This window comes from Streptomyces sp. NPDC026394 (genome assembly GCF_055567735.1).
The window spans coordinates 115,343-173,013 of record NZ_JBVHPX010000016.1 but is presented as its reverse complement, the minus strand read 5'-3'; the positions used below and the strand labels follow the sequence as shown (position 1 = coordinate 173,013).

The 57,671-nt window shown below is 72.8% G+C and carries 30 protein-coding genes (1 of these 30 cut by a window edge); 12 read left to right on the top strand and 18 right to left on the bottom strand.

The genetic code is table 11. The features are described from left to right. The 3 genes in view from ACZ4QV_RS30310 to ACZ4QV_RS30300 are tightly spaced (at most 52 nt apart) and all read right to left on the bottom strand, a layout consistent with a single transcriptional unit that may run on beyond the window. On the bottom strand, positions 1-3,134 hold the 5' portion of the coding sequence (locus tag ACZ4QV_RS30310; RefSeq protein WP_467763665.1) for a type I polyketide synthase. It extends 1,756 nt beyond the left edge of the window; 3,134 of the gene's 4,890 nt are visible here — the first part of the coding sequence; it begins with the start codon at positions 3,132-3,134; the stop codon falls past the left edge of the window. A 52-nt stretch (positions 3,135-3,186) separates the two neighbouring features. Then, complete coding sequence (locus tag ACZ4QV_RS30305) at positions 3,187-13,164, bottom strand: type I polyketide synthase (RefSeq protein WP_467763664.1); 9,978 nt, start codon at positions 13,162-13,164, stop codon at positions 3,187-3,189. Positions 13,165-13,195: 31 nt separating this feature from the next. Next, entirely contained in the window at positions 13,196-26,596 is a 13,401-nt protein-coding gene (locus tag ACZ4QV_RS30300) for an SDR family NAD(P)-dependent oxidoreductase (RefSeq protein ID WP_467763663.1), read from the bottom strand. A gap of 182 nt (positions 26,597-26,778) precedes the next feature. On the opposite strand from ACZ4QV_RS30300, the gene ACZ4QV_RS30295 reads away from it, so the two are divergent. Next, the gene (locus ACZ4QV_RS30295; protein WP_361592380.1) at positions 26,779-27,840 is read left to right on the top strand and encodes a phosphotransferase enzyme family protein; all 1,062 of its coding nucleotides are present in this window, start codon (positions 26,779-26,781) and stop codon (positions 27,838-27,840) included. A 128-nt stretch (positions 27,841-27,968) separates the two neighbouring features. Here the strand turns inward: ACZ4QV_RS30295 and ACZ4QV_RS30290 are convergent, their stop codons facing one another. The 4 genes from ACZ4QV_RS30290 to ACZ4QV_RS30275 form a co-directional block, all read right to left on the bottom strand. Beyond that, positions 27,969-28,631, bottom strand: coding sequence for an NAD(P)H-binding protein (locus ACZ4QV_RS30290; RefSeq protein WP_361160293.1), 663 nt, complete (start codon positions 28,629-28,631; stop codon positions 27,969-27,971). A 2-nt stretch (positions 28,632-28,633) separates the two neighbouring features. Next, entirely contained in the window at positions 28,634-29,911 is a 1,278-nt protein-coding gene (locus ACZ4QV_RS30285) for an MFS transporter (protein WP_361639441.1), read from the bottom strand. Positions 29,912-30,006: 95 nt separating this feature from the next. Then, positions 30,007-30,783 carry a thioesterase II family protein gene (locus ACZ4QV_RS30280; protein ID WP_361639439.1) on the bottom strand — a complete coding sequence of 259 codons (777 nt, stop codon included), beginning with the start codon at positions 30,781-30,783 and terminating at the stop codon, positions 30,007-30,009. Between the two features lie 31 nt (positions 30,784-30,814). Then, positions 30,815-33,610, bottom strand: coding sequence for a helix-turn-helix transcriptional regulator (locus ACZ4QV_RS30275; protein WP_361639437.1), 2,796 nt, complete (start codon positions 33,608-33,610; stop codon positions 30,815-30,817). Positions 33,611-34,656: 1,046 nt separating this feature from the next. On the opposite strand from ACZ4QV_RS30275, the gene ACZ4QV_RS30270 reads away from it, so the two are divergent. Further along, entirely contained in the window at positions 34,657-35,160 is a 504-nt protein-coding gene (locus ACZ4QV_RS30270; RefSeq protein WP_467763662.1) for an amidase family protein, read from the top strand. A 59-nt stretch (positions 35,161-35,219) separates the two neighbouring features. Here ACZ4QV_RS30270 and ACZ4QV_RS30265 read toward each other — a convergent pair whose 3' ends face one another. The 6 genes from ACZ4QV_RS30265 to ACZ4QV_RS30240 form a co-directional block, all read right to left on the bottom strand. Further along, positions 35,220-36,305: an FAD-dependent oxidoreductase gene (locus ACZ4QV_RS30265; RefSeq protein ID WP_361618438.1), complete on the bottom strand. Its 1,086-nt coding sequence runs from the start codon at positions 36,303-36,305 to the stop codon at positions 35,220-35,222. Positions 36,306-36,388: 83 nt separating this feature from the next. After that, positions 36,389-36,829, bottom strand: a complete 441-nt coding sequence (locus ACZ4QV_RS30260) for a MarR family winged helix-turn-helix transcriptional regulator (protein WP_361160308.1) — start codon at positions 36,827-36,829, stop codon at positions 36,389-36,391. Between the two features lie 181 nt (positions 36,830-37,010). Beyond that, a complete protein-coding gene (locus ACZ4QV_RS30255; protein ID WP_467763672.1) occupies positions 37,011-37,346 on the bottom strand; it encodes a VOC family protein in 336 nt (111 codons plus the stop codon). Positions 37,347-37,581: 235 nt separating this feature from the next. Continuing rightward, positions 37,582-38,358: an SDR family NAD(P)-dependent oxidoreductase gene (locus ACZ4QV_RS30250; protein ID WP_361592373.1), complete on the bottom strand. Its 777-nt coding sequence runs from the start codon at positions 38,356-38,358 to the stop codon at positions 37,582-37,584. 149 nt (positions 38,359-38,507) lie between these two features. Beyond that, positions 38,508-39,266, bottom strand: a complete 759-nt coding sequence (locus tag ACZ4QV_RS30245) for an SDR family NAD(P)-dependent oxidoreductase (RefSeq protein ID WP_361160313.1) — start codon at positions 39,264-39,266, stop codon at positions 38,508-38,510. Positions 39,267-39,380: 114 nt separating this feature from the next. Further along, positions 39,381-39,647, bottom strand: coding sequence for an Atu4866 domain-containing protein (locus ACZ4QV_RS30240; protein ID WP_361160317.1), 267 nt, complete (start codon positions 39,645-39,647; stop codon positions 39,381-39,383). A 139-nt stretch (positions 39,648-39,786) separates the two neighbouring features. Here ACZ4QV_RS30240 and ACZ4QV_RS30235 point away from each other — a divergent pair, with 139 nt between their 5' ends. Next, on the top strand, positions 39,787-40,659 hold the full coding sequence (locus ACZ4QV_RS30235) for a helix-turn-helix transcriptional regulator (RefSeq protein ID WP_361160319.1): 873 nt from the start codon (positions 39,787-39,789) through the stop codon (positions 40,657-40,659). A gap of 1,784 nt (positions 40,660-42,443) precedes the next feature. Here ACZ4QV_RS30235 and ACZ4QV_RS30230 read toward each other — a convergent pair. Further along, positions 42,444-42,962, bottom strand: a complete 519-nt coding sequence (locus ACZ4QV_RS30230; RefSeq protein ID WP_467763661.1) for a phenolic acid decarboxylase — start codon at positions 42,960-42,962, stop codon at positions 42,444-42,446. A 149-nt stretch (positions 42,963-43,111) separates the two neighbouring features. Between ACZ4QV_RS30230 and ACZ4QV_RS30225 the strand changes: the two genes are divergently transcribed. Continuing rightward, the gene (locus ACZ4QV_RS30225) at positions 43,112-43,561 is read left to right on the top strand and encodes a MarR family winged helix-turn-helix transcriptional regulator (RefSeq protein ID WP_361160324.1); all 450 of its coding nucleotides are present in this window, start codon (positions 43,112-43,114) and stop codon (positions 43,559-43,561) included. An 80-nt stretch (positions 43,562-43,641) separates the two neighbouring features. On the opposite strand, the gene ACZ4QV_RS30220 is transcribed toward ACZ4QV_RS30225, so the two are convergent. Further along, the gene (locus tag ACZ4QV_RS30220; protein WP_361639428.1) at positions 43,642-44,193 is read right to left on the bottom strand and encodes an alpha/beta fold hydrolase; all 552 of its coding nucleotides are present in this window, start codon (positions 44,191-44,193) and stop codon (positions 43,642-43,644) included. A 401-nt stretch (positions 44,194-44,594) separates the two neighbouring features. On the opposite strand from ACZ4QV_RS30220, the gene ACZ4QV_RS30215 reads away from it, so the two are divergent. Further along, positions 44,595-45,032: a nuclear transport factor 2 family protein gene (locus tag ACZ4QV_RS30215; RefSeq protein ID WP_361160330.1), complete on the top strand. Its 438-nt coding sequence runs from the start codon at positions 44,595-44,597 to the stop codon at positions 45,030-45,032. Positions 45,033-45,178: 146 nt separating this feature from the next. Here ACZ4QV_RS30215 and ACZ4QV_RS30210 read toward each other — a convergent pair whose 3' ends face one another. After that, the gene (locus tag ACZ4QV_RS30210) at positions 45,179-45,562 is read right to left on the bottom strand and encodes a hypothetical protein (protein ID WP_467763660.1); all 384 of its coding nucleotides are present in this window, start codon (positions 45,560-45,562) and stop codon (positions 45,179-45,181) included. A gap of 366 nt (positions 45,563-45,928) precedes the next feature. On the opposite strand from ACZ4QV_RS30210, the gene ACZ4QV_RS30205 reads away from it, so the two are divergent. The 5 genes from ACZ4QV_RS30205 to glxA all read left to right on the top strand — a co-directional run bounded on the left by ACZ4QV_RS30205 (position 45,929) and on the right by glxA (position 52,465). Next, a complete protein-coding gene (locus ACZ4QV_RS30205; RefSeq protein WP_361639426.1) occupies positions 45,929-46,780 on the top strand; it encodes an MBL fold metallo-hydrolase in 852 nt (283 codons plus the stop codon). Positions 46,781-46,822: 42 nt separating this feature from the next. Then, complete coding sequence (locus ACZ4QV_RS30200; RefSeq protein ID WP_361160339.1) at positions 46,823-47,026, top strand: hypothetical protein; 204 nt, start codon at positions 46,823-46,825, stop codon at positions 47,024-47,026. Between the two features lie 42 nt (positions 47,027-47,068). Then, complete coding sequence (locus ACZ4QV_RS30195; RefSeq protein WP_361618428.1) at positions 47,069-47,671, top strand: CGNR zinc finger domain-containing protein; 603 nt, start codon at positions 47,069-47,071, stop codon at positions 47,669-47,671. Positions 47,672-48,547: 876 nt separating this feature from the next. Beyond that, positions 48,548-50,512, top strand: coding sequence for a glycosyltransferase family 2 protein (locus ACZ4QV_RS30190; protein WP_361639424.1), 1,965 nt, complete (start codon positions 48,548-48,550; stop codon positions 50,510-50,512). A gap of 27 nt (positions 50,513-50,539) precedes the next feature. Further along, positions 50,540-52,465 carry a radical copper oxidase GlxA gene (gene glxA, locus ACZ4QV_RS30185; protein ID WP_467763659.1) on the top strand — a complete coding sequence of 642 codons (1,926 nt, stop codon included), beginning with the start codon at positions 50,540-50,542 and terminating at the stop codon, positions 52,463-52,465. A 12-nt stretch (positions 52,466-52,477) separates the two neighbouring features. On the opposite strand, the gene ACZ4QV_RS30180 is transcribed toward glxA, so the two are convergent. Further along, entirely contained in the window at positions 52,478-53,359 is an 882-nt protein-coding gene (locus ACZ4QV_RS30180) for a glycoside hydrolase family 6 protein (RefSeq protein WP_467763658.1), read from the bottom strand. A gap of 719 nt (positions 53,360-54,078) precedes the next feature. On the opposite strand from ACZ4QV_RS30180, the gene ACZ4QV_RS30175 reads away from it, so the two are divergent. After that, positions 54,079-54,786 carry a GAF and ANTAR domain-containing protein gene (locus ACZ4QV_RS30175; RefSeq protein WP_361591137.1) on the top strand — a complete coding sequence of 236 codons (708 nt, stop codon included), beginning with the start codon at positions 54,079-54,081 and terminating at the stop codon, positions 54,784-54,786. Positions 54,787-55,033: 247 nt separating this feature from the next. Beyond that, complete coding sequence (locus tag ACZ4QV_RS30170) at positions 55,034-55,726, top strand: alpha/beta hydrolase (RefSeq protein ID WP_467763657.1); 693 nt, start codon at positions 55,034-55,036, stop codon at positions 55,724-55,726. On the opposite strand, the gene ACZ4QV_RS30165 is transcribed toward ACZ4QV_RS30170, so the two are convergent. After that, the gene (locus tag ACZ4QV_RS30165) at positions 55,659-57,014 is read right to left on the bottom strand and encodes a hypothetical protein (RefSeq protein WP_467763656.1); all 1,356 of its coding nucleotides are present in this window, start codon (positions 57,012-57,014) and stop codon (positions 55,659-55,661) included. The genes ACZ4QV_RS30170 and ACZ4QV_RS30165 overlap by 68 nt on opposite strands. Positions 57,015-57,671: the final 657 nt, after the last annotated feature.

Here is a 57,671-nt window from a genome sequence, read left to right as displayed (position 1 = left end):
CGGGCGAATCCGGCGCGGTCGGTCGCGGCGTCGGCCGGCAGGTGGACGACCTTGGCGCCGAGTCCGGCGAGGACGGGTTCGAGGGCGGTGTCGAGAGCTGTGCCGGTGCCGACCAGCAGCCAGGTGCCGGTGAGCCGTCCGGCCGCGGCCGGTACGGGCCGCCAGGTGACGCCGTACCGCAGGCCGCCCGCGATGGTGTCGGCGGCGCGTTCGCGCCACCGGGTCAGGGCGGGCAGTACGGCGTTCAGACCGGCGTCGTGGGCGACGCCGAGTTCGGCGGCCACAGCGGCGGGGTCGGAGCCGGAGACCAGGTCCCAGAAGCGGGCGTCCTGGGCGGTACCGGTGCGCGGCGCGACGTCCAGCCAGTGCCGTTCCCGCTGGAAGGGGTAGGTGGGCAGGCTCAGGTGGGGTGTACGGCCGGGCAGCAGTGCCGCCCAGTCCACGTCGGCGCCGTGGCAGTGCAGGCGGGCCAGGGCGGTCAGGGCGGTGCGGGTTTCGGGCCGGTCGCGGCGCACGGTGGCCAGGCACAGTGCGTCGCGGCCGTCCAGGCAGTCCGCGGCCATGCCGGTCAGGATGCCGTCGGGGCCCAGTTCGAGGAAGGTGGTCACCCCGTCGTCCTGGAGGGTGCGGATGCCGTCGTGGAAGCGGACGGCCTGGCGTACGTGCTCGACCCAGTAGTGGGGGTCGGCGAGTTCGGCGGCGGTGGCGAGGCGGCCGGTGACGTCGGAGACGAGGGGGATGGCGGGTTCGCCGTAGGTGACCTGGGAGGTGACGGTGAGGAAGTCGTCGAGCATCGCGGCCATGCGCGGGGAGTGGAAGGCGTGGCTGACGTTGAGCCGCTTGGCGGGGCGGCCCTGGCGCCGCCAGCGTTCGGTCAGTTCGGTGACGGTGTCCTCGTCGCCGGAGACGACGACCGAGCGGGGGCCGTTGACGGCGGCGATGCCGACCTGGTCGGCGCGGTCGGCGACCAGCGCGAGGGCTTCGGCCTCGGTGGCCTGGAGGGCGGCCATCGAGCCGCCGGCCGGCAGGGCCTGCATGAGGCGGCCGCGCGCGGCGACCACGGCGCAGGCGTCGGGGAGCGACAGGACGCCGCTGACGTGGGCCGCGGCCAGTTCGCCGATGGAGTGCCCGAACAGCCGGTCGGGCCGCACGCCCCAGGATTCCAGCAGGGCGAAGAGGGCGACCTCGACGGCGAACAGGGCGGGCTGGGCGTATCCGGTGCCGTCCAGCAGCGCGGCCCCGGGTGTGCCGGGCGCCGCGAAGACGACCTCGCGCAGCGGCCGGGGCAGGTGTGGGTCGAGTTCCGCGCACACCGCGTCGAAGGCCGCCGCGAACGCCGGGAAGTCCGCGTACAGCTCGGCGCCCATGCGGGGACGCTGGCTGCCCTGCCCGGAGAAGAGGAAGGCGAGGCGTCCGGGCGCGGTGGCCGTGTCCCGCACCAGGTCGGGGTGTTCCTCGTCGGCGGCCAGGGCGGTCAGGGCCTCGCGCGGCGGGCCGGCGGGCGTGCCGAGGATGACGGCGCGCTGCTCGAAACTGCTGCGGGTGAACGCCAACGCGCGCGCCACGTCGGCTGGTTGGGCGTCCTGGTGGGTGCCGGTCCAGTCGAGGAGGGCACCGGCCCGGTCCCGCAGGGCCGCGGGGGTGCGGGCGGAGACCAGCCAGGGCAGCAGCGGCGGGTCGGTGTGCCCGGCACCGGCGTCCGCCTCGTCGGTTCCGGCACCGGCGGCGGGGGCCTCTTCGACGAGGAGGTGGGCGTTGGTGCCGCTGATGCCGAAGGAGGAGACGCCGGCGCGCCGGGGGTGGCCGTCCGTGGTCCACGGGCGGGCCCGGGTGACGGGGAGGACGGTGCCCGCCGACCAGTCCACCTCGGGGGTGCGGTCGTCGGCGTGCAGGGTGGGCGGCAGGACGCGGTGCTGGAGGGCCTTGACGGCCTTGATGACTCCGGCGACGCCGGCGGCGGCCTGGGTGTGGCCGATGTTGGACTTCACCGAGCCGACCAGCAGCGGGTCGGCCGCGTCGCGTGCCGCCCCGTACACCGCGATCAGCGCGTTGGCCTCGATGGGGTCGCCGAGTCTGGTGCCGGTGCCGTGCGCCTCGACGAGGTCCACCTCGGCCGCGGGGACGCCGGAGGCCGCCAGGGCGTCGCGCAGGACGCGTTCCTGTGCGGGGCCGTTGGGGGCGGTGATGCCGTTGGAGGCGCCGTCGGAGTTGACGGCGGAGCCGCGGATCACGGCGAGGACCGGGTGCCCGTTGCGGCGGGCGTCGCCCAGCCGCTCCAGCAGCAGCATCCCGGCGCCTTCGGCGAGGCCGAAGCCGTCGGCGTCCGCGCCGAACGCCTTGCAGCGGCCGTCGGGGGCCAGGGCGCGCTGGCGGCTGAACTCGGTGAAGCCGCGCGGGGTGGACAGGACGGTGGTGCCGCCGGCGAGGGCCGCCACGCACTCCTGGTTGCGCAGCGACTGCACGGCCAGGTGCAGGGCGACCAGGGAGGACGAGCAGGCGGTGTCGATCGTCTCGGAGGGTCCGCGCAGGCCCAGGGTGTAGGAGATCCGGCCGGAGACGACGGCTCCGGTGGTGCCGGTGACCACGTAGCCCTCGGCGGCCTGGCCCGCCGCCGCCAGTACGTCGGAGTAATCCTGGATGTTGGAGCCGGTGAACACGCCGGTCCGGGTGTCGCGCAGGGTGTGCGGGTCGATGCCCGCGTTCTCCACGGCTTCCCAGGAGGTTTCCAGCAGCAGGCGCTGCTGGGGGTCCATCGCGGCGGCCTCGCGCGGGGAGATGTCGAAGAAGTCGGCGTCGAAGCGGTCGGCGTCGTGCAGGAAGCCGCCGGCCCGGCTGTAGCTGCGTCCGGGGGCCTCGGGGTCGGGGTCGTACATCCCGGCCAGGTCCCAGCCGCGGTTGACGGGCAGGCCGGTGACGGCGTCGCGGCCGTCGAGGACCAGGCCCCACAGGTCCTCGGCGCTGCGCACGCCGCCGGGGTAGCGGCAGCCGATGCCGACGACGGCGATCGGTTCGTGCTGCCGGTCCTCCAGTTCCCTGGCCCGCGCCCGGGCGGCGCGCAGTTCGGCGCTCATCGTGCGCAGGTGCCGGGCGAGGCGTTCCTCGGTGCCGGCCGGGTTCGGCTTGTCGTTGGTCACTGCTGGCTCCACCGGGGTCGGGCCGGGTACGTGGTCGGGGTGCGGCGGGCGCTCATGACTCGCCGAACCGGCTGTCGAGCAGGTCCAGGAGTTCCTCGGTGCTGCCCGCGGTCTCCAGTTCTCCGTAGGCGTCGTCGGCCTCGGTGCCCCGTACGGCGGTGAGGAGCGCGCCGAGGCGGGAGGCCATCCGCAGCCGCGCGGTGTCGTCGGCGGGCAGCGCCTTGATGTCCGTCTCGATCCGGTCGAGGCGGGCGAGGAGGGCGTCGGCCGAGGTGTCGTCCCGGGGGTCGAGTGCGGCGAGCAGGTGGGCGGCGAGCCGCCGCGGGGTGGCGTGGTCGAAGAGCAGCGTCGGCGGCAGGTCGAGTCCGGTGGCACGGTTCAGGCGGTTGCGCAGGTCGACCGAGAGCATGGAGTCGAAGCCCGCGTGGCTGAACTCGGTGTCGGGGGCGAGACCGCCGTCCGTGCCGTGGCCCAGGACCGTGGCACCGGTGGAGCGCACCAGGTCCAGGACGGTGCGCTCGCGGTCGGCGGGGGTCAGCGCGGCCAGGCGGGTGCGCAGCCGCTCCCCCGCGTCGGTGGCGTCGGGCCGCCGTTCGGCGGCGGCCCGCGCGGCTTCGGGCAGGTCGTCCAGGAGCGGGCCGGGCCGTATGGAAGTGAAGACGGGGGCGAAGTGCGCCCAGTCCACGTCGGCGACGGTCACGGACGCCTCGCCGTCCCCCAGCGCCCGGTACATGCCCGCGAAGGCGGTGGCCCGGTCCATGAAGGGCAGGCCGCGGCGCACCGCGAGGCCGGCGTGGTCGGCGCGTTCGCCACTGGTCTCCTCGCCCCACAGGCCCCAGGCCAGCGAGGTGACGGGGAGGCCGTCGGCGCGGCAGCGTTCGGCGTACGCGTCGAGGAAGGCGTTGGCGGCGGCGTAGGCGCCGTGTTCGCCGCTGCCCCACACGCCGGCGATGGAGGAGAACAGCACCAGTTCGCGCAGGTGCCGGCGGTCCAGGAGTTCGGCGAGGTGGACGGCGCCGGCGACCTTGGCGTCCATCACGTCGGCGAAGCCGGTGAGGGTGGTGGTCTCCAGGGGCGCGATGTCCAGGTGGGCGGCGGCGTGCACGGCGGTGGTGACGGGGTGTCCGGCGTCGGCGAGTTCGCCGAGCACCGCGGCGAGCCGGTCGCGGTCACGCACGTCGCAGGCGAAGACGTGCGCGGTGGCACCCAACTCACCCAGCTCATCGACCAGTTCGGCCACCCCGGGGCTTTCGGCGCCGCGTCGGCTCAGCAACGCCACATGGGTGGCACCGCGTTCGGCGACCGACCGGGCGAGCTGCGGCCCGAGCGAACCGGAGGCCCCGGTGATCAGGACCGTTCCGGCGGGCCGCCAGGTGTCACCTGCGGACGGGGCCGTGCGGTCGTGGCGCACCAGTCGGCGCACCCACGTCCGTGTGCCGCGTACCGCCCACTGGTCCTCGTCGCCGTCGCGGGCCAGGACGTCCAGGAGGGTGGCGACGCTGTCCGCGCCGGGGTCGGCGGGCAGGTCGGCCAGGCCGCCCCAGCGCCGGGGCTGTTCGAGGGCGGCGACCCGGCCCAGGCCCCAGAGCTGGTTCTGTACGGGGCGGGCGGGGGCATCCTCGACACCGGCCGCGCCGGTGGTCACGGCCCACACCGGGGCGTCCAGGTCCAGGTCGCCCAGGGCCTGGAGGGCGGTGACGGTCAGCGCGAGTCCGGTGGTCAGGCCGGGCAGCGCCGGGTGGGGCCGCTCGTCCAGTCCGAGCAGGGAGAGGACGCCGGCGTAGGCGCCGGGCCCGTCGGGGGCGATGCGGGCGGCGAGGGCCGCGCGGTCCTCGGTGTCCGGCGCGCCGAGCGTCACCGGCGTGTGGTCGAGTCCGGTGTCGGCCAGCAGCGCGCGCAGGCGGCCACTGTCCGGCGTGCCGGGGTCGAGGACCAGCCACCGGCCGGGCGGCACGGCGCCGGCCCCGGCCTGCCGGGCCCGCCAGGTGATGCGGTAGCGCCAGGAGTCCAGCGTGGAGCGGCGGCGGCTCTCCCGGCGCCAGGCGGCCAGTGCGGGCAGGACGCCGTCCAGGCCGTCCACCGCGCCCAGCTGTCCGGTGAGCTGTTCCAGGTCCTCGCGTTCGACGGCGTCCCAGAAGCGGGCGTCCACGTCGGAGGCGGGTGCCGTGACGGGGTTGGCGACGGGGTCGAGCCAGTAGCGTTCGTGGTGGAAGGCGTAGCCGGGCAGCGGTACGCGGCGGCCCTGCGGGAGGACCCGGTCCCAGTCGACGCCCAGTCCGTGGACGTAGCCTTCGGCGAGGACGCCGAGCAGGTGGCCGGTGGCGTCGCCGTCCCGGCGCGGCGCGGCGTCGCACACCACGCCGTCGGCGCCGTGCGCCTCCAGCGTCCGCCGCACGCCGACCGTGGTCGCGGGGTGCGGTGCGACCGGGAGATGGAACGTGAAGCCGTCGTCGGCCAGCGCTTCGACGGCCGTGCTCAGCCGGACCGTCTCGCGCAGGTTGCGGTACCAGTACGCGGCGTCGAGTTCGTGTCCGGCGAGGCGGGTGCCGGTCACCGTCGAGTACAGCGGTACGGCGCCGTCGCGCGGGGCGATGCCGTCGAGCGCGTCGAGCAGCCGGTCGCGGAGGGTTTCCACGGCGGCGGAGTGGGGCGCGCGGTCGGCGTCGAGGCGGCGGACGTGGACGCCGTCCGCGCGGGCGGCGTCCGCCAGTTCGTCCAGTGCCGCGTCGGGCCCGGACACCACGACGGAGCGGGGGCCGTCCACGGCGGCGAGCGACAGCGGCCCGCCCAGCCGTTCCCGCACCTCGTCCTCGGACAGGGACAGGGCCAACAGGCCGCCTTCACCGGACAGTTCGGTCAGCAGCCGGGAGCGGACGGCGACGACGCGGGCGCCGTCGGCGAGGGTGAGCGCGCCGCTGACGCACGCGGCGGCGATCTCGCCGTGCCCGTGCCCGGCCACGCCGTCCACCGGTACGCCCCAGTCGCGCCAGACCTCCGCCAGCGAGACGAGTACCGCGAAGGAGGCGGGTTCCGCGATGTCCACGGGGAGCGCCGTCACGGCGTCCGTGCCGTCCAGCACCTCGGTGAGGGACCACTTCACCCAGGGGGTGAGTGCTTCCTCGCAGGCGCGGACGGAGGCGGCGAAGACCTCGTTGCCGGCGAGCAGCGCGCGGGCCGTGCCGAGCCACTGGCCGCCCGGCCCGGGGAACAGCAGCGCGGTGCGGCCGCGCAGCGCCGTGCCGGTGGCCACCGAGGCGGGCCGGACCGCTTCGGGGTCGGCGAGGGCGGCGAGTCCGGCGAGAAGTTCGTCGCGGTCGCCGGCCAGGACCGTCGCGCGGTGTTCGAAGGCGGCGCGGGTGGCGGCCAGCGTCCGGGCCACGTCCGCCGTGCCGAGGCCCGGGTGGGCGAGCAGGTGCTCGTGCAGGGCCCGGGCCTGGGCGGGCAGGGCGTCCGCGGTCCGCGCGCAGACCGGTACGGGCACCGGGCCGGGGGACGGCGCGGGGGCGGGCTCGTGGACCGGGTCGCCCTCCTCCAGGACGACGTGGGCGTTGGTGCCGCTGATGCCGAACGAGGACACGGCGGCGCGCCGCGGGTGCTCGCCGCGCGGCCAGGGTCGGGCCTCGGTGAGGAGGTGCACGGTGCCCGCCGACCAGTCCACCTCGGGCGAGGGGGTCTCGGCGTGCAGGGTGCGCGGCAGGGTGCCGTGCCGCAGGGCCTGCACCATCTTGATGACTCCGGCGGCGCCGGCGGCGGCCTGGGTGTGCCCGAGGTTCGACTTCAGCGATCCCAGGTACAGCGGCCGGCCGGCGGTGCGGTCCTTGCCGTAGGTGGCCAGCAGCGCCTGGGCCTCGATCGGGTCGCCGAGCCGGGTGCCCGTGCCGTGCGCCTCGACGGCGTCGATCTGCTCGGGGCGCAGGTCCGCCCGGCGCAGCGCCGCCTGGATGACGCGCTGCTGGGCGGGCCCGTTGGGGGCGGTCAGGCCGTTGGAGGCGCCGTCCTGGTTGACGGCGGAGCCGCGGATCACGGCCAGTACCTCGTGTCCGTTGCGGCGGGCGTCGGAGAGGCGTTCCACGACGAGGACGCCCGCGCCCTCGGACCAGCCGGTGCCGTCGGCGTCGGCCGAGAAGGACTTGGAGCGCCCGTCGCGGGCGAGGCCGCCCTGGCGGCTGAACTCGACGAAGATGTTCGGCGAGGCCATGACGGTGGCGCCGCCGGCGAGCGCGAGGTCGCATTCGCCCTGGCGCAGGGACTGGCAGGCCAGGTGCAGGGTGACCAGCGAGGACGAGCAGGCGGTGTCCACGGTGACGGCCGGGCCCTCCAGGCCGAGCAGGTAGGAGATCCGGCCGGACATCACGCTGTTGCTGTTGGCGATGCCGAGGATGCCTTCCAGGCCGTCGGGGGTGCCGCCCAGCCGGGTGAGGTAGTCGTTGTACATGACGCCGGTGAACACGCCGGTGCGGCTGCCGCCGAGGGACTGCGGGTCGATCCCGGCGTGTTCGACGGCCTGCCAGGCGGTCTCCAGCATGATCCGCTGCTGCGGGTCCATCGCCAGGGCCTCGCGCGGCGGGATGCCGAAGAAGGCGGCGTCGAATCCGGCGACGTCGTCGAGGAATCCGCCTTCGCGGGCGTAGGCCGTGCCGGTGCGGTCCGGGTCGGGGTCGTAGAGGCCGTCCAGGTCCCAGCCGCGGTCGGCGGGGAATCCGCCGATGGCGTCGCGGCCTTCGGCGACCAGGCGCCACAGGTCCTCCGGGCCGGCCACGCCGCCCGGGTAGCGGCAGCCGATGCCGACGACGGCGATCGGCTCGTCGCCGTCGGGGGCGACGGGCGCCGGGGCGGTGCCGTCGTCCTCGGCGGGGTCCGTGAAGAGTTCGTCGGCGAGGTGGGCGGCGAGCGCGGTGGGCGTCGGGTGGTCGAAGACCAGGGTGGCGGGGAGCCGGAGACCGGCCAGGTCGGAGAGCTTGTTGCGCAGTTCCACGGACATCAGCGAGTCGAAGCCGATTTCGCGCAGCGGCCGGCCGGGGTCGATGCCGGCCGCGTCCGTGTGGCCGAGTACCGAGGCGATCCGGGCGCGTACGGCGTCCAGCAGGGCGCGTTCGCGGTCCGCGGCCGGCAGCCCGGCCAGATCCGGGCGGGCTCCGGCGGGCTTGGCCGCCGACTCCCGTTCCCGGGGTGCCACTTCGGTGAACAGCGGCGCCGGGCGGGCCGCGGTGAACGCGGGCAGGAACCGGGGCCAGGCCACGTCCGCCAGCACGGCGTCGGTGCCGCGCGCGACCGCGCGGGCCAGCGCCGCCACGCCGTCGGCGACCGGCAGCGGTGTGAGTCCGCGGCGCCGGAGCTGCTGTTCGATGACCGGATCGACCATGCCGCCGCCCGCCCAGGGACCCCAGGCGAGCGCGGTGCCGGCCAGGCCGCGGGCGCGGCGGCGGGCGGCGAGGGCGTCGAGGGCGGCGTTGCCCGCCGCGTAGCCGGACTGGCCGGCGGCGCCCCAGATACCGGAGATCGAGGAGAACAGGACGAAGGCGTCCAGGTCAGTGTCGCCGAGCACGTCGTCCAGGACGCGGGCGCCGGCCGTCTTCCCGGCCATGACGGCGTGGAAGTCCGCGGGCGCGGTCTCCAGCAAGGGCGCCTCGGCGCCCACTCCGGCGGCGTGGAAGACGGCCCGGACCGGCTCGCCCGCCTCCTGGGCCTCCGCGACCAGCGCGGCCATCGCGGCGCGGTCGGTGACATCGGCGGCGATGATCCGTGTGGGCGTGCCGGTGGCGGTCAGCTCGGCGAGCAGTTCGTCGGCGCCCGGGGCGTCGGGGCCGCGCCGGGAGAGCAGGACGAGCGAGCAGCCGCCGAGTCCGGCCAGCCAGCGGGCAACGTGGCCGCCGAGCGAGCCGGTTCCGCCGGTGATCAGGACGGTGCCGGACGGCGTCCAGTCGAGGGCCGGTTCCTCCGCGGGCCGGGCGGTGACGAGACGGCGTACGGACACGCCGTCCGGGCGGACGCGGAACTGGTCCTCGTCCGTCGCGGCGGTGAGCAGGCCCGCGAGATGCCCGGCCGTCTCCCCGGCGGCGTCGGCGGCGTCGGGCAGGTCGATCAACCCGCCCCAGCGGTCGGGAAGTTCGAGGGCGGCGACCCGGCCCAGGCCCCATACCGCGGCGGCGTCCGGGTCCTCGTCGGCCCGGCGGGTGACACACCACGTCCGCGCGTGCTCCCCGGCGTCGGCGAGCGCCTGGAGGGCGAGCAGCAATTCCTCCGGGCAGGCGGCCAGGCACAGCACACCGGCGAATCCGGCTCCGCTGCCACGTGCCTCCGCCAGCTCCCCGGCGAGGGCCGCGCGGCCGGCGGCGGTGTCGAGACCGGCGGTCACGGCGTCCTCGAACAGGCCGGTGGCCCAGGCGGTGTCGGCGCCCGGCGCGGCCAGCACCAGCCAGGTGCCGGGCACCGTACCGGCCGGCGCGGCGTCCGGGAACGGGCGCCAGGCCACTTCGTGGCGCAGGCGGTCGAGGTGCGCGGCGGTGTCCGCGCGCAGCCGCCCGGCGTCCGTGGCCCGCAGCACCAGCCGCTCGGTGGCGACGACCGGCTCCCCGGCCGGGGTGGCCGCCTCGAACCGTACGGCCTCGTCGCTGACCCGCAGCCGTACGCGCAGCTCGGTCGTACCGGACGCGCCCACGGTGGTACGGGCGAAGGAGAACGGCAGCCGTACCGCCTCGCGGTAGGCGCCGTCGGTCAGCGGCAGGGTGTGCAGCGCGGCGTCGAGCAGCGCGGGGTGGATGCCGAACCGCGCGTCCCCGTGCCCCTCGGACAGTGCGACCTCGGCGTACACCTCGTCCCCGGCCCGCCACACGGCCCGCAGGCCGCGGAAGGCGGGCCCGTACGCGTACCCGCGGTCGGCCAGTTCCTCGTACACTCCCCCGACCGGGACCGGCACGGCGCCGGCCGGCGGCCACTGACCGGCGGCCCATGCGGCGGTGACGGCCGCCGTCGCCGCCGGTACGGCGAGGGTGCCGGCGGCGTGCTCCTGCCACTGCCCGTCGGCGTCCCGCGCGCGGATCACGAATTCGCGCGCCGCGTCGCCCGGCGGGGCCACCCACACCTGAACGTCGGTGCCGGTGTCCGGCAGGACGAGCGGCGCCTGGAGCACCAGGTCGGCGATCTCACCGGCACCGGCCTGCCGGGCGGCCCGGGCGGCCAGTTCGAGGAAGCCGGTGCCGGGGAACAGCACGGTGCCGTACACGGCGTGGTCGGCGAGCCACGGGTCGGTGGACGGGGACAGCCTGCCGGTGAGCAGCAGCCCGCCGGCCGCCGGCAGTTCGACGGCGCCGGTCAGCACGGGGTGGTCCACCACGTCGGCGCCCGCGCCGGCCGCCGGCTGCGCGGTGAGCCAGTAGCTCTGGTGCTGGAAAGCGTAGGTGGGCAGCTCCACCCGGCGGCCCTCGGGCAGTACGGTTCGCCAGTCCACCGTCGCGCCGTGCGCGAACGCCTGGCCCAGCGCGGCCAGGACGGTACGCGGCTCGGAGTGGGCGCGGCGCACGGCGGCCACCACCGGGCGACTGTCGTCCACGACGGGGGTGAGCGCCGCGTCCGGGCCCAGCTCCACGAGGAGGTCCGCCTCGGTCATGCGCGTGACGGCGTCCGCGAAGCGCACCGCGTGGCGGGCGTGGTCCAGCCAGTACGCGGACGTGGAGAACGCGTGCCGGGAGTCGGCGGACGGGCTGACCGGCACGGTCGGCTCGTGGAAGGTCAACCCCTCCAGGACCGTACGGAACTCGACCAGCATCGGCTCCATCAGCGGCGAATGGAACGCGTGGCTGACCCGCAGTCGTATGGTGCGGCGTTCCTGCTCCCGCCAGTACGCCTCCAGACGCGCCACCTCGGCCTCGGCGCCGGAGACCACGACCGCCCGCGGCCCGTTGACGGCCGCGACGGCGAGGTCGGCGGCGCCGTTGAGCGAGGCCACCACTTCCTCCTCCGAAGCGGCGACGGCCAGCATGGCCCCACCTTCCGGCAGCGTCTGCATCAACGCCCCGCGCGATACGGCCAGTTGGGCAGCATCCTCCAGCGACAGCACACCCGCCACCACAGCGGCGGCGATCTCACCGACCGAATGGCCCGCCACCGTGGCGAAGGTGACACCCCAGGACTGCCACAGCCTGGCCAACGCCACCTCAAAGGCGAACAACGCCGGCTGGGCGAACTCCGTCCGCTCCAACGTCTCCGCCGGACCCTCCCACATCACCGCACGCAGCGAACGGCCCAACAGCGGATCAACGTGCCCGCACACCTCATCCAACGCCTCCGCGAACACCGGAAAGGCGTCGGCCAGTTCACAGCCCATGCCAACCCGCTGAGCACCCTGGCCGGAGAACAGCACCCCGACACGGCCCGCACCAGCCGCCGTACTGCCGGAGACCTCCCCCAGCCCCGCCAGCACCTCGTCCCGGCCAGCACCCACCACCACCGCACGGTGATCGAACACCGACCGCGACGCCACCAACGACCACGCCACATCCCCCAACGCCAGCTCCGGACGCGCCGCCACGAACTCTCCCAGCACCGCCGCCTGATCCCGCACCGCCGCAACCGACTTACCCGAAACCACCAACGCCACCGGACCGTCCGCAGCTGTGGCAGCGGCGGGCTCCTCGTCGGCCGGCTCCGCCTCGTACTCCTCCAGCACCAGGTGTGCGTTGGTGCCGCTCATGCCGAACGAGGACACCGCGGCCCGGCGGGGGTGGCCGGCGCGTTCCCAGGGGCGGGCGTCGGCCAGCAGTTCCACCGTGCCGGCCGACCAGTCCACCTCGGTCGTCGGGCGGTCCGCGTAGAGGCTCTTCGGCATCACGCCATGCCGCATCGCCTCCACCATCTTGATCACGCCGGCGACCCCCGCGGCGGCCTGCGTGTGTCCGATGTTGGACTTCAGCGAGCCCAAGTACAGCGGCCGTCCGGCCTGCCGGGCGGTGCCGTAGGTGGCGATCAGCGCCTGGGCCTCGATCGGGTCGCCGAGGCGCGTGCCCGTACCGTGCGCCTCGATCAGGTCCATCTCGTCGGCGGCGACCCGGGCGTGGGTCAGCGCCGCCTCGATGACGCGCTGCTGCGAGGGGCCGTTGGGCGCGGTCATGCCGTTCGAGGCGCCGTCCTGGTTGACGGCGGAACCGCGGATGACGGCCAGCACGTCGTGGCCGTGGCGCAGCGCGTCCGAGAGGCGCTCCACGACCAGGACGCCGACGCCCTCGGACCAGCTCGTGCCGTCGCCGTCCTCGGCGAAGGAGCGGCAGCGCCCGTCGGTGGACAGCACGCGCTGGCGGCTGTATTCAACGAAGAAGGTGGGGGTGGACATGATGGCCACGCCACCGGCCAGCGCCATGTCGCATTCGCCGTTGCGCAGGGCCTGCGCGGCCAGGTGCAGCGCGACGAGCGAGGACGAGCAGGCCGTGTCGACGGTGACCGCCGGCCCCTCCAGGCCGAACAGGTAGGAGACGCGGCCCGCGGCGACGCTGCCCGCACTGCCGCTGACCAGGTAGCCCTCGAACCCGTCGGGGGCCTGCGGGAACCGGCCGCCGTAGTCGTGGTGCATCACGCCGGTGAAGACACCGGTGCGGCTGCCGCGCACCGTGGCCGGGTCGATACCGGCCCGTTCCAGCGCCTCCCACGAGGTCTCCAGCAGCATCCGCTGCTGGGGGTCCATGGAGAGGGCCTCGCGGGGGCTGAGGCCGAAGAAGTCGGCGTCGAACCGTTCGATGCCGGTCAGGAAGCCGCCTTCGCGGGTGTAGGACTTGCCTGCGGCGTCGGGGTCCGGGTCGTACAGCCCGGCGAGGTCCCAGCCGCGGTCGGTGGGGAACCCGCTGATCTCGTCGCGGCCTTCGGCGACCAGGCGCCACAGGTCCTCGGGGGTGCGCACGCCGCCGGGGTAGCGGCAGCCCATGCCGACGATGGCGATGGGTTCGCTGTGCTTCGACTCGACGTCACGCAGGCGCGTCCGGGTCTTCTGCAGATCCGTCGTCACCTTGCGCAGGTACTCGACGAGCTGCTGTTCGTCTGCCATGTTCTGTGCACCTATCGGCGTGGGTCGGGAGTCAGGGGTTTCCGAGCTCGGAGTCGATGAACCGCATCAGTTCGTCGGCGCTGGCGTTCTCCAGGCCGGTCGTGGCGGTGACGGGCCTGGCGTCCAGTTCGGCGAGCCGTTCCAGCAACGAGCCGAGTCGGGTGGCCAGTTCGGCGCGGGTGGCCGCGTCGGTGAGCGCCGAGAGGGCCTTGGCCTCGACGCGTTCGAGGTCCGCCAGCACCGGACCGTCACCGGAGGCGCCGGGGGCCTCGTCGTCGAGTACCAGTTGGGTGAGCAGGTACCGCGCCAGCGCGTGCGGTGTCGGGTGGTCGAAGACCAGCGTCGCGGGCAGCCGGACCCCGCCGGCCCCGGCGAGCCGGTTGCGCAGCTCCACCGACATCAGCGAGTCGAAACCGAAGTCCTTCAGGGCGCGGTCGGCGTCGATGCGGCCGGGGTCGGACTGGCCGACGACCGCCGCCACATGGCCGCGGACCACGTCGAGCAGGACGGCTTCGCGTTCGGCCGCCGGCAGTGCGGAGAGCCGCTGGGTCAGCGAGGCCCCGCCCTTCGGGGCGGCCTCCTGCCGGGGTGCCGGCGCGAACCGGGACAGCAGGGGGCTCGGCCGGGACGCGGTGAAGGCGGGCAGGAACCGCGCCCAGTCCACTTCGGCGACGACCGCGTCCGAGCCGGTGGCGACGGTCTGTTCCAGGGCCTGGAGCGCGCCGGGCACGGACAGCGGTGTCAGGCCACGACGGCGCAACTCGCGTTCGATCTCCGGCTCGACCATGCCGCCGCCCGACCAGGGGCCCCAGGCGACGGCCGTGGCGGGCCTCCCCTGGGCCCTGCGGCGCCGGGCCAGGGCGTCCAGGCAGGCGTTCCCGGCGGCGTATCCGGCCTGCCCGGCGGCGCCCCAGGTCCCGGAGACCGAGGAGTACAGGACGAAGTCCTCCAGGTCGGGGAGGAGCTCGTCGAGCACCAGGGCGCCGCGCACCTTGGCCGCCATCTCGTCGCGCAGCGCCTCGGCGGTGGTGTCGGCGAGGGGCACATCCCGTACGACGCCGGCGGTGTGCACCACGGTGCGTACGGGGGCGCCCGCGGCGTCCAGGGAGGAGACCAGCTCGGCCATGGCGACGCGGTCGGTGATGTCGGCGGCGACGGCGGTGGCGTGCGCGCCGGCCGCGGTGAGGTCCGCCAGCAGCCCGTCCGCTCCGGGGGCGTCGGTGCCCCGGCGGGACAGCAGCACCAGGCGGATGTCCGGCTGGGCGGCGAGCCGCCGGGCGAGGTGTCCGCCCAGGGCTCCGGTGCCGCCGGTGATCAGTACGGTGCCCTTCGGGGTCCACGGGGTCGCGGGGGCCGCCGGGGCGGGGACGATCCGCCGGGCCCACCGGCCGCCGCGCCGGACGGCGAGCTGGTCCTCGGCGCCGTCACCGGTCAGGACGGTGACCAGGGCCCGCCGGGTGGCGTCGTCGGCCCGCGCGGGCAGGTCGACGAGTCCGGCCCACCGCTGCGGGAGTTCCAGTGCGGCGACGCGACCCATACCCCAGACGCCGCCGGCCTCCACGTCGGGCTCCGGGTCGTCGGTGCCGGTCGCGACGGCTCCGGTGGTGACGCACCATACGGGCGCGTCGGTGCCGTGGAGGGTGTGCAAGGCGTTCAGCAGGGTTTCCACGCGGCCCGCCGAGACCAGGACACCGTCCGGGACGGTCGTACCGTCCCAGGTGGCGGCGGTGACGGTGGCCGTGAACACCGGGGCGAGGTCGGGCCGGGCGTCGCCCAGCAGGAGCCAGGTGCCGGGCACCCGGGCGGGCCCGTCGCCGGCGTCGGCCAGGTGCTCCCAGGTCTCGATGAACCGGGCGGCCTTGCCCTCGGCGCCCGCGGCCTCCAGTTGGGCCCGGTCCACCGGGCGCAGGATCAGGGTGTCCACGGCGATGACCGGCGCCCCGGTGGAGTCGGTGGCGAGCACGGTGACCGCGTCGCCCTCGACCCGCAGGAGCACCCGCAGCTGCCGGGCGTCGGCGGACAGCAGGGACACCCCGTTGAAGGAGAACGGCAGCCGCACCTCGTCCGCCTCGTAGGAGCGGCCCGTCAGCGGCAGGGCGTGCAGCGCGGCGTCGAGCAGCGCCGGGTGGAGCCCGAAACCGGTGGGCTGCCCCTCGGGCAGCACGATCTCGGCGAACAGGTCCGCGCCGCGCTCCCACACCCCGGTGACGCCCCGGAAGGCCGGCCCGTACTCGTAGCCGCGTACCGCGAGGTCCGGGTAGAGCCTGTCCACGGGCACCGCCACCGCACCGGCCGGCGGCCAGACCGTCCCGGTCCAGTCCGGGGTGAAGCCCGTACCGGCGGCCGTCGCGGTGCCCGTGGTCGCTACGGAACCGGTGGCGTGCAGGGTCCACTCGCCGCTGCCCGCGCGGGAGCGGATGTGCAGCTCCCGTTCGGGACCGTCGCCCGGCGCGACCCACACCTGCACGTCCCGCGGCTTGCCGCCGGGGAACACCATCGGCGCGCGCAGCACCAGTTCGCCCACCTCGTCGGCGCCGACCGACCGCGCGGCCTCCATCGCCAGCTCGACGAAGCCGGTACCGGGCAGCAGGACGGTGCCCATCACACTGTGGTCGGGCAGCCAGGCGTCGCTCCCCGGCGTCAGCCGCCCGGAGAGCACCACCCCGCCCGAGCCGGGCAGTTCGGTCCGTACGGTCAGCATCGGGTGCGGCTGCGGGTCCCCGCCGGCGGGCGTCCGCTCCGCGGCAGGCGGAGCCAGCCAGTACGTCTGGTGCTGGAAGGCGTAGGTGGGCAGCTCCACCCGGCGGCCCTCGGGCAGTACGGCCCGCCAGTCCACCGCCGCGCCGTGGGCCCACGCCTGGCCCAGCGCCGCCAGGGCGGTCTTGGACTCGGGCTGCTTACGGCGTACGGAAGCCAGGACCGGACGGTTGTCGTCCACGACGGGGGTGAGCGCCGCGTCCGGGCCCAGCTCCACGAGGACATCCGCCTCGGCCATGCGGGCCACGGCGTCCGCGAAACGCACCGCATGGCGGGCGTGGTCCAGCCAGTACGCGGGAGACGCGAACGGGCGCTCGGAGTCGGCGGACGGGCTGACCGTCACCGTCGGCTCGTGGAAGGTGAGGCCCTCCAGAACCGTCCGGAACTCGGCCAGCATCGGTTCCATCAGCGGAGAGTGGAACGCGTGACTGACCCGCAGACGCGTCGTACGGCGGCCCTGTTCCCGCCAGAACGCCTCCAGGCGTTCCACTTCTGCCCCGGCACCCGAGACCACCACCGCCTGCGGGCCGTTGACCGCCGCGACGGCGATGTCGGCGGCGCCGTTGAGCGAGGCCACCACTTCCTCCTCCGAAGCGCCGACGGCCAGCATGGCCCCACCTTCCGGCAGCGCCTGCATCAACGCCCCGCGCGATACGGCCAGTTGGGCAGCATCCTCCAGCGACAGCACACCCGCCACCACAGCCGCAGCGATCTCACCAACCGAATGGCCCGCCACCGTGGCGAACGACACTCCCCACGACTGCCACAGCCTGGCCAACGCCACCTCAAAGGCGAACAACGCCGGCTGAGCGAACTCCGTCCGCTCCAACGTCTCCGCCGGACCCTCCCACATCACCGCACGCAGCGACCGCCCCAACAGCGGATCAACGCACGAGCACACCTCACCCAACGCCTCCGCGAACACCGGGAAAGCACCCGCCAGTTCACGCCCCATACCAACCCGCTGAGCACCCTGGCCGGAGAACAACACCCCGACACGGCCCGCACCAGCCGCCGTACTGCCGGAGACCTCCCCCAGCCCCGCCAGCACCTCGTCCCGGCCAGCACCCACCACCACCGCACGGTGATCGAACACCGACCGCGACGCCACCAACGACCACGCCACATCCCCCAACGCCAGCTCCGAACGCGCCGCCACGAACTCCCCCAGCACCACCGCCTGAGCCCGCACCGCCGCAACCGACTTACCCGAAACCACCAACGCCACCGGACCGCCCTCAGCTGGGGCAGCGACGGGCTCCTCGTCGGCCGGCTCCCCCGCGTACTCCTCCAGCACCACATGCGCATTCGTTCCGCTGATGCCGAACGAGGACACCGCCGCCCGGCGCGGACGCCCCTCAGGCTCCCAAGGACGCGCCTCGGCCAGCAGCTCCACCGCACCCGACGACCAGTCCACCTCACCGGTCGGACGGTCCGCGTACAGACTCTTCGGCATCACCCCGTGCCGCATCGCCTCCACCATCTTGATCACACCCGCCACACCCGCGGCGGCCTGCGCGTGACCGATGTTGGACTTCAGCGAACCGAGGTACAGCGGCTGTCCAGCCGGACGGCCGCCGCCGTAGGTGGCGATCAGGGCCTGCGCCTCGATGGGATCGCCGAGCCGGGTGCCCGTACCGTGCGCCTCGACCACGTCCACATCGCCGGGCTCCAGGCCGCCGCTGGTCAGAGCTTCGCGAATCACGCGCTGCTGCGAGGGGCCGTTGGGCGCGGTCAGGCCGTTGGAGGCGCCGTCCTGGTTGACGGCCGAACCCCGCACCACCGCCAGCACCTGGTGGCCCAGGCGGCGGGCGTCCGACAGACGCTCCACCACCAGGACACCCACGCCCTCGGACCAGCCCGTACCGTCCGCGTCGTCCGAGAAGGACTTGCAGCGGCCGTCCCGGGCGAGCCCGCCCTGCCGGCTGAACTCCACGAACATGCCCGGCGACGCCATGACGGTCGCGCCGCCCACCAGGGCCAGGTCGGTCTCGCCCTGGCGCAGCGACTGGCAGGCCAGGTGCAGCGCCACCAGCGACGACGAGCACGCCGTGTCCACCGTCACCGCCGGCCCCTCCAGGCCGAGGAAATAGGCCAGCCGGCCGGAAAGGACGCTGGAGGTGGTGCCGGTCAGCAGGTGTCCGTCGGCCCCCGGGGCGGACTGGTGGAGCCGGGGCCCGTACTCCTGGGCCACCGCGCCGGTGAACACGCCGGTGCGGCTGCCGCGTACCGTCGCCGGGTCGATACCGGCCCGTTCCATCGCCTCCCACGTGGTCTCCAGCAACAGTCGCTGCTGGGGGTCCATCGCCAGCGCCTCGCGCGGCGAGATCCCGAAGAACTCGGCGTCGAAGGCGCCCGCGGCGTCGAGGAAGCCGCCTTCGGCGGCGTCGGAGGCGGACGCGCCGCCGGGCTCGGTGAGGGCGTCCAGGTCCCAGCCGCGGTCGGCGGGGAAGGCGGAGACCGCGTCGCGGCCGTCGCGTACCAGGTCCCAGAGCTGTTCGGGGGAGCCGACGCCGCCGGGGAACCGGCAGCCCATGCCGACGATCACCAGCGGGTCGCCGTCCCGGTCCCCGGCCGTGGGGGCCGGGCCGGTGGCCGGAGCGGTGCTGCCCGTGCTCGTACCGCCCAGCAGTTCCTCCAGGCGGCCGGCGAGCGCCGCCGGGGTGGGGTGGTCGAAGACCAGGGTGGACGGGAGGGTGAGCCCGGTGGCGACGGCGAGGCGCTGCCGCAGTTCCAGGGATGTCATCGAGTCGAACCCGGCGTCCCTGAAGGCCCGGTCCCGGTCGATCGCTGCCGGGTCGCGGTGTCCTTGGACGGCCGCGGCGTGGTCGATGACGAGCCGGAGCAGGTCCGTGGTGCCGGGCGTGGGGGTGGCGGCGCCCGTCGGAGCGGGGCGACCGCCGTGGTCGCGGGGTACCGGCGCCGGGCGGGCGAAGCCGCGCATGGCGCTCGGTATGGAGTCCTGCCGTCGTAGCGCCGCGGCTTCCAGGGCGAAGGGCGCGACGCCGGGGAGGCCCTGTCCGGCGGCCCGGTCGAACAGGGCGAGTCCGTGCTCGGTGCTCAGCGGGGCGATGCCGCGGCGGGCCCAGCGGTCGACGGCCTGCTGTCCGAGTCCGGCCGTGATGCCGGTGGGCTGGGCCCACAGGCCCCAGGCCAGGGAGGTGGCGGGCCGTCCCGCGCGGTGGCGGTCGCGGGCCAGGGCGTCGAGGAAGCCGTTGGCCGCGCCGTATCCGGCCTGGCCGGGCACGCCGAGGACCGAGGAGACGGAGGAGAACAGCACGAACCGGGCGAGGTCCAGGTCCCGGGTCAGCGCGTCGAGGTGGACGGCTGCGTCGGCCTTGGGGGCGAGGACGGCGTCGAGCTGACCGGGGGTGAGGGTGTCCAGGAGCGCGTCGTCGACGACGCCGGCGGCGTGCACGACGGCGGTGAGCGGATGCTCGGCGGGTATCCGGTCCAGTGCCGCGCTCAGTTCCTCACGCTCCGTCACGTCGCAGGCGGTGATGCGGACGTCGGCGCCGAGGGCTTCCAGCCGGGACCGTACGGCGGCGGCCTCCGGGGCGTCGGGTCCGCGGCGGCTGAGCAGCAGCAGGTGCCGGACGCCGTGGGCGGTCACCAGGTGCGCGGCGGTCTCCGCGCCGAGTCCGCCGGTGCCGCCGGTGATCAGGGCGGTGCCCTCCGGGTCCAGCGGCGCGGGCACGGTCAGGACGACCTTGCCGACGTGCCGGGCCTGTTCGACGTACTGGAAGGCTTCGGGGGCGCGGCGTACGTCCCAGCAGGTGAGGGGCGGCAGCCGCAGCGCGCCGGCCTCGAACAGCTCCGTCAGGCGGGTGTTCATGCCGGCGATCAGGTCCGGCTCGACCTCGTAGAGGTCAAAGGGCAGGTACGCCACGTCCGGGTGCGCGTCGCGGACGTCCTCCGGGCGGCGCAGGTCGGCCTTGCCCATCTCGACGAACCGGCCGCCGGGGCGGACCAGGCCGAGCGAGGCGTCCACGAACTCGCGGGCCAGCGAGTTCAGGACGACGTCGACCGGCCCGAACCGGTCGGCGAAGTCCAGGTCGCGGGAGGAGGCGAGGTGGTCGTCGTCCAGTCCGGCTGCGCGCAGCGCGTCCCACTTGGCGGGGGACGCGGTGGCGTACACCTCCGCGCCGAGGTGCCGGGCGATCTGTACGGCGGCCATGCCCACGCCGCCCGCGGCGGAGTGGATCAGGACGGTCTCCCCCGCCCGCAGGCCGGCGAGTTCCACCAGCCCGTAGTAGGCGGTGAGGAAGGTGATGGGGACGGAGGCGGCCTCGGCGAAGGTCCAGCCGGCCGGTATCCGGGTGATCCTGCGCCGGTCGGCCACCGCGACCGGGGCGAAACCACCGGTGAGCATCCCGGCGACCCGGTCGCCGACGCGCAGGTCGGTCACCGCGTCGCCCGTTTCGAGGACGACGCCCGCCGCTTCGCTGCCCAGCGCGGCCTCGCCCGGGTAGGCGCCGAGCCGGATCAGGACGTCGCGGAAGTTGAGCCCGGCGGCGCGAACGCCGATGCGTACCTCGTGGGCGCCGAGGTGCCGTCCGGCGGAGGTGTCCGGTACGAGAGCCAGTTCCCGGGAGCGGGTGTCAGCCAGGTCCAGGCGCCAGGGCCCGTCGGGAGCGGCCAACGCGCCCTCGGCGCGCGCCAGTCGGGGCACGGTCACGGCGCCGTTACGGACGATCAGGTGGGGTTCGTCGCGGAACAGACCCAGCGCGCGGGGCAGGACCGCTTCGGAGGCCGCGGTGCCGTCGGTGTCGAGCAGGCCGAAGCGGTCGGGGTGTTCGGCGTACGCGGCGCGCAGGAACCCGCCGAGCGCGGCGCCCACCGGGTCGTCCTGCGAGGCGCACACCACGAGCCGGGACGTGTGCGGGCCGGAGAGCCACTGCCACACGGTCTCCAGCAGCGACCGCACCGCCGTGCGGGTGTCCGCGGCCGGGTCACCGGCCCCGGTGCCCGCCGTACCGGCCGGGGAGCCGGTCCGCAGCACGACGACCGGCGGCACGGGGCCGTCGCCCAGGCCGGCGAGCGTGTCGACGGCGGTCCAGTCGGTCGTCTCGGCCGACGGCACGACCGGGTGCGACCGTACGACGAAGAGCGCGTCGTCGGCGGGCCGGTCCGCCGCGCGCAGGGTCAGGGCGTCCACGGACAGAACGGGCCCGCCCGCCGGGGAGGCCGCGTCGAGGCGGACCGTGTCCCCGTCGCCCTTGAGGCGCACCCGCAGCGCCGTCTGCGGGCCGGAGTCGTACCAAGTGACGCCGGTGAAGGAGAAGGGCACCCGCACTCCCCCGGTTCCGCCGGTCACCAGCAGGGCGTGCAGGGCCGCGTCCAGGAGCGCGGGGTGCAGGCCGTAGCCGTCGGCGTGCGGGCCTTCGGGCAGCGCGACCTCGGCGAAGACCTCGTCCCCGGCCCGCCACACGGCCCGCAGGCCGCGGAACGCCGACCCGTACGCGTATCCCCGCGCGGCCAGCTCCTCGTACACGCCGTCGAGGGCGATCGGTTCGGCGCCGGCGGGCAGCCGGTCCCAACCCGCCCAGCCGGTTCCGGTGTCCTGCGCCTCAAGGGTGCCGGACACGTGCGTGACCCATGCGCCGTCGGCGCCGCGAGCCCGGACGAACAGCTCACGCGGAGCGTCCGTGCCATCGTCCGGCGCGACCCACACCTGGACGTCGATGCCCTCGGCGGGTACGACCAGCGGAGTGCGGACGACCAGCTCGCCCAGCCGCCGCGCGCCGCAGTGCCGCACGGCCTCCGCGGCGAGTTCGACGAAGCCGGTGCCGGGGAAGAGGGTGGCGCCCGCGACGACGTGGTCGGCCAGCCAGCGCTCGGTGCGCGGTGCCAGCCTGCCGGACAGCGCCACCCCGCCGGAACCGGGCAGCTCCACCATGCCGGAGAGCAGCGGATGGGCCAACCCGTCCACGCCGGACCCGCCGACGGCCACCGAGCTCTGCCAGTACGACTCCCGCTGGAAGGCGTAGGTGGGCAGGTCCACCCGGCGGCCCTCGGGCAGGACGGCCCGCCAGTCCACCGCCGCGCCGTGGGCCCACGCCTGGCCCAGCGCCGCCAAGGCGGCCTTGGACTCGGGCTGCTTACGGCGTACGGAAGCCAGGACCGGACGGTTGTCGTCCACGACGGGAGTGAGCGCCGCGTCCGGGCCCAGCTCCACGAGGACATCCGCCTCGGCCATGCGGGCCACGGCGTCCGCGAAACGCACCGCATGGCGGGCGTGGTCCAGCCAGTACGCGGGAGACGCGAACGGGCGCTCGGAGTCGGCGGACGGGCTGACCGTCACCGTCGGCTCGTGGAAGGTCAAGCCCTCCAGAACCGTCCGGAACTCGGCCAGCATCGGTTCCATCAGCGGAGAGTGAAACGCGTGACTGACCCGCAGACGCGTCGTACGGCGGCCCTGTTCCCGCCAGAACGCCCCCAGGCGTTCCACTTCGGCCCCGGCACCCGAGACCACCACCGCCTGGGGTCCGTTGACCGCCGCGACGGACACATCGGAAGCGCCCGCGATCACCGGAGCGATCTCGTCCTCGGACGCGGCGACGGCCAGCATCGCCCCGCCCTCCGGCAACGCCTGCATCAACCGGCCACGAGTCACGGCCAGTCGCGCCGCGTCCTCCAGCGACAGCACACCCGCCACCACAGCCGCAGCGATCTCACCAACCGAATGGCCCGCCACCGTGGCGAACGACACTCCCCACGACTGCCACAGCCTGGCCAACGCCACCTCAAAGGCGAACAACGCCGGCTGAGCGAACTCCGTCCGCTCCAACGTCTCCGCCGGACCCTCCCACATCACCGCACGCAGCGACCGCCCCAACAGCGAATCAACGCACGAGCACACCTCACCCAACGCCTCCGCGAACACCGGGAAAGCACCCGCCAGTTCACGCCCCATACCAACCCGCTGAGCACCCTGGCCGGAGAACAACACCCCGACACGGCCCGCACCAGCCGCCGTACTGCCGGAGACCTCCCCCAGCCCCGCCAGCACCTCGTCCCGGCCAGCACCCACCACCACCGCACGGTGATCGAACACCGACCGCGACGCCACCAACGACCACGCCACATCACCCAACGCCAGCTCCGAACGCGCCGCCACGAACTCCCCCAGCACCACCGCCTGAGCCCGCACCGCCGCAACCGACTTACCCGAAACCACCAACGCCACCGGACCGCCCTCAGCTGGGGCAGCGACGGGCTCCTCGTCGGCCGGCTCCCCCGCGTACTCCTCCAGCACCACATGCGCATTCGTTCCGCTGATGCCGAACGAGGACACCGCCGCCCGGCGCGGACGCCCCTCAGGCTCCCAAGGACGCGCCTCGGCCAGCAGCTCCACCGCACCCAGCGACCAGTCCACCTCACCGGTCGGACGGTCCGCGTACAGACTCTTCGGCATCACCCCGTGCCGCATCGCCTCCACCATCTTGATCACACCCGCCACACCCGCGGCGGCCTGCGCGTGACCGATGTTGGACTTCAGCGAACCGAGGTACAGCGGCTGTCCAGCCGGACGGCCGCCGCCGTAGGTGGCGATCAGCGCCTGGGCCTCGATCGGGTCGCCGAGGCGCGTGCCGGTACCGTGCGCCTCCACCACGTCCACCTCACCGGGCCGCACACCGGCGTGGGCCAGCGCTTCGCGGATCACGCGCTGCTGGGACGGGCCGTTGGGCGCGGTCAGCCCGTTGGAGGCACCGTCCTGGTTGACGGCCGAACCCCGCACCACCGCCAGCACCTCGTGACCCAGGCGGCGGGCGTCCGACAGACGCTCCACCACCAGGACACCCACGCCCTCGGCCATGCCGAAGCCGTCGGCGTCGGCGGAGAACGGCTTGGAGCGGCCGTCCGGGGACAGCGCCCGCTGCCGGCTGAACTCGATGAACATGCCCGGTTCGGCCATGACGGTGGCGCCGCCGGTGAAGGCCAGGTCACATTCGCCCTGGCGCAGCGACTGGCAGGCCAGGTGCAGCGCCACCAGCGACGACGAGCACGCCGTGTCCACCGTCACCGCCGGCCCCTCCAGGCCCAGGGCGTAGGACAGCCGGCCGGAGACGACGCTGGAGGCCGTGCCGGTCAGCACGTGGCCCTCCAGGTCGGGCCGGGCCTGGTGCAGCGGCCTGCCGTACGGCAGGTTCATGACCCCGGTGAACACGCCGGTGCGGCTGCCGCGTACGGCGGTGGCGTCGATGCCGGCGCGTTCCAGCGCCTCCCACGAGGTCTCCAGCAACATCCGTTGCTGGGGGTCCATCGCCAGCGCCTCGCGCGGCGAGATCCCGAAGAAGCCCGCGTCGAAGCGGTCCACGTCCGCCAGCAGCGCGGCCTCGCGCTGGTAGAAGGTGCCGGGACGGTCGGCGTCGGTGTGCTGGAGGGCGGCGAGGTCCCAGCCGCGGTCCGCGGGGAACTCCGTGACCGCGTCGCGGCCGTCGCGTACCAGCTCCCAGAGCTGCTCGGGGGAGGTGACGCCTCCGGGGAACCGGCAGGCCATGCCGACGATGGCGATCGGCTCGTCGGGGTCGGCCGGTACGGCGGGGGTGACGGCGGTGCGAGGATCGGTGGCGTCCGTGGTGTCGCCGAAGAGGAGCCGCAGCACCTCCAGGGCCAGGACGCGCGGGGTGGGGTGGTCGAACACGGAGGTGGCGGGCAGCCGCAGGCCCGTCGCGTCGTTGAGGCGGTTGCGCAGGGTGAGGGCGCCGAGGGAGTCCAGGCCCAGCGACCTGAAGTCGCGGTCCGCAACGGCGGGTTCGCCGTCGGGGGCGGCCAGCTCCCGGGTGATGAGGGTGGTGACGCGGGCCAGCCGCTGGGCTTCCGGCAGCGGGCGCAGTTCCTCGCGCAGGCCGGTGTCCCCGGTCTCCGCGGTGGCGGTGTCCCGGTCGTCGGTGTCCGCGACGTCCAACGGGTAGGCGGGCAGCGGCACGCGGTGGGCGCCGTCGAACACCCGGTTCCAGTCGGGGGTGACGCCGTGCAGGTGGGCGTGGGTGAGGGAGCGCACGACGCGGCCGTATCCGGCGGCGTCCCGGCGCATCGTGTCCAGCACGGCCGCGTCGTGCCCGTGCCGGGCGGCGGTGTCCTCGATCGCCATGGCGAGCACCGGGTGGGGGCTCATCTCGACGAACACCCGGTGGCCGTGGTTCAGGGCGGCCTCGGTGGCGCCCTGGAAGTCGGCGGTCCGGCGCAGGCTGCGGTACCAGTACGCGGCGTCGAGGTCCGCGGTGTCCACGCGGCCGGCGGTGGCGGAGGCGAACATCGGGACGGTGGCGGGGCGCGGCCGGATCGGTGCCAGTTCCCGCAGCAGGTAGGCGCGGATCTGTTCGATCTGCGGTGAGTGCGCGGCGATGCCGATGGGCAGGAGCCTGGCCCGGACGTCCGTGTCCTCCAGGCGCCGCACCAGGGCGGCGGCTTCCTCGGGGGCGCCCGCGACGACCGTGGCGCGCGGCCCGTTGACGACCGCGACCTCCAGGGAGAGTCCGCAGGCGTCGATGAGGTCCCGTGTCTCGGCCACGGACAGGTTCACCGCGACCATCTCGCCCTGGCCCTGGATCAGCGCCTGCGCCTTGCTGAAGGCGGCGGCCAGCCGGGCGCCGTCCGACAGGGACAGTCCGCCGGCCACGGTCGCCGCGGCGATCTCGCCCATGCTCACCCCGGCCACCGCCGCCGGCGCCACCCCGTGCGCGCGCCACAGTTCGGCCAGTGCGACCGTGACCGCGAACAACGCGGGCTGGGCGACGTCGATGCGCTCGAGGGGGACGCCGCCGCAGAGCGCGTCGTCCAGGGTGAAGTCCAGGAACGGGGCGAGCGCCCGGCCGCATTCGGCGAGCTTGGCGCGGAACAGCGGGGAGGTGTCGGCGAGTTCGCGGGCCATGCCGAGCCACTGGCCGCCCTGGCCGGGGAAGACGAACACGGCGGACGGGCCGGTGGCGCCGGTGCCGCGCGACACGGCGTCGTGGGAGCGCCCGGCCGCCAGGTCGCGCAGGGCGGCGACGGCGGTGGGGCGGTCGGTGGCGTGCACGGCGGCGCGGTGTTCCCAGACCGTGCGGGCGGTCGCCAGGGTGAAGGCGGCGTCGGTCAGGGAGGTTTCCGGCCGGGCGTCGAGGTGGCCGGCGAGGGCGTCGGCCTGTGCCCGCAGGGCGGTCTCGCTGCGGGCGGACAGCAGCAGCGGTGCCGCGAACGGCGCCTCCGGGGACGGGGTCGCGGTGTGCGGGCGCGGCGCCAGCCCCTGGAGCTGGGCGGTCCGCTTGGCGGCGCCGCGGGCGAGGACGCCGTAGTGGTCCAGGCCCGGCGCGTCGAGCGTCAGGGCCACGGCCGGGGTGCCGGGGCCTTCGTACACGACGACGACGCTGCGGTCCGTTCCCCGGCCGCTGTCCGTCTCCCCGGCCGACTCCCGGCCGCCGTCGCGGTCCGCCGTACGCAGGCGGGTGGTGGCGGCGGCGAACGGTTCCTGACGCCGTGGTGCGCGCACCTCGACGCCGGGGATGCCGTTCAGGCCCGCGGACAGGTCCTCGGCGTCCGCTCCGGCGAACACGATGACGGGACGCGCGGCCGAGGGCACCACCCCGGCGTCCTCGATCGCGGCCCATACGGTCCCGGCCGGCGAACCGGCGCCCGGGGGCGCGGAGTGCGCGACACCGGCGACGACGACGGGGCGGATGCCTTTTGCCATTTCCCGACCACTCCCGGGGGTCCAACGTTCAGCACGGACAGCTTTCCCGTGACGGGAAACGTTCCAGTAGCTGAACAAAGAGTGAACACCCGGCGACACCCCACCCTCCCCCCTAAACCACCCCTAAGCCCCGCACCCCCTAAGGGGATGACCCGCGCCCGCCCCATTTCCTTGCCCACCCCGTGCCGTTACGTCCGCCAAGCCCGCCTCGGGGCGCGGCGCGCGGGCTGTACACTCCGCCGAAAACGAAGGAACACCGGGCCGTCCGGCGGACCATCCACCCCCACCGACGAGAACGGATAGACATGCCAGTTTTTGATCCCCTGCCCGACGCGCCGGGAGTCGGCGACCTGCCGCTGCATTTCTGGGACGGGGCGGATTTCACGGTGGTGCCGTGGCCGGCGGACACCTGGGAAATCGGCTACAACTCGCACACCTGGCTGCTGGAACGCGACGGGGACCGCGCGGTGCTGAAAGCCGTACCGAAGGCGTACGGCGTGAAGTTCGCCTCCGGGCTGCGGGCGGCGGAAATGGCGGAACGGGCGGGCATACCCTCCGGAGCGCCGCGTCGTACCCGGGACGGCGCGGTTGTCGCCGAGCACGGCGACTGGTGCTGGGGGCTGCTGGAACATCTCGACGGCCGGCCGACCGACACCGACAATCCGACGGAACTTGCCCTGGCCGGGCGGGCGTTGGGGAGCATTCACGCGAGTCTGCGCACGGTGCCGCCGCTGCCGGAGACCATGGTCTGGTCGCAGATGGACTGGCTGCTGGAACCGCAGCCGTTCCTGGCGGGCCTGGACTGGATCCAGCAGGCCATCCGTGAGGGATTCGCCGCGCTGCCCGCAAACCTGTCGGACGGCATCATCCACTGCGATCCCCGGCTCACCGAGTTCCGCTTCGACGGTGACAAGGTCGGACTGCTGGACTGGGGCGAGGTGATGCACGGCCCGCATATGCTGGACGTCGCGTCCACGCTGAGTTTCGCGGAAGAGGAAATCGACACGACGCCGTTCCTGACCGGTTATCTGGAGACGTCACCGGCTTCCCCCGAGGAATACGCGTACCTGCCGACGATGCTGAAGATGCGGGCCGCCATCGAAGGCTGGATCTATGCCCGGCGACGGCATTTCGACGTAGATCTCGGACAGACCGGCGAGCACACGAACGACACCCTGATCGAACGGGCCCGGGAAAACATCGCGGCGGCCGACGCGTTGCCGAAGGACCATTACCTGCTCTGAGCGGAAGGCTTCGGGCGGGCACCTGGAGCGGGTATGCGCCGGGGCGTGGCCGCCGGGCGGGACGGAGCGTCCCGCCCGGCGGCCTTTCTCGCGCGGGAGACGTCACCCGTGAGGCCGGGGCCGCGCGCTCACATTTCCGCGACGGCTTCCCGGATCGGAACGTCCCCGGCACAGACGGCCAGCGTGCCGCGTACCGGTCGCGGGGCGGTGAGGATCGCGCAGAGGGTCGTGGCCAGGTCGGCCCGGCTGATGCGTCCCTCGGGGCGGGGGTCGGTTCCGGCCCGTACGCGGACGCGTCCGGTCGCGGCGGTGTCGTCGAGCCGCCCGGGGCGCAGCGCACACCAGTCCAGGTCCCGTTCGCGCAGGTCCCGCTCGGCGTTCTCCTTCTCCCGCAGGTACGCCGGGAGCAGGTCGCCCAGCTCGGCCCGGACGCCGTCGTCCGGCAGCAGCGCGCTCACCATCGCGTACCGGCGTACCCCGGCCCGCTCCGCGGCCTCCGCCAGCAGACCGGCCGGGGAGACGGAGCGGGTGGCCGCGCCCAGCGAGCCGGGTCCCGTGCCGGTGCCGGCGGCCAGGACCACCGCGCCGGCTCCGCCGACCGCCTCCCGCAGGCCGTCACGTACCCGGTCGCTCGCGGTGTCCAGCAGAACCGTCTCGACGCCCGCGGCCCGCAGCGGCTCCCGCTGTGCCGCCTTGCGGATCAGCCCGACCGGGGTGCAGCCGTACTCGGGCAGGGCCCGCGCCAGGCAGGTGCCGAGTCCCGTGGTGACGCCCAGGATGACCACACGCATCGTCAGCCCGCCTCCACCGTGGGCTCGGAGACGTTCTCGCCGGCCGCGTCGGGCTCCGCGGCTTCCTCCGTACGCCGGGGCAGGGTGACGGCCAGCACCGCGGCGAGCACCGCGGCCACCGCGCCGGATCCGATGGACGCGGCGGGCCCGGCCAGGTCCAGCAGCCGGCCGCTGAGCGGCAACATGACGGCGGCACCGCCGGTCATCGCGGTGGCCAGCCAGCCGAAGGCTTCGGCGCGCCGGTGCTCCGGCGTCAGGTCGCCGATCCGGGAATTGCACGCGCCCATGCTCGGCGAGACCACGCTGCCGGTGACGAGCATCGCCAGGGCCAGCAGCCATACGGGGGTGGAGTCGAACGCCGGTGACAGCAGGCAGGCGAAGACGCCGATGCCGATGGCCAGCCCGCCGATGCCCAGGGCGCTGTTGCGCTTTCCGCCGCGGCCCACGGACAGCAGGCCGCCGAGCGCGGACCCCAGGCCGAACAGGGCGATCAGCGCGCCCGCGATACCGGGCGTGCCGCGGTCCCGGCCCCAGGCGACCACCGAGAGGTCGATCGAGAACAGTGCCGCCATCAGGAAGAACGGGACGAGGACGGCTCGCACGAAGACCGGGTCGCGCAGCAGCGACCGCTGCCTGCCGGCCTTCCCGGTCTCCTCCTCGCCCTTGGTGGCCGGCTCGGACCGGTCCAGTCCGGCCGCCCGCAGCACCAGTCCGAGGAGCAGCGACCCGCCGACCGCGAGCACCGCGCAGACCACCACGGCGGCCGTGCCCCCGGAGAGGGTGACCACACCGGCCGCGAGCAGCGGACCGGCCATGGACACGATCTCGTACCCCGTGGCCTCCAGGGTGAACAGGGACTCCCGTACGTCGCCCTTCGCCAGCCGCGGCCACAGGGCCCGGGATATCTGGGAGATGGGGGGCAGCGTCAGGCCGGTGAAGAAGGCGATGACGACGGCCACGGGCCAGGCCCCGGCGGGCAGCAGCAGTGCCGCCAGGATCAGGGCGAGGAGCCCCACGGCGTAGCCGCCGCCGGTGACGAACAGCACCGCGCTGGCGGAACTGCGGTCGGCGACCCGGCCCCGGATCGGGCCGGCCACCGCCTGCCCGATCGCCATCGCCCCGGTCACCAGGCCGACGGTGGTGTACCCGCCGGTCCAGCCGGCGATGAGGAAGGACAGTGCGACCGGCAGGCCGCTCAGATGGATGCGGCTGATCAGTGACAGCGGTAGCAGCATGCCCAGTCTGGGGACCTCGGACAGCGCGCGCAGCGAACCGAACATTCCTGACTCTCCTAGGGGTGGTGCGCTCAGTGGGTGGGCGGGGCCGCGGCGTCCCGTCCGGGCCCCCGACGACGGGACGCCGCGCGGCCGCCCTCTTATGCGCGGACCGCGCGGCCGAGCATGCCGTCCAGCGCGTGGCCGATCAGGCCGAGGACGGTGCGGCGCTCGTTCTCGAAGAAGAAGTGGCCGCCCTCGACCTCGTGCACGGTGCAGGTGCCCGTGGTGTGCGTACGCCAGGCCGCGGCGTCCTCGGAGGAGACGCGCGGGTCGGTGGTGCCGGTCAGAACGGTCATCGGGCAGGAGACCGCCGCACCGGGCTCCGGGACGTAGGACTCGGCCAGCCGGTAGTCCGCGCGCAGCGCCGGAAGGATCAGTTCCAGGACGCCCGGGTCGTTCAGCAGGGCGGGGTCGATGCCGCCCAGGACGCGTGCCTCGGCAAGGACCTGCCGGGTGGTCATCTCGCGTGCGCGGCTCGGCGGCCGGACCGAGGGGGCGCGGCGGCCCGACACGATCAGTCCGCGCAGCGGCCCGGCGTCGTCCCCCAGCGCCAGCGCGGTCTCGTAAGCGATCAAGGAGCCGAGGCTGTGCCCGAACAGCACCAGCGGCAGGCGCGGGCGGGCGCGCAGCAGTTCCGTGACGGTCTCGACCATCGGGCCGAACCGTTCGACGGGGGCCTCCCGGTGGCGTTCCTGCCGCCCCGGATACTGCACGCACAGCAGTTCACCCGTCGGCGGTACCGCCGAGCGCAGCCACGGGTAGTACGAGGCGGAGCCGCCGGCGTGCGGGAAGCACACCACGCGGAACTCCGGCTCGGGGCAGGTCCCGTAGGGGACGAGCCAGCGGTCGGCCTGCGGGGCGCTGTGTGGCGTCACCGGTTTCCTTCCTTACGGTCCGCACGGCCGGTCACCGGCTGCTCACCTGAGCTCCCAGTTCGGAACGGCGGCGGATCTTGAGCTTGCGGTAGATGCGCGTGAGATGTTGTTCGACGGTGCTCGCGGTGACGTACAGCGCGTCCGCGATCTCCCGGTTGGTGTATCCCTCGGCCGCCAGGTCGGCGACCTTCCGCTCCGCGAGGGTCAGCAGCGTCCGCCCGGCGTCCCACGTGGGCCGGGTGGCGGCGCTCTTGCCCTCGGCCGGGGCGGGTGCTCCCGGCGCCGGAGCGGCGGTTGTCCGCGCGGCGGCGGGCGGTCCCGAGGGGGCGGCGGGCGGCGGGCCGCCGGCGGTCCGGGTGGGAGCGGCCGTCCTGATCTCCTCCAGGGCCCGGACGCCGCCGCATTCCCGGGCGAGCCGCTCCGCCCTGCGCAGCGTCCGGCGCCCGTAGGCGAGCTCACCGGCGTGCTGGTAGGTCTGCGCCAGGACGCCGAGCGTACGGGCCAGTTCGAGCAGGTCGCCGCAGCGTTCCAGCATCGTCGCCGATTCCCGCAGGCCCGCGGCCCGCCGTGCCGGTGGTCCGGCCATGGCGCGCAGCCGCAGTGCGATCCCGCGGGTGCGCGAGGGGGTGTCCGGGACGTCGGGGAACAGGTCGAGGTGCTCGTCGGCCAGCGCCCTCGCCTCCTCGCGCTCCCCCAGGCGCAGTAACGTTTCCGCAAGGTCCAGGCGCCAGGGCACCAGCCCCGGCAGCTCCGTCCTCCACGACCGCAGGATGTCCCCGCAGCTGCGGAAGTCGGTGACCGCGGCGCGCAGTCCGCCGGTGGCCAGGTGGTGACGGCCGCGGGCCCGCAGGTGCACCAGTCCGTACGGGCTGCGCGCGAAGAACGCCGGCATCGGCCGCGCCAGTTCCTTCGCGGCCTCCTGATGCCGCCCCTGCTCCGTCATGGCGAGGAGCTGAAGGCCACGGGGCAGCCCGAGCAGGATGCCCCACTTCGGGGCGTCGAGCTGGTCCAATGCCCTCTCCACGCAGTCCACCGCGCCGGCCGGGTCGCCCCGCCACCAGGCGGCGACCCCCTGGGCCACGGACAGCATCGCCGTCCACTGCACCGGTACCGCCGCCTCGCCGTCCTCGGTGACGGCCCGCACGGACCGGAGCCCGTCGCCGGGCAGCCGTTCCGCCGCCAGCAGGGAGAACAGGGCGGCCTGTGCCGCCTCCAGGTCCGAGTGGCCGGGCCCCACCCGTTCCAGGATTTCCTCCGCGTGACGTACCACGGTGTCCTGCCGGCCACCGGTGAGCAGCCCGGGCAGCTCGCTGGCGCTGGTCAGCCACGGAAATCCGCCGCTGACCAGTTCCGGACTCAGTTCGCATCCGTCGCAAGCCGTGGCGTGCGGCATCCCGGGGAAGAGGTGGCGGATCCAGAAGTCGCTGATGGCGAGTTCGATGGGCGTCTCGGGGTCGTCCCGGCCGACCGCCCTGGCCAGCCCGAACACCTCGTCCGCCTCGTCGGCCCGCCCCTGCCAGGCCAGGCGCCGGGACAGCCGGGACATCCACCACGCGGACAGGCAGCCCGCACGGGCACTGTCCACCAGGGAACTCAGGCGCCGGGACACCGTGGCCGGATCGACCCACCAGGTGATGTCCAGCAGCTTGGCCTCGATCTCCACCCGCGTCATGTAGTCCGTGCACCGGTCCGAGGCGAGTTTGAGGAGCGCTACGGCGTCCCGGTATCGGTAGCGCCGCGCCGCCTGCTCCGCCGCCTCGCACAGGATGCCCACCGCCCAGGGCCACGGGGCATCCCCGGCGGCGAGCAGGTGCCCGGCGACCTCGTCGGCCGGCGCGTCGTCCTCGTAGAGCACCTCGGCGGCGCGCAGCCGCAGCCGGCGCAGCGCCTCCTGGTCCATGGCCCCCGTCAGCACGGCCCGGACGTGCGGGTGCAGCACCCGGTCCCGCGACAGCACCCCGCTCGCGGTCAGCCCGTCCAGGACGCGGTGCAGGTCGCGCGCGTCCGCGCCGACGGTGCGGGCCAAACGGTCCTGGTCACAGGACGCGCCGAGGACCGACGCCGCCTCCATCACCGCGGACGTCATCGCGCAGGCGGACATGCGCACCTGCGCCAGTACGGCCTCCGCGAACGTGGGACCGAAGACCGGTTCGAGGCCGCCTCCGTCCGCGGCCGCGACGTCGTCGAAGGCGGCCTGGAGAAGCAGCGGGTTCCCGCCCGTCACGGCGAACAGCTCGTCGACCAGCCGGGGTGGGGGATTGCGGCCGAGCCGGCCGCGGGCCAGTTCGGCGACCCCCGTACGGGACAGCGGTTCCACGACGAACCGGCGTCTGCGGGAACGGGGGAAGAGGGGGACGGTGGGCGGAGCGTCGTGGGAGCCGTCCGTCCGCCGGAAATCGGAGACCAGGACGTTCACCGGCACGTTGCCGAGCCGCCGGGCCAATTCCCGGAGCAACTTCGCGGAGTCCGCGTCCACCCGGTGGACATCGTCCACCACCAGCAGCAACGGTTCCGACAAGGCGAGCGCCACCAGGTGTTCCGCCAGTTCACGGGGCTCCCGCGGCGGTGCGGCCTCCGGGACGCGGGGCAGCAGGTCACGGACCGCGCCCACCACATCGACCTCGGGTGTCCCGTCGAGTCCGGGGCCGGTCACGGACAGGACCCGCACGCCCTGCGCCCGGGCGAGCGCCGACACCGAGTCCAGCAGCGCGGTCTTGCCGCACCCCGCCGGACCGCTGACGACGAAGAACTCTCCCCGTCCCGACGCGCTCGTCCTGATCCGGTCGGCGAGCTCCAGGAGCTGCGCTTCCCGCTCGACTAAGTTCATGCCACCTCCTGCGATGAGTGTCGCCCAGGGCCCGTCACGCTCGGGCACACCCCGCAGGGAGGACGCGTCCGGAAGAACGCGGTACCGATACCGTCAAGCCCCCCACCCGTCGATCGACGACAGACGCGGTGCCGATAGGCGAAGCAGCGACACCCGGGCCAACTCCCGCTGGGGGTCGGACAACTCTCACGCCATATGATCACAGCGTGATCGCCACGCTCAACATTGCTCAGGCAAAACCTTCTCACCAGTCGGCCACCCCGCGCCCACCGCCCCACGCGATCGGCCGACCTGCCCAAATGGCGGACACTTTTCCCCGGGCGGGAACCCCGCAAACACCGTTCACCGATTACCGCAAGGCGCCACGCCGCAGCGCACCGGGCCCCCGCCCCCACCACCACGAAGCCGACGGCACGATAAGTGGTCACGATTTACCGGAAGTTGATTTCCACCCCATTGCCGTGACCGTGCAATTCGCGCGCTTTCTTGCCGCGTTCGGAATCTCACGCGACCATTGCGTTCGCAAGCCGATGCCCACACACATCCCGATCCGGCACACCGGCGGGACCCGGCGCCGGGGGCGGTATCGACAGCCGGATGACCGCGCCTCGCGCCGCCCGGCACCACCTTCGACGCGCCCGACCGCCCCCCGCGGACACCTCCGCGCGGCCGTGCGAGGACCTGATCCGCATCGTGCACGGCCCCGGCTCGGACCATGGAATTCCCCGACCTGACCGGCACCTGCCAGGGTTCGCCACCGAGGCCGGCCGCCCGGCCCCCGCCCTGCGCTGACGGGAACTCTCCCCCTCGCCAACTGAGCTGTTGGCACGTCAGCCGGAGCAGGTCCGCGTCGTCCGTAACTCTCGCCTTCGCGGCGGGCGGATTTCGACCGCACGCCTCGGACCCCCTCCGCTGCCTGCCCGGGAGGGTGGGGCATCCTGCGGAAGGGCAGCGGACGTGCCGGCCAGGGCCGCCCGGTAAGGTCAGCCGGATTCCGCCGGACGGCCGGCGCCGCCCTGCCGACGCGAGACACCCCAGGAGGAGCCGTGGACGAGAACGAGCTCCACAGGTGGGACGCGACCGGGCTGGCCGAGCTGATCGGCAGCCGGCAGGTGTCCGCCACCGAGGTGGCCGAGGCGCACCTGCGCCGGATCGAGGCCGTCAACCCGAAGATCAACGCCATGGTGACGGTACTCGCCGACCAGGCGCTCGCCGCGGCGGCAGCAGCGGACGCGGCAGTGGCCGCCGGTCAGGACCTCGGGCCGTTCCACGGCGTGCCGTTCACCGTCAAGGACTCGCTGGACGTGGCCGGTGCGGTGAGCGCCCGCGGCTCCGCCCTGTTCAAGGATCATGTCGCGGACGTGGACGCGACCGCGGTTGCGCGGCTGCGGGCGGCCGGGGGCATCCCGTTGGCCAAGGCCAACCTGCCCCGGCCGTGGCCGGCGTCGTCGGCCGTCCCGGACGTCGGCCGGACACACTCCTCGCCGGCCGCGGCTACGGCCACGACAAGTACCGCCGCGAAGCCTTCCTCGGCCTCGCCACCTGCCTGATCACCCACCGCCACGTCCAACGCCTGCGGTAGAACCTCAGACTTGCCTGGTTGCCGTGGTCAGCAGGGTGTGAAATCGGGGTAGTAGGCTGCGGCGGCGGTTGCGGTCTCGATGTTCCGTGGGAAGAGCGCGGCTTCGTAGGCGCGGATGGCCGCGTCGATGTCCTTGGGCTGTTCGGCGATGGCGTTGCCGAGCTGGCCTGCGTCGAAGAGGGCCCAGTTCGCTCCTTCGCCGTCCGGCGGTGCCAGGTGCGCGGCGTCTCCGATGAGCGTGACCCCGGGTACATGTTCCCAGCGGTGCCCGATCGGCAGCCCGTACAAGGGGCGAAAGATCGGCGGGATGTCGCTGTCCGCGACCAGGGCGACGAGCTCCGGCGCCCACCCCTCGAACATCGCGGCGATCGTGCGGGCGGCCGCAGGGCCGTCATTGAAGTCGATGCCGTCGAACCAGTCGAGCGGCTGGTCGAACATGGCGTAGGCGTGCAGGGTGTCCGCGCGCTCGCGCTGCACGCCGAGACCTATGCGGGTGGCTTCGTCGTAGGCGGTCATCGACCCGCCGCCGACCAGCGCCAGGGTGGCAGGGTGCCGGGTGTCGCTCTCATACAGGTACGTCTCGACCATCGAGCGTCCGGCATAGGCGGGCGTGGCATCGGAGAGCAGCGGCCGGACCTTCGACCAGGCGCCGTCGGCACCGACGAGGATGTCGGTGACGAGCGTCGATCCGTTGGTGAAGGTCACTTCGTGACGACCGTCAGCGAGGGTCCGCACGCTCCGGGTCCTGTGGCCCCAGACGACACTGCCGGCAGGCAGGGATTCCAGCAGCAACTGTCGCAGCTCGCCGCGCTGCACCTCGGGGCGGCCTCCGGCGGGGTCGTCGGGCCGGTCCGCCAAGATGGTGCCGTCGGGTGCCACGTCGCGGGATGCCTGGCGACCTTCGAGGACGAGGGACCGGAAGCCGTCCATCAGGCCGGTGGCACGGATCCCGTGCTGGCCGTTGTAGTCGTGGATGTCGAGCATGCCGCCTTGGCCCCGGGCCTGGGCAGACGCCTCCGCTTCGTACACCGTGGCCGGTATTCCATGAACCGCCAGGGTGCGTGCCAGTGTCAGTCCCGCAAGACCGGCACCGATGATCGTGATCTGAGTCATGCATGCGTTCCTTGCTGCTGGTGGGTGAACCGGTGGCTTTGCCCGCTGGGGCACCCGGCCGCCGTGCGGGTAGTAGAGCCGGGTCAGGGAGAGCGGGGTGGCTCGATCCGGGACGCGAGCTGCTCCAGCAATTCATGGAGCCGCGCCTGCCCTGCGGCGCCCAGCGGCGCGAGGATCGACTCCTCGACATGGTCCATGGCCTCTTCGAAACCCTGGATCAGTTCGGAGCCCGCTGGAGTGACAAGCACCCGACGGCTGCGCGTGTCATCCTCCTGGGTCTGGCGCTCCACGAGTCCGCGCCGCTCAAGTCCGGCCAGGAGCCGGGAAATGCTCGGCGCACTGGTGCGCATGGCCCGCGCGACGTCACGCTGAATGGCATCCGGGTTCTTCGTCAGGTACGCCAGCACGGCACTCTGCTCGTGCGTGAGGCCGCGTTCCCGTATCCATTCATCAGCGATGCGTCGCTGCCCCCACACCACCCACCGCATCAGCTCCAGCGTGCTCTCGCGCTTCACTCTCTCCATAGTTAACACACTAACTGTTGCCAGGTTAAGGATCAAGCCTTCGCGGACTTCGGCCACATCCGCGTGGGGACACGTTCTGCCCCTGTCAGCAGTAGGTGTGCTCCGCGTACCCGGCGCCGGCCCGGCTTCCGTCAGGGCCTCTCGGGTCCCGGGGCCGGGGCTTCGCCCCCTCGCGCTCGTGTCAGTGGTCGCGGACCGGTTCAAGGAATTCGAGCCGATTGCCCAGCTTGTCGGACGTGTGGAAGCGGTCGTGGCCCGGGAAGTCGTCGTCCCAGGTCACGCTTGCTCCGCTGGTTTCCAGCCGCTGGGCGAGTGCGTGGAGCGAGGTCACCAGGATGCCCGGGTGGGCCTTCCGGTTCGGGCGGAAATCCTCTTCGACACCCAGGTGGACCTCCAGTCCACCACCTCGGAACCAGCACCCGCCGCGAGCGGCCAGCGCCGGTGGCTTCTCAAGCCCCGTCATGCCGAGCACGTCTCGCCAGAACTCACGGCAGAGTTCTTCGGCGCCCGGAGGAATGGCGAGCGGCGGATACGGCCGAAGGCTCGGCCGCGCAGACGCGACAGCGGAAAACTGTGCGCGGTACCGCCAGTAGTGGTCCCTGTCGTGGAGTGCTGGAGCCGGCGGCTACGGTCAGGGCGCCTGGCTATGCCGTTGCGCGACTCGGGCACCTCCGGTTACATCATCCAGTGGAAGTGCCGACGACCAGGGCCTGCGGGCCGTGGTCGCCAGATATGTGCTGTCTGATGCGTCGCTAGAGCGCGGTGAAGCCGCCGTCAGCGGCGACCACGGCTCCCGTGACGAAGCTGGAGCGGGGTGAGACGAGGAAGCACAGGACTTCGGCGATCTCCTCGGGCTGCGCCACACGTCCCAGTGGCTGCGCCGCGGCGAAGGACGCCAGGTAGGCGCGGCTGTCGGGGCGGATCGTGTCGAGGAAGTCCGTCTCGATGACGCCCGCGGCTACGAGGTTGGCGCGGATGCCCAGCGGGCCGCCCTCGACGGCGAGCACCTTGGTCAGTTGGGCCAGAGCACCTTTCGACGCACTGTAGGCGACGCCTTCGGGCAGGGCGACGGTGGAGGCGTACGAGCCGGTGCTGACGATGGCGCCGCCGCCACTGCTCTTCATGGCCCGGAATGCCTCGCGGGCGCAGAAGAAGGAGCCGCGGGCGTTGACCGCCATCACGGTGTCCCAGTCCTCGGCCGTGGTTTCGGTGACGGGTTTGTTCTGGGTGCGCCCGGCATTGTTCACGAGGATGTCCAGTCCGCCGAAGACGTCCAGGGCCGTTGCCACCGCGCGGTGGGCGGTCTCCTCCTGGGTGATGTCACCGTTTGTCGCGACGACGCCTGGAAACTCCCCCGCCAGGTTCGTGACGTCGGGACGGAGGTCGAGGGCGACGACCCGGGCACCGCGGGCGTGGAGGAGCGCCACGGTCTCCCGGCCCACCCCTCGCGCGGCTCCAGTGACGAGGGCGATCTTCCCAGCGAACTCGGTGGATTCGGACCTTGCGGCGGATGCGGTTGCAGGTGTCATGATGCGGTCCCTGGAGAAGGCGAGTGTGAGTGCGGGCGCCGGTGCAGGGCACCTGAAGTGCTGTGCAGTGGTGCGGTGCGCGGACCGGGTGGGCCGCGCCGTTGACGCATTCACAGCAGGCCCACGTGAACGTCATACGGCTGGGTTGTTCAGTGCGCGGTGAGCCCGCCGTCGACCACCAGCTCCGCGCCGGTGACGAACGAGGAGTCGTCGCAGGCCAGGAAGAGGATCGCGGGTGCGATCTCGTCGGCGCGGCCGGCTCGGCGCATGGGGGTGCGTTGGATGTCCGGCTGCTGGTCGCCCTGGTCGTCCAGGAGTTCCTGGATCATCGGCGTGGCGATCACGCCGGGATGCACCGTGTTGATCCGTACTCCCTGCCGGGCGTACTCGACCGCGGCGGTCTTGCTCAACAGGCGCACGGCCCCCTTGGACGCCTGGTAGGCCGCAGCGGCACCGCTTCCTACCAGGCCGAGTACTGACGACGTATTGATCACAGAAGCGTTGCCGTTCGCACGCAGGAGCGGCATCGCCGCCTTCATGCCGAGCCATGTGCCTTTCTGGTTCACGTCGATGACGCGGTCCCAAGCCTCTTCCCGCGTGTCCTCGATACCTGGCCAGTCCAGGATGCCGGCGAGGTTCACGAGCACGTCCAGCGTTCCGAACCGGTCGCGTACGACGGTGATCACTTCGTCCCACTCCCGCGCGGAGGAGACATCGAGGCGAGCAGCGACGACCTCCGCGCCTTGTGCTCCGATCCGGTGGGACAGGTCCCGCAGGGGGCCTTCGGCGAGATCGGTGATCACTAGTCTGGCGCCTTCTCGGGCGAAGAGTTCGGCGGTCGCTGTGCCGAGGCCGCCGGTCGCGCCCGTGATCAGCGCGATCTTGCCGGCAAGTCGTTGTCCTGTCATGGATACGGTCCTTGATTCTCGTTGCTGACTGACTGGCTGACTGCTGTGCCGGGACTTCTGGTCCGCCGACGGCGGATTCGCCCCGGTGCCCAGGGCAGCCGTGGCCGGGCCTCCCTACGACGACTTCTGCTCCCGGTAGAGCACGAGGTGCTCGTGATAGAGCACCCCGTCCCGGATGTCGCCCGTGGCGGTGAACCCGGTGTCGTCGACGTAGTCCAGGTGGCTGCCGGTCACCGTGTACCGGCCGGTGTACGCGCTGTGCCGCTCGCCGCGGGCTTCGTCGTAGCGGCCGTCCGGCAGCAGCTCCTGACGGATGTGACCATCCGCGGTCACCCACATCCCGACCACGTCGACGTGGTTGCCCTCAACGGTTCCGGCCATGGCGGACTCCTCTCCTCAAATGGTGTCGTCCTTCCTGCTCCACCGAGTCTGGGCAGGTCAGCGTCTCTCAACCAGGACGCGCGCTGCCTGGGTGTGGCACACCCAGGCTGCGCACCGGGCCGCCGCCTAGCCTGGACACATGGACGACAACCACCTGGGAGATTTCCTGCGCGCACGCCGCGACGGCCTGCGGCCGGAGGACGTCGGCATGGCGAGCTACGGGGCCCGCAGAGTCGCCGGACTGCGCCGCGAGGAGGTCGCTGTCCTGGCCGGAGTGAACGCCGACTACTACACCCGCCTGGAACAAGGCCGCGAGCGCAACCCCTCACCCCAGGTGGTCGACGCGCTCAGCCGCGCGCTGCGCCTCGACGCGTACGCACGCGCACACTTGTACCGGCTGGCCGGGGCCGCGCCGAACGACCAGCCCTCCGTCCACGCCGCCGAGCGGGTCAGCCCTTCGCTGCGACAGCTCATGGACGGTTACCCGAACACTCCAGCGTTCGTCATGAGCCGGACCCTGGACCTCCTCGCCGTCAACGCCCTGGCAGATGCCCTCTATGCACCGTTCGAGCCGGCGGACAACTTGGCCCGCATGACCTTCCTCGACCCCGCGGGCCGAAACTTCTACACGGACTGGGGCCGGGCAGCACAGGCCACCGTCGCCAACCTTCGCGAGGCAACCGGATTCGCCCCGGACAACCCACGGTTACGCGAACTCGTCCGCACCCTCACTGAGCACAGCGCGGACTTCACCCGCCTCTGGAACGCCCACACCGTGCGCGGCAAGACCCAGGACGCCAAACACTTCCTCCACCCGGACGTCGGCCCCCTCACCCTCACTTACCAGGCTTTCGACGTACGCGACGCCCCCGGCCAGCAGCTCGTCATCTACCACGCCGAACCAGGCAGCCCTAGTGACCAGTCCCTCAATCTGCTCGGTTCCATCCACGCTACCCGGCGTCGGCCCGGTCCCCGGCCCCACCACTCATCAGCCGACGGAACATGGAGGTAGGTCGGCAACAGTGCCCGGACGATTTCGCCCCGCGTGTTTCATAGGTGGTCGCTCATGAAACACCCAGCCGGGCGGTCGCCACCTGCGGCGATCATATTTCATGAGCTGTTGCAAACGACTGGGCATCTGAAACGCCTCATGAAACAGTCCGGGATCATGAGCGACGACTTCAAGTGTCAGCTTCCGGAGTGGGCTGCACGGATGACCGGAGTCGGCTGCACTTGAAGAGTGATCTTCGTGATCTCCATGGCGGGCGTCAGAATGGCGGCTCATCGGGCCAGGTTGACGGCGGTAGCGCCGCTGGCGGCAAGGGCAGGTTGGTCACCACGAACAGGTCCAGGATGTCGTGGGCCTCGGGCGTACGCATATGTCGGGCCGTGTGGCGCAGCGAGCGCGAGAAGCGCGGGACACGGGACATGGGCCACAAAACCGCAGATCGCTTTCGAGCGAGTCGGCAACCGCGTCCCACTCGTACTCGGCGCAGCGGCCTCGAATCTCCGAACATCCAGCCAGGGCACAGCGATCTCCAGATCACCATGCGGCCGCGGCCGCCCTCCGCGGAACAGATCCAGCCCACCCCGCCGCGTTGCACCAGGGCGTATCCACCTCATCCAACCGCTCCGCGACCTGTTTCGGCCGCCAGGCATCCACCCACCGGGCATCCAGCTCATTCGTATCGAGCTCAGCACCACCGGCCGGCAGGACGTCGGTCATCGGCACAACTGCCATGGCCCGGACCCGAGTGCCGCTCTTCTGCAGGGGCCGACGCCAGGCCCTACCGGGACGGATACGACCTCATTGCCTGATCGCTCGGCATTTCGGAAGAGCCGCACCGTTTCACGACAGCACGCCTGAGCCACCCTCTGCCTCTCCGCTCTGCGGCGAGCATGACGGTCGCCCCAGAGGCACAGTGGCTCCCCCGATTCCTGAACCATTAGGGCTCAACGCGCCTTAACCCGATCACGATAGGGCAACGCGGTGCGAGCGTGCGCAGATCCTTGATGTCGGTGCACAAGTCTTCGTGAAGACCGATCCAGCCGGGGTCCTGTGGGTCATCTTCGGCGGTGCGTATCTGGCCCTGGAGGTCGGCCAACTCGCAGAGCAGGTCCCGCAGCCGAGGTCACGCCGCCATGCACGCTACACCACCAGCAGACGAAGAATCAGCTGGGTTTGCACACATGGACGAACTTGACCGCTGGGCGGACAAATGTCTCGGCGCCACTGCTCGAATGGAGAGCACAGCAGGACACCTGGCCGGCCATGTTCTCCCCGCTTTCTCACCGCCTGGAAGCAACCAAAGCGAAAGGCGCCTATAACAGGAATGTCCAGCCCGAGCAAAGAAACGGACTACGGCCGGTGCAACCCCGAGCTCATCAGCGCCACCTGGCGCGGGACAGCGAGCGCCGAGGAGATCGCCCCGACGTTCGGCTTATCGAGCTCGAAGGGCTGCGACCTTGTGCGCGTGTGGAATTTCTCTGCCGCGTGCGTCCGATAGGCCGCACCGCCCGCGCCCTCGCAGTCCCGCTCCTCCGGGTTCTCGGGAGCGGCGAGCCCGGGTACGTACGACAGAGCCTCCAGCGCAAGCCACAATCCATCTTGACCAGCTTGCCGAACTGCCGCTGCATGCGAGCCCTCGCCGCGGCCCGGACCCCCCACCAGCGCTCGGACGGCGCCCGCAAGACGTACGCCCAGCACCTGGACGCCGACGCGGCACGGGCCCGGACGGCCGGGCAGCCGACGGGAGCAGCCCCGGGCATGCCCGGCCATGAAGGCGTCCGCGCTTGTCAGTTGGTGCGGTCGGCCCAGCCGTCGGGGAGGTCGCCGGGCGCGGTGGAGACCACCGAGTCGTTGTCCGTACCGACATGTTCGAACAGTGTGATCTTCGCGAATTCGGGGACGACGTAGATGGGGTAGGCCGGGCCTTGGTCGCGGTAGGCGCGCATCTGCTCCAGGTGGTCGTTCTGGAAGCAGACGGTGCGCTCGCCGTGCCGGCGGATCCAGTCGGGGAAGAAGATGACGCCGTGCAGGCGGCGCTTGCCGGGCATGACGTTGACGGCGACGGAGGTGCCGGTGGGCTCGGTCCACGACACCTTGTAGCTGTCGTCGTCGAGCTGGACGAGGTCGACTTCCTGGTCCTTGACCCAGCGCCCGCCGACGTGGCCGCTGTGTATGCGGTAGTCGATGGTGTGGTCGTTCTTCACGTACATCTCGTACTGCCAGCCGTTGGCGTACGTGTAGATGAAGCGGTGGCCGACGATCCCGGAGAGGTCCTGGGCGGGGGCGGGGTCGGCGACAGTGGTCATGGGTTCCTCCTTGGACGAGGGGTTCGGACGCGAGGCGTCACGGGTGTGCCGAGGGCGACGGGTCCGCGAGTGCGGGATCCTCACCACCCCGCTTCATTTTGCAACAAAACTGTTTTGTTGAAAAATTTTAGATGAGGCACAATGGGGCCATGGACACCGCGACCGAATTCGGCCGACTCCTCGGCCCGTTGCGCCGGGCCGTACTGCGCACCCGTCGCTCCGAGGGCCTGCCCGACCTCCCCGAGGCCCAGATCGAACTGCTGCGGGTCCTGGCCGAAGCCGGCACCGTCACCCCACGCGAGGCCGCCTCCCAGCTCAAGGCAGCCCCGTCCACGGTCAGCAACCTCATCCGCACCATGACCGCGTCGGGCCTGGTAGAGCGCACCCCCTCTCCCACCAACCTGCGCACCGCCCACCTCACCGCCTCCCCCAAGGCCCTCGACATGCTCGACCGGTACGACCGCACCAGCACGGCCGCCCTGCGCCGCGCCCTGGACGGCCTGCACCCGGAAAGCCGCGAGGCGCTGGAACGGTCGCTCCCCGCGCTCACCGAACTGCTCACCGCCCTGGAGGCACAGGCCCCCGCCGGCCAGGGATGAGGGCGTCGGTGTCGCAGACCTCGGTCAAGTGGGCCCTATAGCCGCCCCAGGACAGATCCCGCTTCGATCCGGGACGGGCTTCAAGGCCACAGGGCGAGCGCAGGCGAAGGCTGCCGGGCGGCACGTCCTTCATGTCCCGCCAACGCTCTGCGTCGTCGCGGGCCTGAAGCTGCCGGACCCACACCTGTCGCAGGACTTCCCCTGCCCTGAGGTCTCTTACCCTCGATGGAGCCGCAGCGCCTCAGCACTCCCCCGGTGACCAGCCCTTCGGTGATGAAGCCGTCGTCCGCGCCCCGGATCGCCAGCACGGGATACTGGTAGCGGCTCGGCCGCCGTCCATTCGGGTGGCCGACGTTCCAGCAGCCCGCCAGCGCGCGCACCACCTCGTGCCGAACCCGGGCGCCGACCGCGGTGAGCCGGTCCAGCATGCACGGGCCGTCGGCGTCCGTGCGCTCGCCCAGTCCGGTCAGGTCCAGCCGTACGGTCCGGACGCCCTGGGTCTTCAGCTCCCGGATCACGTCGTCCCAGAGGCGCTTGCCGTCGAGGAAGCCGTGGACGAAGACCAGCGTCCGACCGTCCCTGCCGGTGCGCTGGAGGCGGGTGCGCCTGCCCGCGCCGCCTTCGGCTCTCATACGGTTCCTCCTCTCCGGGGAATCGTGGCGCTCCGGACGGAGACCACTCGGGCGTGTCGATCGGTGGCCATCGTGCCGAGCGGCCGTCCAGGCGCGTCGTCCGCCTGCCGTGGTGAGTGTCGAGCGCGCTGCCGTCGAGCTGAGCCGGTGAGCCCCGCAGGGACCTGGTCGCAGCCCGCTGAGCGAAAGAGCCATAAGCCATACGGCCATGTCCGGCGAGAAGTGGGCTTACCGAAGACACCCAGGTGTCCTCGTGGTGTACATATTGGCGATCGGATCATTCGCACCAGTTGCCGACATACTCAAAAGTGCTACGGTTATTACATGCCTTTGAGGCAGTCCCCGTCACCTCCCCCGAGTGCCGGAGCGACCGCCCGCACCACAGAGCAGGAGTGATCCCCATGAATGGCACCACCAAGACGAACACCACCGACGAGGTCGAGGCCCAGCCCTGGACCAAAGCGTTCGCGGCCAAGTCCGCCGAGGCCTTCGCCGCCGCGTTCGCCGAGGACGTGGTTCTCGAAGCCAGCGCGCTGCGCAGCCCGGTCGAAGGGCGTGACAACGTCAAGCAGGTCATGGGTGCCGCCAGCGGCATCTACGAGGCCCTCGTCTTCACGTACGAGATCACCGACGGGACCCGCACCTGTATCGAGTGGGAGGCCAAGGCGTTCGGCGGCAAGGAGCTGCGGGGCTCCACCATCCTGACCGTCGACGAGGACGGCAAGATCGCCCGGGCCGTCATCCAGCACCGCCCCCTGGACAACCTGCTGGCCTTCTCCAACGAGCTCGGCAACCGCGTCGGCGGTGTCGTCGGGCGCGACCACTTCTACCGGGCCTGACCCGCAGGCCCGCACCCGTCGCCGTTCCGGCGGCGTCCGGGCGGGCAAAACCTCTCGCCCCCCACACGATCGATCGGGGGCGCCCCACGGCTGGGTGCCGCCGAGGAGGCGAACAACCATGCAGTTCAACGGAGCGGTGGCCCTCGTCACCGGCGCCAACCGCGGCCTGGGGAGAACAGTTCGCCACGGCACTGCTGGAGCTCGCCACGGCACTGCCGGAGCGCGGCGCGGCCAAGGTCCATGCAGGTGCCCGGGGTCCTGAGTCCGTCCGTATCCCCGAAGTCGTGCCGATCCGGCTCGACATCACCGACCCGCGGCAGGTCCACGTCGGCCGCCCAGGCCACGCCTGACGTGATCCTGCCGAGCAACAACGCCGGACCGACCACCGGTTCGGACGTGCCGACAAGCAGTCTGGACGGCTGGCAGCTCGAATTCGACACGCACGTCCTCGGCACGCTCCGCATGAGCCGCGCCTTCGCGCCCGCCCTCGCCCGGAACGGCGGCGGTGCGCTGTTCAACGTGCTGTCCATGCTCTCCGTCCCGTCCTGGCTCGCCGCCCCCGCACCGCGGCCTACACGACGGCCAAGTCCGCCGAATGGCCCCTCACCAACTCCCTACGCGTCGCCCTCGCCGAACGGGAACCCTGGTCACCGGCCTGCACGTGGGCCGCATGGACACCCGGACCGCCGCCGGCCAGGACGCGCCCAAGGCCGACCCCGCCAAGGTCGCCGCCCTCGCACTGGACGGCATCGAGGCGAGAGCCCACGAGGTCCTGGCCGACCACATGAACCGCCAGGTCAGGCCGCCCTGTCCGGCGAACTCGACGAGTTCTACCCACAACTGCGCACACACGCCTGAACCCACCCACTCTGACGCACCGAGAGGAGATGGCCGCCATGGCCACCCCAACCCCCCTGTCCTACGAGGTCCTCGTCTCGCCCGGCGCCCCCCGCGCAGGCGACCAGCGCATGCCCGACGGCGAGGCCATCGTCTCCTCCCCGATCACGTCCACCCTGATCCACGGCGAGCGGGACGCCGTACTGGTCGACCCGCCCTTCACCCACGACCAGATCCGGCAGGTCGGCGACTGGGTGGAACGGTCCGGCAAACGGCTCACGGTCATCTACGCCACGCACGGGCACGGCGACCACTGGTTCGGCACGGCACAGCTCGTCGAACGCTTCCCCGGCGCCGTCGCGTACGCAACCGAGGGCACGATCCGCATGATGCACCAGCAGGCCACGACCGGCCGTGAGCAGATGTGGGACAAGGTCTTCCCCGGCCGGATCCCGGCCACGCCCGTCCTGGCCCGTCCCGTCCCCGCCGACGGCTTCCTGCTGGAGGGCAACGTCGTCCGGGCGTACGAGGCCGGGCACACCGACACTGACGACACCACCTTCCTCCACGTGCCGTCGATCGGCCTCGTGGTGGCCGGAGACATCGCCTACAACGACGTGCACCCCTACATCCTCGAAGGCGGCGGTGGCGGCCTGACGGCCTGGCTGGGCGCCCTCGACCGGATCGCCGAGCTGCAACCGCGCGCCGTCGTCGCCGGGCACAAGAACAAGGACCGCCCCGACGACCCGGCCATCATCGAGGAGACGCGGCAGTACCTGCGGGACGCCCAGCGGCTGCTGGACGACAAGCCCACCGCGCGCGAGTTCTTCGACCGGATGATGCGGCTGCACGGCGACCGTCTCAACCCCGGACCGCTGTGGTACGGCGCGGTCGGCCTGCTCGGGGCCTGAACCGCCCCGAGTCCCCCGCACACGGGGAAGGAGGTGCCCATCATGACCCGGACGGCCACGGCCCGGCACGGCCTGGAACCCGCCGTGGCCATCATCGCAAGTGCCACGCTCGGCCTGCTCACCCAGTTGGGGGTGGGCCGGGCTGCGGCGGTCGCCCACACCACGACGCTCTCTCCGGGGGCTCTTCGCAGTCCGCGCATGCGGCCGAGGGCGCCCCGGAGGCTCACCCGCGCCGTGAAAGGATGAGAAGGCTCGCCAGTCCCCGTCGTCCAGGAGGTGTCATCCGCAATGCCGTGGCCCGCTACCGCACGGTACGACCTGGAGGCTGCCCCGGGCAGCCTCGGCCTGGTGCAGGACCTGCTCAACACCATCTCGGCCGGCTCGCCTCAGGAGCCCGATCTCCTGCAGGGCATCGAGTCCGCCCAGAAGTGGGTGAACGAGGCCATGGCGCGATGGTCCGAAGGCGTCGGGCAGGCCGTTCCCGACATCATCCTGGACTCCGAGAGCCTCACCGAGTTGCGGTCCTTCCGCGACGACCTGCAGGCACTCGTCGCACTGGGACCCGAGGCCGCCCAGGACGCCCAGGAGGCCGTGCCGGTCCTGCACACCGCCACCGCAGCGCTCCAACTCGGCCAGGACGGCCTCGTCCGTCTCGAACCGCGTGGCTCCGGGTGGCGACGCCTGGCCGCGCTGGTCATCGCGGCGGCGTTCGAGGGTCAGCGGGCCGACACCCGCCGCCGCCTGAAGACCTGCCGCAACCCGCGGTGCAAGGTGGCCTTCTTCGACCGCTCCCGCAACAACAGCGGCGTCTGGCACGACGTCAAGACCTGCGGGAACACCGTTAACCTGCGTGCCTACCGCGCCCGTCGACGCGCCACCGGACAGGCGTAGCCCACACCCGGAGGCCGCTGGTGCCAGACAGCTGACCATTCCTCGACTGGCCCAGCCGTGGACGGTGTCGGCTGAGGGACGACGTTTTCCGGCACGGGGCGGGGAAGCGTGCGCCGGGTGTGGGTGCCCGGTACCGGATGGTTGGACCGGTCGATGGCCACATTGTTCCCTCTGCGGCACGCTCTGCCGCATGCGGTCTTGGGTGTCTGTTCGGTGTCGACCGCTCGACGGTCAGCCGGGCTGTCGGTGAGGTCCGTCGGCTGCCGACCGCGCGGGGTACGCGAGTGACGAGCGTCCGGGCCTGCGGCTCCGGACGCTGGAGGGCGTCTTCGCCTACGCCCAGGCCGAGGGTGTTGCACTGAGGCTGGACGCCACCGAGGTGCAGGTCCGCCGGCCCGCTGCCGGCCGAGGGGGCAGGCGGGCGTTCGTGTCGGGCCAGAAGAAACGGAACACGGGGAAGGCCACCACGACCGGCTGCCCGACACCTGCCGCGCCGTCGCCGGCCTGGCCCCTGATCGCAGCATCACCGTCTGAGACCAGTACACGCCCGGCCAAGCACGTCCCGCTCCCTCTCACGCACCAACTCGTCAGCCGCTGTCCGCGCTGCGTATATGCCGCATAGGTCGTCAGTTCCCGTCACCGGTCGGAGGTCCCCGGCCCCCGTCCGGCCGTGGCACGGACGCCCGCCGGTCGGAGCGCTCGGGCCGTCGGCACAGCCGTCCGCAGCAGGCCATATGAGGTACCCGCACGCTCTGTCCCCCGAAGAGACCATGGCGGCTTCCGAGAGGCCCCCCGCACAAACCCGCGGTACCTTTTTCCCTGATTGCCCTATCTGTCTGCCGTGAGGCGGCAGACCAAGCATGCGGGGACCGTCCCATGTCCACGACGCAGCACAGCTTCCGCCGGCGCTCACAGCGCCGCCGTCCAGCCCTTCCGGCTCCGGCCGCGGCGCCCGCGGGTCCGGGCGAGCCCGCGGAGGGACCGTACGACTACCCGCGCTTCAGCCGACTGGCCGGGCCGCTGACCGACCCGGAGCCCGGTGCGGACGGCGACGTCTACCGGGTGCGCTACCGCAGCCTGCTGGGTTCGGGGCGGCATCGGATCGGCACCGCGCTGCTGCTGGCTGGCGCGCCACTGGTCTCTTTGGGGCTGCTCGTGTGGCTGATGCAACCGCAGCACTGGGTGCACCGGCCTGGCGTGAGCGCCTGGGAGCGCGGCGCCGACCTGGTCATGCTCATATCCCTGGGGCTGTTGGAGACCTTCCGACTGGTCAACGTGGCGTCCAACGCGCACGCCACCTTGATGGCCCGTGACCCGGTCCCGGTGGCGCCCCGCCCCGGCAGCCGGGTGGCCCTGCTGACCAGCTTCGTACCCGGAAAAGAACCTCTGGCCATGGTGCGGGCCACGCTGCGGGGAGCGCGGGCGGTACGCCACGAGGGGCGGGTGGACGTATGGCTGCTGGACGAGGGCAACTCGCGCGAGGCGCGGAAGCTGTGCCGCGAACTGGGGGTGCGGCACTTCTCCCGGAAGAACGTCAGGAACTGGAACCAGCCGTCGGGACCGTTCCGCGCCCGCACCAAGCACGGCAATTACAACGCCTGGCTGGACCAGCACGGTCACGCCTACGAATTCATGGCCGGAGTCGACACCGACCACGTACCGCTGCCCGAGTTCCTGGAGCGCATGCTCGGCTACTTCCGTGATCCGGATGTCGCTTTCGTCGTCGGACCCCAGGTCTACGGCAACTGCGAAAGCGCCCTCGCCCGCGCCTGCGAAAGCCAGCAGTTCCTTTTCCACGCCCTGATCCAACGGGCGGGCAACGCCTACCGCGCCCCCATGTTCGTCGGCACCAACAACTGCATACGCATCAGCGCACTCAAGCAGGTCGGCGGCCTGTACGACTCGATAACCGAGGACATGGCCACCGGAATGGAGATACACCGGCACCGCAACCCGGCCACCGGGCACCGCTGGCGTTCGGTCTACACCCCGGACGTCCTGGCGGTCGGCGAGGGCCCCGCGGCCTGGAGCGACTTCTTCAACCAGCAGCTGCGCTGGAGCCGGGGCACCTACGAGACCCTGGGCCGCCAGTTCCCGCGCGCCGTGTTCAGCCTCCCGCCCGGGCGGATCCTCAACTACGCCCTCATGATCGCCTACTACCCGCTGACGGCCGTCAACTGGATGCTGGGCGGCCTGTCCTGCCTGCTGTTCCTGGGACTGGGCGCCTCGGGCATCCACATCGAGTCGCAGGTGTGGCTCATGCTCTACAGCGACGCGGCCGCCTTGCAGATCGGCCTGTATCTGTGGAACCGCCGCCACAATGTCAGCCCGCACGAGCCCCAGGGCTCCTCCGGCGCGGTCGGCATGGCGCTCTCGGCGCTGTCCGCTCCTCTGTACGCGCGGTCGCTGGCCGCGGCGGTGCTGCGCCGCAAGGCCGGGTTCGTGGTCACCGCCAAGGGGGACACCGCGAGCCCCGACACGTGGCGCACCTTCGCCACCCACCTGGCGTGGGCCGCCCTGTTCGCCGGCTGCCTGCTGGCCGCTCCGCTGCTCGGCCACACCCAGGTGGCCATGTGTGTCTGGGCCCTGATGGCGCTGGCCATCGCCCTGGCCCCGCCGGTGCTGTGGCGCTGGAGCCGGCGCACCCGATCCGCCCGCGTCCGCTTCGCCCGCCCCCGGCTCACGGCCGCGCAGGGCCCGGACACAGCCGTCGCCGTCGGCCCTGGCACACCCGTCATCACCGGCCCGGGCACACCCGTGACCACCGGTTCAGACGAACCCGTCACCACCGGCGCGGGAACCCCCGTCACCACCGGCCGGGGCCTGCCCACCGCGTCGTAACTCCGCGCAGCCGAGAAAGGGACCTTCGTGCCGTACCGCCCCAGCGCCCGCACCCGTAAAACGGTCATCGGGGCGGCCGCCCTGCTGACCCTGGCGGGACTGAACGCCCCGGCCGTCCACGGCATCGCCACCCGGGCCTACCACCAGTACGCGATCAGCCGGCCGGAGTATCTGGCCGACCACGGGCGCTGGGAGACCGTGGAGGTCCCCGAGCGGTGGCGCGTCAACGCCATCCACGCCGCGCTGCTGCACACCGGCAAGGTGCTGCTGATCGCCGGTTCCGGCAACGACGAGAAGCAGTTCGCCGCCGGCACCTTCCGCAGCGTGTTGTGGGACCCGGCCGGGAACACCTTCGCGGAGGTGCCCACACCCAAGGACCTGTTCTGCGGCGGGCACGCCCAGCTGCCCGGCGGACGGCTGCTGGTGGCCGGGGGCACCGCCCGTTACGAGAAGCTCGAAGGCGACGTTCACCGCGCCGGCGGCACCATGATCGTCACCAATGAGTACCCCGACGCCCCGAAAACGCTCCCCAAAGGCACCGTCTTCCGCTCCCCGGCCGGCAAGACCTACCGCTCCCAGAGCGCCGTCCTGGTGCCCCGGGCGCGGAAGGTCACCCTCGACGGGGGCCGGCGGGTCCGGGTCACCGCCAGCCGGGCCGCGGTGTACGTGGAAGCCGACCGCCCCGGCCCCGAGGGCGCCACGCACACCGCGGCCCGGTACACCATCGACGGGCTCAGCGGCGCCGACGCCCGTAACCACTACGGCACGGCCAGCAAACTCGCTCTGGACAAGAAAGACTTCCAGGGCATCCGGGAAGCCTACGAATTCGACCCGGTCGCCGAGCGTTACGTACCGACCGCCCCCATGGCCGAAGCCCGCTGGTACCCGAGTCTGGCCACCTTGGCGGACGGCACGGTACTGGCCGCCTCCGGCCTGGACGACATGGGCCAGATCATCCCCGGCAGGAACGAGATCTACCGCCCCGCCACCCGCACCTGGTCGCCCGGGCCCAACCGCTACTTCCCCACCTACCCGGCCCTGTTCCTGACGGCCGACGGCAAGCTGTTCTACTCCGGCTCCAGCTCCGGCTACGGCCCCGCCGACCGCGGCCGCAGGCCGGGCCTGTGGGACGTACGCAGCAACACCTTCCAGCCCGTGCCCGGACTGGACGAGGCCGACCTGACCGAGACCTCTGCCTCCGTACTCCTGCCGCCCGCCCAGCAGCAGCGGGTCATGATCCTGGGCGGAGGCGGCGTCGGCGAGTCGCCGCGGGCGACCGGGCGTACCGCCATCGCCGACCTGACGCGGCCCTCGCCCCACTACCGCCGGGGTCCGGATCTGGGCCGCGGCACCCGCTACCTGAACGCGGTCCTCACCCCCGACGACCGTGTCTTCACCACCGGCGGGTCGAGCGACTACCGCGGCAAGGGGACCAGCGACCATCTGGTCGCCCAGTTCTACGACCCGGTGCACGACGTCTTCCGTCCTGCCGCCGAGCCCGGCGTGGGCCGCAACTACCACGCCGAGGCCCTGCTGCTGCCCGACGGGCGGATCGCCACCTTCGGCTCCGACCCCCTCTTCGCCGACGAGGCCAACACCCAGGACGGCTCCTTCGAACAACGCATCGAGGTCTATTCGCCGCCCTACCTCTACCGCCCTTCCCGGCCCCGTGTGCTGGCCGGCCCGTCCCGCATCGCGCGCGGTGCCGCCGCCACGTTCACGCTGGAGGCGGCCGGCACCGTGCGCGGGGCCCGGCTGATGCGTCCCAGCGCGGTCACCCACACCACGGACATCGAACAGCGCTCCATCGCCCTGGACATCGCCCAGCACGGCACCCGGCTGCGCGTCACGGTGCCCAAGTCCCCGGGCCTGGTGCCACGCGGCTGGTACATGCTCACCGTCAGCGACGCCCGCGGCACCCCGTCGCCGGCCCGGTGGGTGCAGGTGACATGAGGGACGTACGGGCTACCGCCGCTCCCGCCCCAGCTCGTCCCGGGCCAGCCCCACGGCGTAGGCCGTCCACCACCGCCCCGCCGGCGGCCCGCCCCGGCAGGTGCCGTCCGACTCGCCCGGAACCTTGATCCACAGGTACGCGTCCAGCCGGGGGTGCCCGGTGGAGGCGGTGGGCAGGCGCCCCAGCGCCCGCCCCGGCGGATTGCACCACTCCTCGCCGCCGGCCGGCTTCGCGCCGGGCACCGCGGGCGGCGGGCCGTTGCCGTTACGGCTGGTGTCGATCACGAAGTGCGCCCCGCCCAGCGCCTCGGAGATCTGTTCGCCGTACGCGAGGGTGGCCTCCGTGGTGTGGAAGCTGGCGACGTTGAGGGCGAATCCATCGGCCCGCACCCCGCCCGCGGCGGCGAGAGCGGCAGCCAGCCGCCCCGTGTCGGGGACCCAACCAGGGTTGCCCGCGTCCAGATAGACCCGCGCCCCGGGCCGGCGTTTGAGCGTGCGCACCGCCTCGGCGAGCAGGCGCTGCCGCAGCTCCGTACGCGGGCAGCCGGTCAGGGCCTGCGCCACGGCGTCGGGCTCCAGGATCACGACGGCCCGCCGGTCCTCCAGGCCCTCCGCCAGGCGGGCGACCCACTGGCGGTAGCCGTCCGCGTCCGAGGCACCGCCGGCGGAGTACTGGCCGCAGTCCCTGCCCGGGATGTGATAGGCCACCAGCACCGGCACCCGTCCGACGGCCTCCGCCGCCACGGTGACCTCCCGGGCCCGTGGCAACGGATCACTCTGCGTCAGCCAGACCGCGGTCGGCTGCGCGGCGAGCCGGCGCAGTACGGCCCGCTCCTCCTCGTCACCGCCCGAGTGGCCGTCCAGCGCCCGGTGCGCGGAGCTGTCCGGATCCACCCACAGGCCCCCCTGCCAAGGCGCCGGTGGCAGGCCGGGGGCGCTGCTCCACCCGACGCACGTCAACAACACCATCACGGCCGGCAACCAGACCGCGCCCCGCCACTGCCTCCTGCTCCACCTGCCCATATCGCCGCCGTGCCTCCGTCCGGAACTGCCCTCGTCCTTTCAGACACACCTTCGCGGAGACCACTGCACACGGCAGTCCCGCCTAGACCGAACGGCCGGGCACACGGGACGGGCGCACTGCGTAGAGTCTCCGCAGCGGGGCAATCACACGGACAAATGGCTATCGGCCCAGGCGCCTACGACGGCAGCAGCCCCGCCGTACGCGTCGTCGGCGAGGCAATACGCTGTGACGCCTCACCGGAGCAGCGCGAGAACTTCAGTACGGCTTCGATCTCCGCACCGTACGCTCCCAAGGTCTCGCCGACGGGGACGGATGTCAGCCGCCGGGTAGAACGGTTCCGGGCCGGCGGGCCCTGACGGCAACTGATGGACAGCTCGGTCGTGCCCTGGCCCCGGTGAGGATGTGCCGGAGTGAAAGGGCGGACCAAGGGGGCGCGCAGCGGCGGGCTCGCTCCCGTAGCCGCGGGTAGGCGGCCGGTTTTGGGGCACCCGTGACGGGTTCGTGCCCGTCGGCTGCGGCCCCCGGGTCGCTGAAATGGGTGTGTTACGCCATGTCCGAGACCGGATCAGATTCTGCACCTTCCGGCGACTTGCCGGAGCCCGGCGCCGCCTGCCACCACCCGAACCAGACTGTCGCGCCGGCACGGCGGCTGGCCGAGTACTGCCTGCACCTGCCCGGCGTCCAGGCCAGCGGCCTCCTGCTGGCCGACGGGCCGCGGCTGCGCCAGGAGGTTATCGCCACCGGCCCGGCCGCCGCCCGCCTTGAGCGGCTCCAGGTCGACCTGGCCGAAGGCCCGTGCCGGGACGTGTGCCGCACCGGCGCCCTGCTGGCCGACGTGCGACTGGCCGACCCGCGCAGCCAGGCACGCTGGCCGCGCTTCGCCCCGCAGGCGCTGGCGGAAGGCTTCACCGCCGCCACTGCCGTCCCGTTGCAGCACCCCGACCGGCTGCTGGGAGCCCTCAACCTCTTCCACCAGCACCGCCGCCTGGAAGCGGCCTACATCGGCGCGTGCCAGTTACTGGCCGAGACCACCGCCTGGGCCCTGGCCCGCGAACAGGAACTCGCCCGGGTACGGGAACACAACGCCCAGCTTCAAACGGCCCTGGACTCCCGCGTCATCATCGAACAGGCCAAGGGCCTGCTGGCCGAGCGCCTGCGCCTACCCCCGCAGGAGGCATTCGCCCGGCTGCGCGCCTATGCCCGAGCCCACCGGCGGAAGCTCAACGAGGTGGCGTACCAGGTCGTCTTCGGGCCCGCCGACCGCGGCCCCTTCCCCCGGCCCGAACCGGACTCCTGACCCGCAACCGAGCACGCGTCCCGGCCGGTGCCCTCTACCCGGGGGCGGGGAGGGCGCGCGTCCGGTAGGAGGGTAGGCCACCGACACGGCCAGCGGCGATACTCGCATCAGCCGCTCCCCCAGCCCCCGGAAGCGGTCGGTACGCCGGGGACCGGCGACCATGGCGCCGGCCCCCTACCCAACTGTCGTGCCGACGCGGTGAGCGGCGCGCGACCGTTACCGGCGCCTGAAGCCCGGACACCGGGCGGTGACCGGGTGCCGGGCGGGTCCGCCATGGCATGCGCCGAGGGCCCCGCCGCACTGTGGCTCGACGCGGAGGCTGACCGGAACGCGCGCGCCGCGAACCTCGCGGGCCGTGCCGCGCGGTTCGTTCCGTGGGCACGGCCGGTCGGCATGCGGCCGGGAGGCGATCAACGGGTACGCCGGGTTCGCGGCGGACCTGGCGGCCGTGGCGGACCACACCGATGCGCGCCAGGTGTTCGGGCTGTCCATGGGCGCCGGTGTGGCCGTACGGCTGGTGGCCGAGCGCTCAGGCCGGTTCCGGCGTGCCGGTCTGCTGCGTCCGACGGCGTTGGATGTCCCGCCGGTCGACAGCGTTCAGCAGTTGGTGCTCGCCGTGGCGGCTGCCGCGGAGCGCGGTGACCGGGCGACGCTTCGGTGCTTCGTACAGCGGCGGTTCCCCGCTTCCCGGAGAGTCAGCCGATCCGTCGCCGAACTCGTCGAACTGCGGGTGGAGGTGCTGGCAAGTCGCGGCGGGCGGGCAACGCCGGCGCCGTCGCCACCGACGGGACACAGGCAGTACCGACGCAGTGGGCGCGGCAGCCGTGACCGGACCGGGACAGTGCCGTACCGCTTGCCTCGGACAGTGGGAGTCACCTGTCCGTCCGTATGGCCGGCACCGCGATGTGCCAGTCGTTGTACGTGTCGGGGACCGGAATGACTCGCCAGTTCCGTCGCGGAGGGGGCGGGATGGTGGTACCGCGGAGTACGAGGGCGTCCGGGGTGCGGTGCGGGTCTGGGGTGGCGGGGTGGCAGCGGGCCGTGTACGCGATGGGGACGACCGAACTGTTGCCGCCGAGAACGCAGTCGGGCCCGACGCCCTCCGCACGCAACACCGCCGTGATACGGGTCCAGTCCTGGCGCGCCGCGGACTGGATGACCGCGTTACGGTGCACGAGGACGAGCTGGGTGGCCAAGTGGGCACACAGCGCGGCACCGAGTGCGACGACGCCGAGACGGCTGTGCGCACGGGCCGCCTGCCACAGCGCACGCAACGCCACCGCCGCGGGGAGCATCAGCAGGGCGTACGAGATGAGCAGGAACCGGGGCGCCGCGTAGTCGATCAATAAGACATAGGTGAGTGCCGAGGACGTCGCGACCGCTGTCGCGAGCCGGAGTCCGGCGCGCTGAGCGGGCAGTGAGCGGCCGGCGAGCAGCAGACCCGCGCCGGACAGGAACGGCAGCGCCCACCACCACAGGGAGGCGGGCAGGGAGAGGTTGCCGCCCGCGCAAGGGCGGCACAGCAGTGGGCCGTCCAAGGAGGCGACCACGGCCGGAAGGTTGAACTGCGGTCGTACGCCGCCCTGCTGGTCGGTGGCCAGGGCGAGACGCTCGCCGATGCCGCCGAAGCGCGTGACCGACTCGACCACCCAGGGAAGTATCGCCGCGGACACGCCCACGGCCATCGCTGCGAGAGGCGCGACGCATGCGCGCCCAAGGCGGTGCACGAGCAAGGCGAGCAGCATCGGGCCCACGATCCACACCGTGTCATTGGGGCGCATCAGCGTGACCGAAGCCAGACCGAGGGCGAGGCCGTACAGCAACCTGTTTGCGCGCTCGCCGCCCGCATAGCGGGTGAAGCAGCCCACCGCCGCCGTGGCGCCCATCGCCGTGTAGTGGTTCGGCATCGCCGACGGGGTGTAGAACAGCGCGAACCAGAGGCTGCCGTACGCGGCGGCAGCCAACGGCACGACGGCCGGGGCGGCGGTGAACCCTCGCAGCCATGGCCGGAACCCCGCGTACAGCGCAATACCCGCGAGCACGCTCAGCCAGCCCCGCAACAGCGGCAGGGAGTCCGACCACACGGCCACCGGGGCGATCAGGACGGGGACGCCACGGGTGCGCGGCGCTTCGAAAGGGACATCGAGGCCGTGGGCGTACGGTGCGAAGCGGCTCGCGTAGACGATCTCGTCCCAGCCGAGCGGCAGCGTCAGAGGGAGGAAAGCCAAGGGGAGGACGACGAACGCGGCGCACACGGCAAGCAGGGCGTGGTGCGCGCGCCGATGGAGCCGCGAAAGCCCGGGGGGTTCTGTGGTGTCCGGCCGGTGCGGGACGGCTGCGGCGCCGGGGCGTCTGGTCGTCATCGTCTACAAGGGCTGAGCGAGGCGCGGCGCATCCACCGCGCACGTGTGGCGGCCCCCCGGGGCGGGCAGGGCACTTCGATTCCCGGTACGGGCAACCGTTTCGCCTGGTTCCGGAAGCCGCAAACGTAGGCGCACGTCGTGCCACCCGGAGGAGGACGGAACCCGGTCGACTGCCTTCCTCGTTGTCTCGCGCCCCGGCAGGAGGAAGGGAAGCTCTTCCGGAGCCGGACGGAAATCGAGCGCGACAGGAAAACGGGAACAGCTCACAGGGGAACGTTAAAGGCAACGAACAGCCGTGGCATCAGCAGACAGCCGTCGGCATGTACTTTCAGACGAGCTGTGGGCGCTGTTTCGACGCGTGGCGCGGTCACGGAGAGCAAGCGTCTGCACGGTGGCGACCGACGCCGGGCGCGTGACCGTGAGCCGCCCCTGCCCGCGATTGTCTTTGCAGCCGGTTCTCAGGCCGCACCGGTCCTTCTCGACGCGTTCGGCGCCCCGAAGAGCTGTCACCGGTGGCGCTTC

Excerpts from the sequence above, each read along its gene's own strand:
- ACZ4QV_RS30265 (WP_361618438.1), bottom strand. The coding sequence starts at position 36,305 with ATGACTCAGATCACGATCATCGGTGCCGGTCTTGCGGGACTGACACTG.
- ACZ4QV_RS30235 (WP_361160319.1), top strand. The coding sequence starts at position 39,787 with ATGGACGACAACCACCTGGGAGATTTCCTGCGCGCACGCCGCGACGGC.
- ACZ4QV_RS30285 (WP_361639441.1), bottom strand. The coding sequence starts at position 29,911 with ATGTTCGGTTCGCTGCGCGCGCTGTCCGAGGTCCCCAGACTGGGCATG.
- ACZ4QV_RS30220 (WP_361639428.1), bottom strand. The coding sequence starts at position 44,193 with ATGAGAGCCGAAGGCGGCGCGGGCAGGCGCACCCGCCTCCAGCGCACC.
- ACZ4QV_RS30210 (WP_467763660.1), bottom strand. The coding sequence starts at position 45,562 with ATGGACAGCACGTTGAACAGCGCACCGCCGCCGTTCCGGGCGAGGGCG.
- ACZ4QV_RS30195 (WP_361618428.1), top strand. The coding sequence starts at position 47,069 with ATGCCGTGGCCCGCTACCGCACGGTACGACCTGGAGGCTGCCCCGGGC.
- ACZ4QV_RS30190 (WP_361639424.1), top strand. The coding sequence starts at position 48,548 with ATGTCCACGACGCAGCACAGCTTCCGCCGGCGCTCACAGCGCCGCCGT.
- ACZ4QV_RS30230 (WP_467763661.1), bottom strand. The coding sequence starts at position 42,962 with ATGACCACTGTCGCCGACCCCGCCCCCGCCCAGGACCTCTCCGGGATC.
- ACZ4QV_RS30215 (WP_361160330.1), top strand. The coding sequence starts at position 44,595 with ATGAATGGCACCACCAAGACGAACACCACCGACGAGGTCGAGGCCCAG.
- ACZ4QV_RS30225 (WP_361160324.1), top strand. The coding sequence starts at position 43,112 with ATGGACACCGCGACCGAATTCGGCCGACTCCTCGGCCCGTTGCGCCGG.
- ACZ4QV_RS30305 (WP_467763664.1), bottom strand. The coding sequence starts at position 13,164 with ATGGCAGACGAACAGCAGCTCGTCGAGTACCTGCGCAAGGTGACGACG.
- ACZ4QV_RS30250 (WP_361592373.1), bottom strand. The coding sequence starts at position 38,358 with ATGACACCTGCAACCGCATCCGCCGCAAGGTCCGAATCCACCGAGTTC.
- ACZ4QV_RS30275 (WP_361639437.1), bottom strand. The coding sequence starts at position 33,610 with ATGAACTTAGTCGAGCGGGAAGCGCAGCTCCTGGAGCTCGCCGACCGG.
- ACZ4QV_RS30200 (WP_361160339.1), top strand. The coding sequence starts at position 46,823 with ATGACCCGGACGGCCACGGCCCGGCACGGCCTGGAACCCGCCGTGGCC.
- ACZ4QV_RS30245 (WP_361160313.1), bottom strand. The coding sequence starts at position 39,266 with ATGACAGGACAACGACTTGCCGGCAAGATCGCGCTGATCACGGGCGCG.
- ACZ4QV_RS30240 (WP_361160317.1), bottom strand. The coding sequence starts at position 39,647 with ATGGCCGGAACCGTTGAGGGCAACCACGTCGACGTGGTCGGGATGTGG.
- ACZ4QV_RS30205 (WP_361639426.1), top strand. The coding sequence starts at position 45,929 with ATGGCCACCCCAACCCCCCTGTCCTACGAGGTCCTCGTCTCGCCCGGC.
- ACZ4QV_RS30260 (WP_361160308.1), bottom strand. The coding sequence starts at position 36,829 with ATGGAGAGAGTGAAGCGCGAGAGCACGCTGGAGCTGATGCGGTGGGTG.
- ACZ4QV_RS30300 (WP_467763663.1), bottom strand. The coding sequence starts at position 26,596 with ATGGCAAAAGGCATCCGCCCCGTCGTCGTCGCCGGTGTCGCGCACTCC.
- ACZ4QV_RS30290 (WP_361160293.1), bottom strand. The coding sequence starts at position 28,631 with ATGCGTGTGGTCATCCTGGGCGTCACCACGGGACTCGGCACCTGCCTG.